The sequence below is a fragment of the Morganella sp. HMSC11D09 genome (genome assembly GCF_001807955.1).
Lineage (GTDB): Bacteria > Pseudomonadota > Gammaproteobacteria > Enterobacterales > Enterobacteriaceae > Morganella > Morganella morganii.
In genome coordinates this window covers 13,697-69,391 of the sequence record NZ_KV791644.1, presented here as the reverse complement: position 1 = coordinate 69,391, position 55,695 = coordinate 13,697, and the positions used below count along the sequence as shown (strand labels likewise).

At 50.0% G+C, this 55,695-nt stretch carries 60 protein-coding genes and 10 tRNA genes (1 of these 70 running past the window's edge); 20 read left to right on the top strand and 50 right to left on the bottom strand.

Annotation, left to right across the window (positions count from 1 at the left end; all coding sequences use genetic code 11):
- The 6 genes in view from HMPREF3119_RS00810 to HMPREF3119_RS00785 are tightly spaced (each overlapping or abutting the next) and all read right to left on the bottom strand, a layout consistent with a single transcriptional unit that may run on beyond the window.
- On the bottom strand, positions 1-668 hold the 5' portion of the coding sequence (locus HMPREF3119_RS00810; RefSeq protein ID WP_070578021.1) for a B12-binding domain-containing radical SAM protein. It extends 643 nt beyond the left edge of the window; 668 of the gene's 1,311 nt are visible here — the first part of the coding sequence; its start codon is at positions 666-668; the stop codon falls past the left edge of the window.
- A complete protein-coding gene (locus HMPREF3119_RS00805; RefSeq protein ID WP_070578018.1) occupies positions 665-1,693 on the bottom strand; it encodes a GNAT family protein in 1,029 nt (342 codons plus the stop codon). Before HMPREF3119_RS00805 ends, HMPREF3119_RS00810 begins: the two co-directional genes overlap by 4 nt.
- Positions 1,690-3,036: a B12-binding domain-containing radical SAM protein gene (locus tag HMPREF3119_RS00800; protein WP_036418592.1), complete on the bottom strand. Its 1,347-nt coding sequence runs from the start codon at positions 3,034-3,036 to the stop codon at positions 1,690-1,692. Before HMPREF3119_RS00800 ends, HMPREF3119_RS00805 begins: the two co-directional genes overlap by 4 nt.
- Complete coding sequence (locus HMPREF3119_RS00795; RefSeq protein WP_070578014.1) at positions 3,036-4,430, bottom strand: B12-binding domain-containing radical SAM protein; 1,395 nt, start codon at positions 4,428-4,430, stop codon at positions 3,036-3,038. Before HMPREF3119_RS00795 ends, HMPREF3119_RS00800 begins: the two co-directional genes overlap by 1 nt.
- Positions 4,430-5,983, bottom strand: a complete 1,554-nt coding sequence (locus tag HMPREF3119_RS00790; protein WP_246829223.1) for a GH3 family acyl-acid amido synthetase — start codon at positions 5,981-5,983, stop codon at positions 4,430-4,432. The genes HMPREF3119_RS00795 and HMPREF3119_RS00790 overlap by 1 nt, the downstream gene beginning before the upstream one ends.
- Positions 5,961-6,680, bottom strand: coding sequence for a hypothetical protein (locus tag HMPREF3119_RS00785; protein ID WP_004240699.1), 720 nt, complete (start codon positions 6,678-6,680; stop codon positions 5,961-5,963). Before HMPREF3119_RS00785 ends, HMPREF3119_RS00790 begins: the two co-directional genes overlap by 23 nt.
- Before the next feature lie 226 nt (positions 6,681-6,906).
- On the opposite strand from HMPREF3119_RS00785, the gene HMPREF3119_RS19030 reads away from it, so the two are divergent.
- Positions 6,907-7,239 (top strand): hypothetical protein, encoded by a 333-nt coding sequence (locus HMPREF3119_RS19030; protein ID WP_225310057.1) that lies wholly within the window; start codon positions 6,907-6,909, stop codon positions 7,237-7,239.
- A 102-nt stretch (positions 7,240-7,341) separates the two neighbouring features.
- On the opposite strand, the gene cas6f is transcribed toward HMPREF3119_RS19030, so the two are convergent.
- The 18 genes from cas6f to tdcB all read right to left on the bottom strand — a co-directional run bounded on the left by cas6f (position 7,342) and on the right by tdcB (position 20,946).
- Positions 7,342-7,899 carry a type I-F CRISPR-associated endoribonuclease Cas6/Csy4 gene (cas6f, locus tag HMPREF3119_RS00775; protein WP_032099201.1) on the bottom strand — a complete coding sequence of 186 codons (558 nt, stop codon included), beginning with the start codon at positions 7,897-7,899 and terminating at the stop codon, positions 7,342-7,344.
- Between the two features lie 4 nt (positions 7,900-7,903).
- Positions 7,904-8,920 carry a type I-F CRISPR-associated protein Csy3 gene (gene csy3 / locus HMPREF3119_RS00770; RefSeq protein WP_062772961.1) on the bottom strand — a complete coding sequence of 339 codons (1,017 nt, stop codon included), beginning with the start codon at positions 8,918-8,920 and terminating at the stop codon, positions 7,904-7,906.
- A gap of 13 nt (positions 8,921-8,933) precedes the next feature.
- Positions 8,934-9,755, bottom strand: coding sequence for a type I-F CRISPR-associated protein Csy2 (locus HMPREF3119_RS00765; RefSeq protein WP_036415226.1), 822 nt, complete (start codon positions 9,753-9,755; stop codon positions 8,934-8,936).
- Positions 9,745-10,470, bottom strand: a complete 726-nt coding sequence (locus tag HMPREF3119_RS00760) for a type I-F CRISPR-associated protein Csy1 (RefSeq protein WP_004240705.1) — start codon at positions 10,468-10,470, stop codon at positions 9,745-9,747. Before HMPREF3119_RS00760 ends, HMPREF3119_RS00765 begins: the two co-directional genes overlap by 11 nt.
- A gap of 246 nt (positions 10,471-10,716) precedes the next feature.
- The gene (locus tag HMPREF3119_RS00755) at positions 10,717-11,085 is read right to left on the bottom strand and encodes a CopM family metallochaperone (protein ID WP_036415232.1); all 369 of its coding nucleotides are present in this window, start codon (positions 11,083-11,085) and stop codon (positions 10,717-10,719) included.
- 147 nt (positions 11,086-11,232) lie between these two features.
- Complete coding sequence (locus HMPREF3119_RS19270; protein ID WP_004240708.1) at positions 11,233-11,400, bottom strand: hypothetical protein; 168 nt, start codon at positions 11,398-11,400, stop codon at positions 11,233-11,235.
- A gap of 189 nt (positions 11,401-11,589) precedes the next feature.
- Complete coding sequence (locus HMPREF3119_RS00750) at positions 11,590-11,973, bottom strand: hypothetical protein (protein WP_225903252.1); 384 nt, start codon at positions 11,971-11,973, stop codon at positions 11,590-11,592.
- Between the two features lie 852 nt (positions 11,974-12,825).
- Positions 12,826-13,164, bottom strand: coding sequence for a hypothetical protein (locus HMPREF3119_RS00740; RefSeq protein WP_223302406.1), 339 nt, complete (start codon positions 13,162-13,164; stop codon positions 12,826-12,828).
- A gap of 169 nt (positions 13,165-13,333) precedes the next feature.
- Complete coding sequence (locus tag HMPREF3119_RS19575) at positions 13,334-13,663, bottom strand: hypothetical protein (RefSeq protein ID WP_015422846.1); 330 nt, start codon at positions 13,661-13,663, stop codon at positions 13,334-13,336.
- A 267-nt stretch (positions 13,664-13,930) separates the two neighbouring features.
- Positions 13,931-14,017, bottom strand: a tRNA-Leu gene (locus HMPREF3119_RS00730).
- 6 nt (positions 14,018-14,023) lie between these two features.
- Positions 14,024-14,097, bottom strand: a tRNA-Cys gene (locus HMPREF3119_RS00725).
- 1 nt (position 14,098) lies between these two features.
- Positions 14,099-14,174 (bottom strand) — tRNA-Gly (locus HMPREF3119_RS00720).
- Positions 14,175-14,316: 142 nt separating this feature from the next.
- A complete protein-coding gene (gene pgsA, locus HMPREF3119_RS00715; RefSeq protein WP_004240294.1) occupies positions 14,317-14,865 on the bottom strand; it encodes a CDP-diacylglycerol--glycerol-3-phosphate 3-phosphatidyltransferase in 549 nt (182 codons plus the stop codon).
- 208 nt (positions 14,866-15,073) lie between these two features.
- Entirely contained in the window at positions 15,074-16,921 is a 1,848-nt protein-coding gene (uvrC, locus tag HMPREF3119_RS00710; protein WP_004240292.1) for an excinuclease ABC subunit UvrC, read from the bottom strand.
- Positions 16,922-16,954: 33 nt separating this feature from the next.
- The gene (locus HMPREF3119_RS00705; RefSeq protein WP_004240290.1) at positions 16,955-17,614 is read right to left on the bottom strand and encodes a response regulator; all 660 of its coding nucleotides are present in this window, start codon (positions 17,612-17,614) and stop codon (positions 16,955-16,957) included.
- A gap of 217 nt (positions 17,615-17,831) precedes the next feature.
- Positions 17,832-18,452 (bottom strand): nitroreductase family protein, encoded by a 621-nt coding sequence (locus HMPREF3119_RS00700; RefSeq protein WP_004240289.1) that lies wholly within the window; start codon positions 18,450-18,452, stop codon positions 17,832-17,834.
- Between the two features lie 146 nt (positions 18,453-18,598).
- Positions 18,599-19,927, bottom strand: a complete 1,329-nt coding sequence (gene tdcC / locus HMPREF3119_RS00695; protein ID WP_004904012.1) for a threonine/serine transporter TdcC — start codon at positions 19,925-19,927, stop codon at positions 18,599-18,601.
- A 32-nt stretch (positions 19,928-19,959) separates the two neighbouring features.
- Positions 19,960-20,946, bottom strand: a complete 987-nt coding sequence (gene tdcB, locus HMPREF3119_RS00690; protein WP_004240287.1) for a bifunctional threonine ammonia-lyase/L-serine ammonia-lyase TdcB — start codon at positions 20,944-20,946, stop codon at positions 19,960-19,962.
- Between the two features lie 1,330 nt (positions 20,947-22,276).
- On the opposite strand from tdcB, the gene fabG reads away from it, so the two are divergent.
- A complete protein-coding gene (gene fabG / locus HMPREF3119_RS00685; protein WP_004240285.1) occupies positions 22,277-23,032 on the top strand; it encodes a 3-oxoacyl-ACP reductase FabG in 756 nt (251 codons plus the stop codon).
- 37 nt (positions 23,033-23,069) lie between these two features.
- Here the strand turns inward: fabG and efeB are convergent, their stop codons facing one another.
- The 5 genes from efeB to HMPREF3119_RS00660 all read right to left on the bottom strand — a co-directional run bounded on the left by efeB (position 23,070) and on the right by HMPREF3119_RS00660 (position 27,082).
- Positions 23,070-24,359 (bottom strand): iron uptake transporter deferrochelatase/peroxidase subunit, encoded by a 1,290-nt coding sequence (gene efeB, locus HMPREF3119_RS00680; RefSeq protein WP_004904008.1) that lies wholly within the window; start codon positions 24,357-24,359, stop codon positions 23,070-23,072.
- Complete coding sequence (locus tag HMPREF3119_RS00675) at positions 24,356-25,255, bottom strand: EfeM/EfeO family lipoprotein (RefSeq protein ID WP_070578008.1); 900 nt, start codon at positions 25,253-25,255, stop codon at positions 24,356-24,358. The genes efeB and HMPREF3119_RS00675 overlap by 4 nt, the downstream gene beginning before the upstream one ends.
- Positions 25,245-26,084 carry an FTR1 family iron permease gene (locus HMPREF3119_RS00670; protein WP_004240281.1) on the bottom strand — a complete coding sequence of 280 codons (840 nt, stop codon included), beginning with the start codon at positions 26,082-26,084 and terminating at the stop codon, positions 25,245-25,247. The genes HMPREF3119_RS00675 and HMPREF3119_RS00670 overlap by 11 nt, the downstream gene beginning before the upstream one ends.
- A gap of 23 nt (positions 26,085-26,107) precedes the next feature.
- Entirely contained in the window at positions 26,108-26,428 is a 321-nt protein-coding gene (locus HMPREF3119_RS00665; RefSeq protein WP_083297234.1) for a cupredoxin domain-containing protein, read from the bottom strand.
- Between the two features lie 99 nt (positions 26,429-26,527).
- Positions 26,528-27,082 (bottom strand): iron transporter, encoded by a 555-nt coding sequence (locus tag HMPREF3119_RS00660; RefSeq protein ID WP_004240274.1) that lies wholly within the window; start codon positions 27,080-27,082, stop codon positions 26,528-26,530.
- 240 nt (positions 27,083-27,322) lie between these two features.
- On the opposite strand from HMPREF3119_RS00660, the gene HMPREF3119_RS00655 reads away from it, so the two are divergent.
- Positions 27,323-27,904, top strand: a complete 582-nt coding sequence (locus tag HMPREF3119_RS00655; RefSeq protein ID WP_049241549.1) for a DJ-1/PfpI family protein — start codon at positions 27,323-27,325, stop codon at positions 27,902-27,904.
- Positions 27,905-27,969: 65 nt separating this feature from the next.
- Positions 27,970-28,221 (top strand): hypothetical protein, encoded by a 252-nt coding sequence (locus tag HMPREF3119_RS00650; RefSeq protein WP_246829222.1) that lies wholly within the window; start codon positions 27,970-27,972, stop codon positions 28,219-28,221.
- Positions 28,222-28,225: 4 nt separating this feature from the next.
- On the opposite strand, the gene HMPREF3119_RS00645 is transcribed toward HMPREF3119_RS00650, so the two are convergent.
- Both HMPREF3119_RS00645 and sra read right to left on the bottom strand, forming a co-directional pair.
- Complete coding sequence (locus HMPREF3119_RS00645) at positions 28,226-28,744, bottom strand: YgjV family protein (RefSeq protein WP_070577999.1); 519 nt, start codon at positions 28,742-28,744, stop codon at positions 28,226-28,228.
- A 161-nt stretch (positions 28,745-28,905) separates the two neighbouring features.
- Positions 28,906-29,133: a stationary-phase-induced ribosome-associated protein gene (gene sra, locus HMPREF3119_RS00640; RefSeq protein ID WP_015422863.1), complete on the bottom strand. Its 228-nt coding sequence runs from the start codon at positions 29,131-29,133 to the stop codon at positions 28,906-28,908.
- Positions 29,134-29,294: 161 nt separating this feature from the next.
- Between sra and HMPREF3119_RS00635 the strand changes: the two genes are divergently transcribed.
- Positions 29,295-29,759, top strand: a complete 465-nt coding sequence (locus tag HMPREF3119_RS00635; RefSeq protein ID WP_004240268.1) for an HIT family protein — start codon at positions 29,295-29,297, stop codon at positions 29,757-29,759.
- Between the two features lie 37 nt (positions 29,760-29,796).
- On the opposite strand, the gene HMPREF3119_RS00630 is transcribed toward HMPREF3119_RS00635, so the two are convergent.
- From HMPREF3119_RS00630 to HMPREF3119_RS19265, 7 genes are all read right to left on the bottom strand, one after another.
- Positions 29,797-30,903: a hypothetical protein gene (locus tag HMPREF3119_RS00630; RefSeq protein WP_004240267.1), complete on the bottom strand. Its 1,107-nt coding sequence runs from the start codon at positions 30,901-30,903 to the stop codon at positions 29,797-29,799.
- Between the two features lie 252 nt (positions 30,904-31,155).
- A tRNA-Lys gene (locus tag HMPREF3119_RS00625) sits at positions 31,156-31,231 on the bottom strand.
- A gap of 24 nt (positions 31,232-31,255) precedes the next feature.
- Positions 31,256-31,331: transfer RNA gene (locus HMPREF3119_RS00620), tRNA-Lys, on the bottom strand.
- 32 nt (positions 31,332-31,363) lie between these two features.
- A tRNA-Val gene (locus HMPREF3119_RS00615) sits at positions 31,364-31,439 on the bottom strand.
- Between the two features lie 55 nt (positions 31,440-31,494).
- A tRNA-Val gene (locus HMPREF3119_RS00610) sits at positions 31,495-31,570 on the bottom strand.
- A 37-nt stretch (positions 31,571-31,607) separates the two neighbouring features.
- Positions 31,608-31,683 (bottom strand) — tRNA-Val (locus tag HMPREF3119_RS00605).
- A gap of 40 nt (positions 31,684-31,723) precedes the next feature.
- Complete coding sequence (locus HMPREF3119_RS19265; RefSeq protein ID WP_158001755.1) at positions 31,724-31,873, bottom strand: hypothetical protein; 150 nt, start codon at positions 31,871-31,873, stop codon at positions 31,724-31,726.
- Between the two features lie 146 nt (positions 31,874-32,019).
- On the opposite strand from HMPREF3119_RS19265, the gene gltX reads away from it, so the two are divergent.
- The 3 genes from gltX to HMPREF3119_RS00590 all read left to right on the top strand — a co-directional run bounded on the left by gltX (position 32,020) and on the right by HMPREF3119_RS00590 (position 33,786).
- On the top strand, positions 32,020-33,435 hold the full coding sequence (gene gltX / locus HMPREF3119_RS00600; RefSeq protein ID WP_024473501.1) for a glutamate--tRNA ligase: 1,416 nt from the start codon (positions 32,020-32,022) through the stop codon (positions 33,433-33,435).
- 158 nt (positions 33,436-33,593) lie between these two features.
- Positions 33,594-33,669 (top strand) — tRNA-Ala (locus HMPREF3119_RS00595).
- A 41-nt stretch (positions 33,670-33,710) separates the two neighbouring features.
- Positions 33,711-33,786, top strand: a tRNA-Ala gene (locus HMPREF3119_RS00590).
- A 48-nt stretch (positions 33,787-33,834) separates the two neighbouring features.
- Here the strand turns inward: HMPREF3119_RS00590 and HMPREF3119_RS00585 are convergent.
- The gene (locus HMPREF3119_RS00585; RefSeq protein ID WP_070577995.1) at positions 33,835-34,587 is read right to left on the bottom strand and encodes an SDR family NAD(P)-dependent oxidoreductase; all 753 of its coding nucleotides are present in this window, start codon (positions 34,585-34,587) and stop codon (positions 33,835-33,837) included.
- A gap of 123 nt (positions 34,588-34,710) precedes the next feature.
- On the opposite strand from HMPREF3119_RS00585, the gene HMPREF3119_RS00580 reads away from it, so the two are divergent.
- Positions 34,711-35,133 carry a MarR family winged helix-turn-helix transcriptional regulator gene (locus HMPREF3119_RS00580; protein WP_015422864.1) on the top strand — a complete coding sequence of 141 codons (423 nt, stop codon included), beginning with the start codon at positions 34,711-34,713 and terminating at the stop codon, positions 35,131-35,133.
- On the opposite strand, the gene HMPREF3119_RS00575 is transcribed toward HMPREF3119_RS00580, so the two are convergent.
- The 3 genes from HMPREF3119_RS00575 to zipA all read right to left on the bottom strand — a co-directional run bounded on the left by HMPREF3119_RS00575 (position 35,127) and on the right by zipA (position 38,476).
- Positions 35,127-35,348: a DUF3820 family protein gene (locus tag HMPREF3119_RS00575; protein WP_004240260.1), complete on the bottom strand. Its 222-nt coding sequence runs from the start codon at positions 35,346-35,348 to the stop codon at positions 35,127-35,129. The genes HMPREF3119_RS00580 and HMPREF3119_RS00575 overlap by 7 nt on opposite strands.
- A 59-nt stretch (positions 35,349-35,407) precedes the next feature.
- Positions 35,408-37,429, bottom strand: coding sequence for an NAD-dependent DNA ligase LigA (ligA, locus tag HMPREF3119_RS00570; protein WP_079549351.1), 2,022 nt, complete (start codon positions 37,427-37,429; stop codon positions 35,408-35,410).
- A 72-nt stretch (positions 37,430-37,501) separates the two neighbouring features.
- On the bottom strand, positions 37,502-38,476 hold the full coding sequence (zipA, locus tag HMPREF3119_RS00565) for a cell division protein ZipA (protein ID WP_036415376.1): 975 nt from the start codon (positions 38,474-38,476) through the stop codon (positions 37,502-37,504).
- A 234-nt stretch (positions 38,477-38,710) separates the two neighbouring features.
- Here zipA and cysZ point away from each other — a divergent pair, with 234 nt between their 5' ends.
- From cysZ to uspF, 7 genes are all read left to right on the top strand, one after another.
- Entirely contained in the window at positions 38,711-39,463 is a 753-nt protein-coding gene (gene cysZ, locus HMPREF3119_RS00560) for a sulfate transporter CysZ (RefSeq protein WP_004240257.1), read from the top strand.
- Positions 39,464-39,652: 189 nt separating this feature from the next.
- Positions 39,653-40,609 (top strand): cysteine synthase A, encoded by a 957-nt coding sequence (gene cysK, locus HMPREF3119_RS00555; protein ID WP_004240255.1) that lies wholly within the window; start codon positions 39,653-39,655, stop codon positions 40,607-40,609.
- A 276-nt stretch (positions 40,610-40,885) separates the two neighbouring features.
- Positions 40,886-41,143: a phosphocarrier protein Hpr gene (gene ptsH, locus HMPREF3119_RS00550; RefSeq protein ID WP_004240254.1), complete on the top strand. Its 258-nt coding sequence runs from the start codon at positions 40,886-40,888 to the stop codon at positions 41,141-41,143.
- A gap of 122 nt (positions 41,144-41,265) precedes the next feature.
- Positions 41,266-42,990 (top strand): phosphoenolpyruvate-protein phosphotransferase PtsI, encoded by a 1,725-nt coding sequence (ptsI, locus tag HMPREF3119_RS00545; RefSeq protein ID WP_004240253.1) that lies wholly within the window; start codon positions 41,266-41,268, stop codon positions 42,988-42,990.
- Positions 42,991-43,039: 49 nt separating this feature from the next.
- Complete coding sequence (gene crr, locus HMPREF3119_RS00540; protein WP_004240252.1) at positions 43,040-43,549, top strand: PTS glucose transporter subunit IIA; 510 nt, start codon at positions 43,040-43,042, stop codon at positions 43,547-43,549.
- 286 nt (positions 43,550-43,835) lie between these two features.
- Complete coding sequence (locus HMPREF3119_RS00535) at positions 43,836-44,183, top strand: DUF3024 domain-containing protein (RefSeq protein ID WP_004240248.1); 348 nt, start codon at positions 43,836-43,838, stop codon at positions 44,181-44,183.
- A gap of 132 nt (positions 44,184-44,315) precedes the next feature.
- Positions 44,316-44,750 carry a universal stress protein UspF gene (uspF, locus tag HMPREF3119_RS00530; protein ID WP_004240247.1) on the top strand — a complete coding sequence of 145 codons (435 nt, stop codon included), beginning with the start codon at positions 44,316-44,318 and terminating at the stop codon, positions 44,748-44,750.
- Between the two features lie 74 nt (positions 44,751-44,824).
- Here uspF and HMPREF3119_RS00525 read toward each other — a convergent pair whose 3' ends face one another.
- The 3 genes from HMPREF3119_RS00525 to HMPREF3119_RS00515 form a co-directional block, all read right to left on the bottom strand.
- Entirely contained in the window at positions 44,825-45,760 is a 936-nt protein-coding gene (locus tag HMPREF3119_RS00525; protein ID WP_070577992.1) for an alpha/beta fold hydrolase, read from the bottom strand.
- A 3-nt stretch (positions 45,761-45,763) separates the two neighbouring features.
- The gene (locus HMPREF3119_RS00520; RefSeq protein ID WP_046024865.1) at positions 45,764-46,537 is read right to left on the bottom strand and encodes a GNAT family N-acetyltransferase; all 774 of its coding nucleotides are present in this window, start codon (positions 46,535-46,537) and stop codon (positions 45,764-45,766) included.
- 107 nt (positions 46,538-46,644) lie between these two features.
- Positions 46,645-47,820: a benzoate/H(+) symporter BenE family transporter gene (locus tag HMPREF3119_RS00515; protein WP_206426455.1), complete on the bottom strand. Its 1,176-nt coding sequence runs from the start codon at positions 47,818-47,820 to the stop codon at positions 46,645-46,647.
- A 93-nt stretch (positions 47,821-47,913) separates the two neighbouring features.
- Between HMPREF3119_RS00515 and HMPREF3119_RS00510 the strand changes: the two genes are divergently transcribed.
- Complete coding sequence (locus HMPREF3119_RS00510; RefSeq protein WP_004903993.1) at positions 47,914-48,486, top strand: helix-turn-helix domain-containing protein; 573 nt, start codon at positions 47,914-47,916, stop codon at positions 48,484-48,486.
- 560 nt (positions 48,487-49,046) lie between these two features.
- On the opposite strand, the gene catA is transcribed toward HMPREF3119_RS00510, so the two are convergent.
- The 4 genes from catA to HMPREF3119_RS00490 form a co-directional block, all read right to left on the bottom strand.
- The gene (catA, locus tag HMPREF3119_RS00505) at positions 49,047-49,688 is read right to left on the bottom strand and encodes a type A chloramphenicol O-acetyltransferase (RefSeq protein WP_070577988.1); all 642 of its coding nucleotides are present in this window, start codon (positions 49,686-49,688) and stop codon (positions 49,047-49,049) included.
- A 149-nt stretch (positions 49,689-49,837) separates the two neighbouring features.
- Entirely contained in the window at positions 49,838-50,644 is an 807-nt protein-coding gene (locus HMPREF3119_RS19570) for a hypothetical protein (protein WP_004903991.1), read from the bottom strand.
- Positions 50,645-50,927: 283 nt separating this feature from the next.
- The gene (locus tag HMPREF3119_RS00495) at positions 50,928-51,536 is read right to left on the bottom strand and encodes a hypothetical protein (RefSeq protein WP_070577985.1); all 609 of its coding nucleotides are present in this window, start codon (positions 51,534-51,536) and stop codon (positions 50,928-50,930) included.
- A gap of 162 nt (positions 51,537-51,698) precedes the next feature.
- Positions 51,699-52,655: an alpha/beta fold hydrolase gene (locus HMPREF3119_RS00490; protein ID WP_070577981.1), complete on the bottom strand. Its 957-nt coding sequence runs from the start codon at positions 52,653-52,655 to the stop codon at positions 51,699-51,701.
- Positions 52,656-52,865: 210 nt separating this feature from the next.
- Here HMPREF3119_RS00490 and HMPREF3119_RS00485 point away from each other — a divergent pair, with 210 nt between their 5' ends.
- From HMPREF3119_RS00485 to HMPREF3119_RS00475, 3 genes are all read left to right on the top strand, one after another.
- Positions 52,866-53,474 carry a TetR/AcrR family transcriptional regulator gene (locus HMPREF3119_RS00485; protein ID WP_036415943.1) on the top strand — a complete coding sequence of 203 codons (609 nt, stop codon included), beginning with the start codon at positions 52,866-52,868 and terminating at the stop codon, positions 53,472-53,474.
- A gap of 29 nt (positions 53,475-53,503) precedes the next feature.
- Entirely contained in the window at positions 53,504-54,658 is a 1,155-nt protein-coding gene (locus tag HMPREF3119_RS00480) for an SGNH/GDSL hydrolase family protein (protein WP_070577978.1), read from the top strand.
- Positions 54,659-54,943: 285 nt separating this feature from the next.
- A complete protein-coding gene (locus tag HMPREF3119_RS00475) occupies positions 54,944-55,168 on the top strand; it encodes a DNA polymerase III subunit theta (RefSeq protein WP_070577974.1) in 225 nt (74 codons plus the stop codon).
- Positions 55,169-55,194: 26 nt separating this feature from the next.
- Here the strand turns inward: HMPREF3119_RS00475 and HMPREF3119_RS19260 are convergent.
- The coding region (locus tag HMPREF3119_RS19260) for a hypothetical protein (RefSeq protein WP_168162270.1) at positions 55,195-55,695 on the bottom strand (501 nt) is incomplete at its 5' end.

Below are 55,695 nucleotides of genomic sequence, written 5' to 3'. Positions count from 1 at the left end.
GTGAGCATCGCCAGCAACTCATTCAGCGCCCGCTTACCGGCAAAAAGATTGTCATCCACAAAAATCAGAAAGCGCTTTGCAGGCAGAGATAAAATTTCATCCCGCATCTCATCAACCGGCCGGGTGCGCACACCTTCCGGATAAAATGCATGGATAGAGCAAAAATCACAGGCAAACCGGCAGCCGCGCGAGAACTGCACCAGCGACACCGGCGCGTAGCGTTTACCCTCAAAAATGGTCCGGTCAAGACGGTAACCGGCAAGCGGGCGGTCATGCGCGCCCCGGTAACGGGGTTTCAGTGCATTCTGTTCACAATCCGCCAGCATCTGTTCCCACGCCCCTTCCGCATCACCGAGCAGCACGCTGTCCGCATGCTGCAGTGCTTCATCCGGCATAAAAGTGACGTGGCAGCCGCCCATCACCACGGTTTTTCCCTGACGGCGGAACCGGTCAGCCAGCTGATAACTGCGCTGTGCCGTGAAGGTTTCCACCGAAATGGCGATCAGATCCGCATCAGGCAGTGATTCCGGGATGTTATCCAGCCGGTCGTCATAAAATGTGACCCGGTGCCCCGGCGACAGGGCAGCCAGGATACCGATCGCCAATGGCGTCATAGCATCTTTCGTGCGGTAATCCCCCATGTTCGGGTAGATCAGCACGATATTCACAGCAGCGCTATCTCCGGCCAGACAATGCGGCCGTCCCACTGTGGTGCGGCAGTCAGATCAACGCCGTAAATCCGGGTGCGGTAAACGGATGCCCCGGTACGTTTAATCACATCATTAGTGCAGATATGCCCCGACGGCAGCCCGACGGTCATAACAGGGGTGGTGCAGTGCAACAGCGCTTCCTCAATCAGATCCGGCAGTTTGGTATCATCGGTACAGGCCAGGAATGACAGAAAACTCTGAGGAATAACTTCCCCCGCCGCCGGCATCTGCGGCCGCCGGGTCATTCCGGCAAAGGCGTTGTAAAGCGGGCGCAGCATTTTCATTCTGCCGGAGTAACCGGCCACAATAACCTGTTTGAAAGCACGCTGATCCCAGAGCATACCGCAGGCAACCAGTTGCCCGTTCTGATAACTGCCGAGCACCGTAATACCGGTTTGCTGCATCGCTTTCAGGTTCAGCGCCGGTGCCAGCTGACGGGAAGCGGATTCCTGTGCAAAGAAACGGATGACATCGGTGTAATCCTCCGGCGGCACCACTTTCCACAGTCCTCTGTCTTTGCCTCTGCTTTTGCTGATCGCCAGCGTGCTCATGCTGCTCAGAAAACGGTAGAACGGCAATCCTTCCACACCGCGCTCCAGCAGGCGCCGGGCCAGTAAATTATTCTCCGCAATACTGGTATAACAGTGATCCGGTGTCGGCAGCTGGCGCAGATAAGAAAATCCGGCCTGTAACACTTTCAGGTGATTACGGTATTTCGGCACAATACGCAGACTGCCGAGATAACCCATCCGCGCTTCTTCGCCGTTAACCCAGCCGCTCTGTATGCTCAGCTGGCACATGCCGACCAGGGTATCTCCGTCTCTTGCCAGTGCCGGATAGACTTCACCGAAATCATCCCTCGGAGAAAAATAACCGGGCCGCCGGGTCATCACCAGCTCCCAGTCCCCCTGCATGGCATTATCTTCAAGGAGCCTGAGTAAATCTGCGATATGCTCCGTTGTCGCGTCAATAACCTCTATCATTTAACCTCTGCTAATTTACCCTGCCAATTCTCATCACCGAGCGGATAGCCGTTGCGGCAGCTGATTTCACGGTGATGCAGCCAGTTAATCGGGAAATAGTTGCGAAACATAAAGAAATCGCCCCGGTTACGCCAGCTGCGCTGAAGAATCGAACGTGAACTGTAAAATGCCTTCCTTGCTGAGAGGCACCCCTGCGTTACTGCCTCCGGAGACAGCTGTGCCGGACTGAACGGCAGTTCGTTGTAACGGTAGTGATCATCGAGCCACCAGTGCTCAAAGCGCAGGCGGTTTTCCTGCGCCAGCCGCGCATAAAGCGGCGTTCCCGGAAACGGCGTCATATGGTTGAATGCCGCGATATACATACTCTGTTCGCGGGCGTAGGCCACCGCCTCGCCGAAGGAGTCCGGGGTATCATGGTCATAGCCGAACACAAATGTGCCGTAAACGGCGATATGATGGCGACGCAGGTTAGCCAGCGCCTGACTGTATCCGCCTTTCATGGTGTTAAAGCCTTTTTTCATCTGCCGCAGATTGGCTTCATTCAGGGATTCGAAGCCAATCAGCACGCCCCGGCAACCAGCCTGTGACAATGCGCGGACAAATTCCTCATCATGCGCGGCATCAATACTCATCTGGGTCACCCAGCGGATCCCGGCTTTCGCCAGTGCCGGCAGAAACTCGCGGCTTTCCCGCAGGCTGCCCGCGAAATTATCATCCACAAAGAAAAACAGATTTTTTGTGCCTTTGAGACCCGCCAGTTCCCTCAGCACATGATCCGGATCGCGCCGCCGGTAACGCTGCTGATAGAACGACTGCACCGCACAGAATTCACAGTGGAAACGGCAGCCGCGCCCGGTTTCCACCAGCCCTATCGGCAGATAACGTTTTCCCGCGAACAGGCTGCGATCAACACGGATACTGCGCAGATCAGTCTGTGTTCCGTGATATTCCCGCTGCAGTGTGCCGTGGCGTAAATCATCAATCATGGTTTCCCAGACTGATTCCGCCTCTCCGGTGATAATGACATCCGCAAAGCGTTTCACTTCCTCCGGCATCAGCGTGGCGTGAAACCCGCCCATCAGCACCGGCACACCGCGCTTTCTGTACTCACTGGCTATCTGATAGGCCCGCTTCGCGGTATAGGTTTCAACTGAAATTGAGATCAGATCTGCCGGTTCATCAAACGGGATCAGCTCCAGACGATCGTCGTAAAACCGTGTTTCAATATCCACCGGTGTCAGCCCTTTCAGTGCCGCGACCGGCAGAGGCTCCATCTGCCAGGATCGCAGATAGGTTTCGCCGCGCCGGTGGCCGATCGCCGGATGAATAAATGTCAGCCGCATCAGTGGCTGCCCGACTTCGCCGGACGGTGTTCAACCGGCCAGTCACAGGTGTAATACTGATGCAGGTGATTCGCATAGAAGCGGTAACCCAGATTTGCCGTCAGCGCCAGCGGTTTAAAGTTACGCGCCTGCCACAGCCGCTTCGCGATGCTGCGGTAACGGTACACTTTTTTCCAGGCGCGTTCGTGACCCAGTTCCAGCTCATGCGCACTCATCAGCGCCGGGCGGAATACCACATGTTGCGCGTCATACAGCGACCAGTCCGTGGTTAAAATCCGCTGTTCTTCCTCAAGGCGCTTAAACAGCGGCGTGCCCGGGAACGGTGTCAGCACTGAGAAACGTGGTAAATCAATCCCGGCATCGATAGCCAGATCCACCGTACGGTCAAACACATCGGTGGTGTCGTGATCCAGACCGAATACAAAACAGCCCTGAATCGCAATTCCCAGCCGGTGCAGGTCGCCTATCAGTTCTTTATAATCCACCGAGCCGTTAAATTTCTTCCCGGCATCTTTCAGGCTGCCATCACTGACCGTTTCCAGCCCCAGCAGCAGCCCTTTGCAGCCGCTGCGGGCCATCAGTTCCATCAGTTCGTGGTTATGAGCTATCAGCACGGTGGATAAACCAAACCAGCGGATATTCAGCGGGATCAGTGCGGTAAACAGCCGTTTGGCATAACCGATATCCGACACCAGGTTCAGGTCGACAAAAATTACTTTCCGTTTGCCGGTGCGCTCCACATAACGGCGGATATCCTCAACCACCCACTCCACCGGATGCTGAAACTGCTTACGCCCCCAGGCACTCGGTGCAACACAGAACTCACAGTTGTGAGCACAGGAGCGTGTCGCTTCAAAAACCCCCTGGGTGAGAAAATGCTTTGTATCAAACCGTTCGCGTTCCGGAAACGGCAAGTCCGGGATATCAAGCGTGAAATCCGCGCCCTGACGGTATTCACGCTGCATATTACCCGCCATAAAATCACGGATAAGCTGCGGCCAGCTCTGCTCGGAATAGCCGGTGCAGATCGTATCGGCGTGCTGCAGCGCCTCCTGCGGCAGCAGTGTGACATGCGGCCCGCCGAGCACGACGGGGATATTTTTCGCCCGCATCTGTGCCGCCAGTTCATAGGCGCGCGGCGCATTCCCCGTGATCACCGTCATCGCCACCAGATCTGCCGTGAAATCCTCCGGCAGTTCCTCAATACTTTCATCAATCAGGCGGATATTAACCGGCAGGGATTTCGGCACCAGTGCGGAAAGGGTGGTCAGCGTCAGCGGCTGATAACGCAGCGAGCGTTTGAAAATCCCGCCCCGCTTGCGGTACAGCGGCCCTTTCGGCGAAAGCAGCACCAGATCCAGCGGCCGCTGCGGCGTATAAACAGTCTGTGTCATCACGGAAACTCCCTGATCTCAAACATGGCACGCCAGTCAGGCGAGGTCAGCAATGCCGGGATTTTAATCTCCCCCAGCCGCTTTCCCCGTTGAAGCTGCCGGTGAAAATAGTGCTCCGCCGGCTGATGCAGGCGGAGGAATGTCAGCGGTTTAAGCTGTCCGATACGGCGGGCGTAGTGATACTGCGGATTGGTGCACAGATACTGCTCAGTTTCCTCACAATATGCCTGTGCCCGTGATTCAGTGCAGGTATCGCTGAGCAGCAGCACATAGCCCTGCTCATCCGCTGCCAGTACAGCAAAATTCTGCGATGGCGGTAAACCGGCACAAACGAACGGCTCGGTCAGTTTTTCCCCGACCAAATCACTGCATATACCCTCTCGCCCGCAAAAACGCAGCTGCGGCAGCCCTTCCGGCGTGTGGCCGGTACACAGAACCAGATCATCGGTCTGATAGCGGTACAGCCCGCTATTCGTGGTGACAATCACACTGTATGTTTCACCGGACAGCAATTCATCCGCCAAATATATCTGCCCGTTATCCCGGCGGAATTCATAGAAATTACTGTCTGCACTCAATTGCGGGTCACCGCAGTCAGACGGAACGGTGATCACCGCCTCGGTGGAGAGCAGCCCTTTGCCCTGAAGTGTCACGCCGGGAAAGCGCGTCATCAGCGCCTGTGCCGGTGAGGCGGACGCAGCCTGATCCCAGCAGCTGATCAGCGCCAGCTGCGGCCATAACAGCGCGGTATTCTGTTCCCGCAGATAACGCCGGTAACGCACCAGCGCCGCCGGGTCAGCACTCAGCGAATGTCCGGCAATTTCCCCGCCGTCGCGCAGCAGTGCAGAAATCTCAGCCTGCCGGGTATCAAGAGCCGTGAGCAGCGGAAATAAAAACACCGGGCTCCAGACGGAGATCAGACGTAAATCCGGGCATTGCAGCAGATAAATCAGGGTCAGTAACTGCCAGTCTGGCGCATCCTCAACCTGCGCCAGTGTCAGCGGCACAGCCGATAATTCACTGAATGCCGCCAGATTATCCGCCCCCAGATAGAGCGCATCACCACCGCCGACCGGAATACCACAGGGCGTTTTTGTCATCCGCGTCACTGCCGGGCTGAGTGCCCAGTAAACATGGCCGGAGGTCAGATCAAAACGGCGGGTCACATCCCGCAGCCAGCCGGTGACAGCAAGACGGAAATCGGTTAACCCGGCAGAAGTATAAGGCAGCAGTTTGCCGCCGCTGTGACTGCCGCCGGTCAGCTCAAATGCCGTGACCGGTGCACTGCACAGCAGATTTTCTTCCCCGTCCGTCATGCGGGTGATAAAGGAGCTGAGGTCAGAATAGGTTGTCAGAGGGACGTTCTGCTGATAGTCCGCCACTGATTTTACAGCGGAAAAATGATACCGCTGCCCGTATTCACACGCCGCATTTGCGGCCAGACAGGCGGATAACCAGCGGAACTGTCTTTCGCGCAGAGAGCCCTGCGGCGCAACAGATGGCATCCCGGCACGGAAATGCTGCCAGGCATTATCCATAGCAGAACTCAACATCGGGTTCTTCAAACAGTGACTGATAACGTTTAGCCACATTATCAGGGGAGACTTCACACAGGCAGACCAGTTCATGGCCGCAGACATAGTGCGGGTTTTTGTGCAGGAAAAATGCAACATCCGGTTTGCTGCGCTGCGCGTCAGTGACCGTTGCCATTGTGCGGTTCAGATAGCCAAACGCCGACGGGCATTCCACCACGCCGCGGGCCGGGTTATAGAGTGAGCCGAATTTATCTTTCGCCAGTTCCGCCGCCAGCCGTGCCAGTTCCGGTTCTTTGACATTACCGTTCCAGTGCGGATAAAAGGTCTGCGCCAGCGTGCTCATATACCGGTAAGTGCGCACGCCCTTCACCAGCAGGAACCAGAACACCCGTTCGCCGGGATATTCACTGCGCAAAAGCGCAATACGCCGCAGCCAGGCACCGTGCAGCGTCTGCTGCTTCCAGTGGGCGGGATGCACAATTGTGTCGCCGGAATAGACAATCCGGTGTCCGCGGAACGGATAAAACTGCAGGGTACTGAACCCGGCCATTTCATCCCCTGACATCAGAAACAGAACTTCCTGTTTATGATCGAGATCTGATAAAAACTGCGTACCGTCGCTGCCGGTATAATACATAAAATAGAGTGAGGCCATTTCCTGACGCTGCGCCTGTGTCAGGGTTTTTACAGGCTGAAAAAATGCGCGATACGACATTCCGCCGTCTCCTCCGGTAGATTTACCCGCACTGCCGCTTTTCCTTAAGTGGAATGCCTATCTTAGCGACCTTCATTTCAGAAACAATCAGCGATGCCTGAATCTTTGTTTAATATCATGAAAAAACATTGCATAAGCCGTTTCAGCGCCGGTGAAGAGCCCGGAGTCCGTCGGAAAAACAGCGGTTACACCAGATACCTCACCTGACAGTAAGGCTCCGGCAACAATGACTCAGCCTTCCGGACAACCGGCAATCCGTGTCAAAATCTGCCGCGCCAGGTTATCCGAATCGTTCAGTTCACCGGTAACCGCAACGCTGGACGATGGCCGGGCAGTAACCATTCCCGGTATTTATTTCCAGCGCAATATCGGCCTGAGTTTTAACGACAGAACCGGTATTCTGCACGGTACACCAACAGAATACGGTGAGTTTCCGGTGCGGGTGGTATGGGAGCTGGCACCGAAAAAACGGTTTTCCTCCGACATACACTTTGCTGTTGATCCCGGTTCACACAGCACCAGCACTACTCCCGCCCCAGCCGGTTTTCCTCCGCAATAGTCAGCTGCCGCCCCTGCCAGCATATGTGCGGGGGCATTTCCGGCAGTGCATTATTTTTTTATCATAATTATTTCTGAGCTGCCGTTATGGCAGTAAATCACCTCAAAAGTGAGGCACTGTCGCCACCCTCCCGCTTTCAGTCCTCTTATGACTCAGTCCGTAACAGGTAAACCGCCCTTCTGCGGCAGATTTTGCATCCAGTTTCCGGATAAAAAAAGGAAATAGCCGGTGATGTCTGCCTCCTGACAACGATTTCGTCCAGATAAACGGCAGCGTTTCCGGGATAAATAACCGCCCGGCACCCGCAGTCTGAGAACGGCGTAACCCTTTTACATGTTCACGGATGTAACTGACCGGTAACGTTTTTTCCGGCACAGGTAAGATCCCGCTTAACCGGATATACGGGTAAAAAGCAGCTAACCGTACAGAGAGCCCCAATTCCGCCAGAGAAGGGTAATCCCCGGCCAGCAACCGCAGACGGTTCCCCGGTGTCTGCGGCTTGCGGCAGTAATCCGGAAATGCGACAGCAACAGCACTGCTGTTTTCACCGGTTTTATTCTCTGCCAGTATCAGGTGAAGCTGCCGCCAGATTTGCTGGCGGAGAAATACTGCCGATATCAGTGCATCCGGCAAAATCGTGATTGTCTGATAAAATCGCATCCGCTTACCCTCCACCACCGAAAACACCGCCGCGAATTAACACTGCCACGACATAATTTTCTTCATGTTCAGCGAGTTTTTTTCCGCTGACCCATTTTTCAAAGAGTGTATAAAAATCCTGCCCTGACCCCGGCGGACGAAATACTGCCCCCAGATGTGTGACCGCGCCATAGGGATCGGCCGCGATAACGCCCGCCCCTGCGGTTAAATCAGAAAAGGCCGGATACCAGGTATCCACTGAGCGCAAAGCATTGCCGATTTTTTGTGAATGCATTCCCGCAGTGCCGTCAATATGGCAGAGTATCCGGCTGCTCCCCCCTTTTCTTTTATTCATCACAAATTCACAACTGGGATAAATTTCCTGCCCTTTTCCGGTTATCACTCTGGCTGAAACAGCCAGTAATAATGCACCATCATCGCAACTCAGTGCTGCGGCAATATGTCTCCCCAGGTCGCCGGCTATATTATCCGTCTGCTCAAAATGACGAAGGCTGTACTTTCGTGCATCAAATATCCACTGCTGTTTTTTTTCCGCGCTGAGATTATCCACAACCACCTCAATATGCTCTGCGCCAACCAGGTTCCGCCACAAAAAACGTCCGCAGGCAATATTATGTGCATATCGCCGCGCAGGCTCACGGCAATGCTCTCTTTCCAGATAATCCGTTATTACCGCCTGATAGCGCTGACGGAATATTTCATTATTACAGGCAGCAGGATATTTCAGCCCACCGGTAATTTTCAGTGAGAAGCTAAATATGATTACATTTTGTTCAGCTTCCAGCATGCAGTAATCCATAGACTGAATATTGGGATCATTAATGTTCTGTCCGGATATTTTTTCATTTCCCCTCCCGTTTTTCCGGCGGAAAGCAAATGTTCCCCGGACAGTTCTCGTCTGTATTGTCAGCGGAGTAACCCGTGAATCCGGATGCTGTGATGTTCCGGAAAAAATACCGTCAGAGGGGATCAGTTTTTTTGAAAATGATAAAACAGACGGTATATTCCTGAATCCGGTCATTTTCTCTTTTCCGTTAATCGTGTTTTCCCTGCTGACACAGATAAAGGTTCTCGTCAGGTAAATAGTGATAACGCCACAACATATCCGAAGGATCCCGCAATTTATCCACCGGCCGGAATTCCCCTAAGGTAATAACACTTTCCGCAAAACGGTGGGGTATACCTTCTGCCCTGGCATTTTTCGCTATTCCCGGCGGGGAAAGTCCCTGATATCCGGTGACGACCGGGATCAGCACCGAACCGGGAGCAGTGGTATATTTCAGTAATGCCTCCATTGCATCCATTCCGCTGTTCATTGCATTGACCATGACATCCCGCCGCTCCAGTAATGCATATCCCGAAGCAATACATTGCCGCAATTCACACCATAGCGGTTTACTGTCAGGAAAAGAGCCGGTCTCTTGTTTACCGGAATCTGTAATATCCCCGCCGGCAATTTTCAGCATTTTTATTGTTTCAGATACCACAGTGAGGAATTCCTTATTTTTATCTTGTATATTCCCGCCGCAAATAAGCAGTGAAACATTGAGATGACAATACACTTCCTCAACCAGTGATGGGTTTTTGCCTTTTTTATCCGGTGGTTTCCGCCTGTTTAATGCGGAATACATTACCCCTCCGGGTTCCGCATACAGTTGTAAATGACAGTAGTGACAGATAATACCAGCGTGATTAAACCTGACGGACGGAAAACCTTGTTTCCTCACTTTTCGTTCAAGAGCATGAATAAATCCCAGCCAGGCAGTAACTGCCGGGAAACCTGCTATCAGTGCACCGGATAACGCATTGGCATTCCGGATAAGAATATTTTTCAGCAGCAGATAATTAATGGACACAGTAATGATCTCCGGCAGTGACGGCTCCCGGCGGGACAGATAATAATAAACAGGCTTTCCCTTTATTCTGCATATTAAGTGCAGAAATATTTTGTGGTTTAGACCCGCCAATATGAATCACAACAAGATGACCCGGGAATATACCGGATTTACCAAGCCGGCGGTATAACTCAAATAATAACCCCGATGGTGTCAGAACTGACAGTAAATGATAACCCGCATTACATTCTTTACCCGGCACGGGGAAAAAAACCTGTTTTATCTTTGAATTTGTTGACGGTACGCCCTCTCCGGAGAATATCCGTAAAAAACCGGCCCGCAACTTTCGGTAATTTTCACTGCCCAGAATTTTCTTTGCCGTTTCACTTTCCTCACACAAATGTGTCAGTAATGTTTTTCCATCCTGCATTTTCAGCATCAGAAACGTATATATTTCCAGTGCAGCAGCATTACCCTCAGCATCCTGCGGAACAACCACATTACCGGATCGCAGAAAGCCATCATTTTTCTTTTTAACCTCCGCCAGTATCGCTCCCGCTTTGCCATAGCGATTCCTGCGGGCACAGGGATGTGTAAAAGCAAACGGATGTGTCGTCAATGACAGTTGTTCCGCGCGTCCGGCGGCATCGGACAGCCATTGCAGACGCGAAAACTCAGGAATTTTTTTTGACTCCTGATATTTTGTAAAAAATGCAGTAATTTCCGGGTCCGGCATAGAATATCCTTTTCTTAAAATAATTTAATTTGACAATAATATTGAAAATTCAATCCGGCATTGAATGAATCTTCATCAACTGACGGGATATTTAATATGTCTTTGAAAGGGGATTGTCTACCAGCATTGTGATTTTTACGTACCGGTGTGTTTTTTTTGCGATCTGAATGGAATTTAATAAATAAAATTAACAGCAATAATACAAAAACGGCATATCCGAAAAGATATGCCGTAATTATTAAATATTTATTTCTTTGCTGGCTTATTGTTTTTAAGCCAATCCTGCATCTGCTTTATTTCCGGTCCCTGTGCATCAATAATGTCCTGAGCTAACTTACGCATTTCCGGATCTGAACCATACTTCAGTTCAATTTGAGCCATTTCAACAGCTCCTTTATGATGTGCAATCATACCTTCAGCAAATGCAATATCCGCATTTTGCTCAGATAATGTTTTTGCCATATCATCATGCATACGCATCATAGAATCACCCAGCTCTTTCTGCACCGGAGTGGTAACAGAATGCATATCACCACTTAATAATACCGGATTTGCCACGGCACCGAATGTCATAACGCCGGATAACAGAGCAGTGAGAATAAGTGTTTTTTTCATGATTAATTCCTTTTTCGTATTTGGTTGATGGAATTAATCATAAAGGTTGCCCTAAGGGAAAGGTCAATGTAATAAGAAATAACTTTACCATATTTACATTTAATAAAGCTCTCTCCACAATGTCTGAACAATTCAGATATTATTCTGTCAGTCCGGCATCAGTATTAATGCAGGTACTAAAAAAATAATGAAAATAATAAGATAACCCAATACCGCGCCAACACGGCTCTTCATCCCCACAAGAGAAGGCTTTACCAGACCTGCAGCTGCGGCAACAAGCGCCAGTCCCGCAATAACCATTAAACCATCTTCCATATATCCTCCGTTCACCTTTTCCTGCAGGTAATTCTGCGTATGACATTGAACCTTGCCGCTAAGGCAAAGTAAAGTTCTTAAAAATCACAATATTTTGATGGCAAAGCAAGAAGATGGTGATTAAAAACGCAGTCAAAGGAATACAGAAAAGAAAAAACCGGGCGTTATCCCCCGGTATTATATGTGCAGTTATTCTTCGTCCGGTTCTGCAGTAGCCGGTTCCGGCATATTTACCCATTCAGCATCCGACAGATGCTGTTCCCGGAGTGCTTCTTCATCCAGCCAGTTTATGACATATCTGGCGCTGTGCTGAGTAACAAAACCACAGTTATCACAGATAAGACGATAATAATAATGGTTTATACTGTCTGCCGGAATCCCCGGAGTGTGGTAATAAAATGTGACGAACGTACGCGGAGGTTTGTTATCCAGCCGGTCCTGCGCTGTCGTATAGTTTGTTTCATCTATAACCTGCCTGCCATTATGCCCGCACATCAGACACGTGGTTTTAACTTGCTTATCATTCAGATAATGAAAAAAACGCGACCCTGTCACCGTTTTTAAGCGTTCCACAAACTCCCGGATCTGAACATTATCCGGTGATGAATTATCCATCATACACCTCTGGCTTTGTATTGTTATTCCGTTTTTCAATATAAACACCATCAAATATTATATATTATTTATGCACTCATAACTGACTAAAGTCAGACACATGATATTTTCATTTTCACTTGTTTACTTTGCCATTTCTCCTTTTCCGGTATATCCCGCATAAAAATAATAAAACCACTTCACTTTAGGACCAGATATTTACATAAGATCACTAATTGATTAATCTTAAGAAGAGGCAATCAATAAAAGGCTATTTTTGCATAATGAAACAGTTATTTTCGGTGTTATTTCTGTGGAGCATCTCCCTTTCTGCTTCAGCTGATACCGGTCCGGCTGTACTGCGCTCTCCACCGGATGCAGCAAATGCAAAATTGGTAATTTCCAGCCTCAGACAGGCAAAGATCACGCCGGATAACCCGTTGTTTTCAGAGTTTAACGATCTGGCATTTGATGCCATGCATAATAAAAATTACACATCCGCTATCAAATTCTTTTCTGAGAATATGCTTCGTTATCCGTCACCTCAGATGATTATAAATTATACCGATGCAAATCTTATGATGCTGACGGATAATAAGAATACCCCGGGCAGCTGCGCCCCTTCCGGTGAGGATTTACAAACAGCATTGCGTTATTACCATTCCGCTCTGCTCACTGATAATACTGTTAATTTATTATCCTGTGATGAAAGAAAAAATCTGACTGAGAAAATCACCTGCCTTGAGGCATTTCAGAAAACACCGGCACCTGCAGAATTCAGGTGCCGGATATTACATCCGGGGTCATAACAGCACAGTAATTTTTGTGCTGTTATAATTTTCTGACTTCATCGATAGCATTATAGAGCTCAGGAACAATCTCTTGTCTGTACCCTTCTTCTATCATCTCAAACGCCTTTTTTCTGGCGGCTGCTTTAGTTGCGCTATCCGCTGAGATATCCTCAACCAGCATATCCACCGCTTCATTCATTTCTTTCTTACAATTCTTATACGCGTTATCGGTAATTGTTTTTTTGCTGTCAGTGGTTGTCAGTGCCTGCCCGGCAGAATAACGGATAAGGCAGTTTCCCCATTTTTCAGACATCCCGTCTGTTGCACTGTTATTTGCCGGTGCCTGACAGCCGCCAATCAGCATAATTCCCAAAATCAAAAATAAACTTTTTTCATGTTCATCCCTTAACGGTGCTTTCCGTGTCTGTCCCCGGTCATCAGTGGTTTTAGTATTATAGTGATATTAGCAAAGAGAATTGGCGATATGGAATAGGATTTGACCTGATGAGAGAACTGATACCTCTGTATTTTCTGTGCTTCATTCCGGTTCAATTCTGCAGTGACTTATGCCCTTTGAGCACACCGTTATCATCAAAGATAAATAACATTCCCTTTCCTGATGCATCCTGACAAACCATGCCGTCTGCGTTCGTGCTATCCGTAATGCCCTGACAGGCCATATTACTGACATAAGGGCGCAACTGACATTTCAGTGTCCTGCCATCCATGATTTTAAGATGCCCTGACGCTGCAATCTCATCAGTGGATGGCTCCGGGCAAGTACCACTTCCCCAATTAGTCCCGTGATTATTATCAAACGCAGAGCAGCCTGACAGTAAGGTACTAATCAAAATGGTCATAATGTATTTATTTTGCATGATTTATCTCTTGATTACTGGTCTGAAAATTCCGGGTTATCATTTAATCATCAAACTATCGCCGTGGGTAGGGGGTTGTGTTTAAGCGAAATGCCGATGATCAGAATGGGTTATAAAACTGTGAGATATGGATGCTGCCGGTACTTAAGAGAGATTTCGGTGAGTATGAGCGGGGAAAAGTGAAGTGTTATTTTAAGCACAAAAAAGCGACCGTAAAGGTCGCTCTCTTTTAACTCTGACTCACTGATAAATCAATGAATTTCTGTATGGTGCCCAGAGCGGGACTTGAACCCGCACAGCGTTGCCGCCGAGGGATTTTAAATCCCTTGTGTCTACCGATTTCACCATCTGGGCTGAATATGGAGGCGCGTCCCGGAGTCGAACCGAGGTACACGGATTTGCAATCCGCTGCATGGCCACTCTGCCAACGCGCCTTGGAGCGGGAAACGAGACTCGAACTCGCGACCCCGACCTTGGCAAGGTCGTGCTCTACCAACTGAGCTATTCCCGCATCTCTGAACTTACTGATTTACTTATTTGTTTTCGTAAACCGCTGTGTCGTTCGGATGCGTTGCATTCTACTGATTTCACGCTGTGAGTCAACCGCTTAATTCATGAAAAATGATCGTTCGCTGTTTTTTACAGCATATCGATCAGGCTTCGCTCAAATCCGCCCATGCAGCGCGTAAATATTGGAACATAGACCAGAAAGTCAGGATCATTGCAATGTAGAAAAGGATGAAAGCAGCAATTTCCGTCAGGTCATTCGGCCGCCAGATAAGCCCCACCAGTGCCACCATTTGTGCCGTGGTTTTGACTTTACCCATCCAGGAAACCGCAACGCTGTTGCGCTTGCCCAGCTCAGCCATCCATTCACGCAGTGATGAAATAATAATTTCACGGGCAATCATTGTGATAGCAGGCAGCGTTATCCACCAGACCGCATAGTATTCTGTTACCAGCACCAGAGCGGTCGCCACCATCACTTTATCAGCGACAGGATCCAGAAAGGCCCCGAAACGGGTGGTTTGTTTTAAACGACGGGCAAGAAAACCATCAAACCAGTCTGTCATCGCAGCAATGACAAAAATAGCGGCGCTGACAACAGGTGCCCAGCTGAACGGCAAATAGAAGGCGAGGACAAAGAACGGTATCAGGATAACGCGAAACAGAGTCAGCCATGTAGGGATATTTAATCGCATAACGGAGCCATTATTTTATAAGTCAGATGAAAAAGCCGCTTGCGCATCTGCCGGCACATATTACCGCCCCGCTGATTCCGGGGCCTGTTGCGTGATTTTCAGGTTCTGCGCAATCGTACCGGATAGCATCATACTACCACAGTTACAGATAACTCACCGCTGTTATTGAAAAAATTCTCTTATCTGCCGCACAGATAAGCCCTGTTTATTAATGCTTAAGTGCATGGAAAATTTTTTCCGCCAGTGCATACGAGATAGTCGGGACTTTGGCGATTTCATCGATGCTGGCGTTACGCAGCGGCTGTAATCCGCCCATGTATTTGAGCAGCATCTGCCGCCGTTTCGGCCCGATACCTTCTATCGATTCCAGCGCACTGGTATTTTTAACTTTTGCCCTGCGTTGCCGGTGACCGGTGATCGCATGGTTGTGGGATTCGTCACGGATATGCTGGATCACATGCAGTGCCGGTGAGTCCGGCGGCAGCGCCATCCCTTCCCCGGAGGCGGCAAAAAAGAGGGTTTCCAGACCCGCTTTGCGGTCACTGCCCTTTGCCACGCCGATCAGTTTCGGTCTGTTTTTATCCCAGTCCACGTCCAGGCCGTCAAAGGCTTCAATCGCTTTACCGAGCTGGCCTTTACCGCCGTCGATAAAAATAATATCGGGGATTTTTTCATTGCCGATATGTTTGCCGTAGCGGCGGTGCAGCACCTGATCCATCGCCGCATAGTCATCCCCGGGCGTGATACCGGTGATATTGTAACGGCGGTATTCCGATTTCACCGGCCCGTTGCTGTCAAAAACCACACAGGAAGCTACCGTCTGATCTCCCATGGTATGGCTGATATCAAAACATTCCATACGATTGATGGTTTCAATGCCGGTCAGTTCTGACAGGGCTTTCATACGTGTCGCGATAGTGGATTGCTGCGCCCGTTTTGTCATCAGCGCGGTCACGGCATTGGTGTGTGCCAGCTTCAGATAACGGGCACGGTCGCCGCGCGGTTTCGGCTGGATAAGGATCCGCCGGCCGGCAAACTGAGACAGGGTTTCTTCCATAATCTCTTTTTCCGGTAACGGGAAATCCAGCAGAATATCATCCGGTAATGAGCGGTTCTCACTGCCCTGGAGATAAAACTGGCCGATAAAAGTTTGTACGATTTCGTCCGGTTCAGTACCTGCCGGGACTTTCGGGAAGTAACTGCGGCTCCCCTGCACGCGGCCGTTGCGGATAAACAGGACATGAATACAGGCCAGACCGGCATCAAAATAAACACCCACGACATCCAGGTCATCTCCGGAACCGGTAACAAACTGTTTTTCAGTGACAGCCCGGACAGCCTGAATCTGATCCCGCAGCCGGGCAGCCTCTTCAAAACGCAGTGCCTGACTGGCCTGCTCCATTTTTTCCACCAGTTCTGTCAGCACCTGCTGATCTTTACCTTCCAGGAACAGGCGGACCAGGTTCACTTCTCTGTCATAATCCTCATCACTTACCAGTCCTTTGACACACGGCCCCAGACAGCGGCCAATCTGGTATTGCAGACACGGGCGGGAGCGGTTGCGGTAGACGCTGTCCTCACACTGACGGACGGGGAACAGTTTCTGCATCAGCGCCAGCGTTTCACGCACGGCATAGGCGTTCGGGAACGGCCCGAAGTATTCCCCTTTGGCGTGTTTGGCCCCGCGGTGAACAGCCAGCCGCGGGTGTTTGTCATTGCTGCTCAGATAGATATACGGATAGGATTTATCATCGCGCAACAACACGTTGTAACGCGGCTGATATTTTTTGATATAGGTGTGTTCCAGCAGCAACGCTTCTGTTTCCGTGTGCGTCACTGTGACATCTATCTGAGCAATATTCTTAACCAGCTGCTCGGTTTTTTTTCCCGAAACCTGCGTACGGAAGTAGCTGGAAAGCCGTTTTTTCAAATCTTTGGCTTTCCCGACATAAATCACTGTGCCTTCAGCATCATACATCCGGTATACACCGGGCTGGCTGGTCACAGTTTTTAAAAATGCTTTCGCATCGAATTCAGTTACAACCGCTTTTTCCATACAGGGTACAAACTCTCTGCTTTCAGTGTTTATTCATTCATCCGGCACCACGCTGTCAATATGGATCAGTCCGTAGCGCAGTGCCAGATGGGTGAGTTTAATATCACCATTAATATTCAGCTTATTAAATATTCTATATCTATAACTGTTCACCGTCTTGCTGCTGAGACACATTTTGTCGGCAATTTGTGTGACTTTGATGCCCTGCGCTATCATAACCATCACCTGGCGCTCCTGGTGACTCAGTTTATCCAGCGGATTGCTGTCATGTGCATGCAGGCGGGTGTCAAGAATGGTCTGCTGGGCGATATCCGGTGCCACATAGCGCTGGCCCCGGCTGATAATCCGGATGGCGTGCAGTAAATCCTCACGGTCACTGCTCTGATACAAATACCCCGCCGCACCGCTGTTCATCACTTTATACGGTGAGATCAGGCTGTGTTCATCTGTCAGGATAATCACTTTGGTTTCTGAGGTATAGCGGGTGATTTTTTTTGCAGCTTCCAGGCCGCTCATCACCGGAAAACCGATATCAAGCAATGCCACATCCGCATGATTATCACGGCACCAGCGCACTGCACCGGTGCTGTCCCTGACCTCCCCCGCCATTTTCATACCCGGTGTTGCCGTGATAATGGCACCAATCCCTGCACGGTAAAATTCATTCGAATTTGCCACCAATACTGAAATCACACAGAACTCCTTTCTGAATTTTCAATAAATTTACCGTAAATTATACAAGGCCTGGTTAAACCGTTATTTAATAAAGATGACATTCTTCCGGTAACAGGCTGAATATTATAAATATATCTCACGACTAAAAATTGATTGCAGTGATGATTCAACAGAAACAGAGGACATGAAAGGAGACGGCTGCCGGGAGACAGCAGCCGGAGACAGGCAGATAATGTTACGGCATATCAGGATGAAAACGGTCAATGCTGACCAGTTGATCAAAAGGCAGTTTACCGATACGCGGATAAGGCTCACCGGCGGATTTACCAATCGCCACCATCAGGCAGATTTCATAGTTTTCCGGCAGATCAATGACTTCAGCCACCGCATTAAAATCAAATCCGTCCATCGGACAACTGTCATAGCCCTGCGCTTTTGCCAGCAGCATCAGCGTCTGGGCAAAAATACCGGCACTGCGCATAATTTCATCACGCTGGGTTTCCGGTTTACCGCGATAGTAGTTATCAACCGCATTGACCATAAAATCCCGCACCAGCGGGTCGGCATCACGCCAGATTTCACGGGGACGGGAACTCCAGGCTGCCACATCACCGCATAAAATCACCAGCATGGAGGCGTCCGTCATCTGCGGCTGATCCCAGCCCACTTTGCGGATATTGCGGCGTTGTGCCGGATCCTCCACCAGCAGCGGCCGCCAGTGCTGAAGGTTAAAGGCACTCGGGGCATTTTCCATCGCCAGTGACAGTAGTGCTTTCTTCTCGTTAAGCGGGATCACAAAATCAGGATCAAACTTCTTGGTTGCTCTGCGCTGACGCACGGCATCAATAACATTCATACAGACTCCTGTTTATTCCATTTATTATCCGGATGATTTATTTACCATAACATGAATTTGATTCCGGATGCGGGGTCACGATTACAACGCAAAAAAAAACCGCACTCCGGTGAGTGCGGGTTTTCAGTCATTAACTGTCAGCAGAATTATACGAACAGTTTGAACACGATGTTACCGATGGTCAGCAGACCGATGATGGTAACAAAGTAGTTAGATGCCTGACCTTTGTATTTGCTCAGAGCCGGTACGCGGTTAACAGCATACATTGGCAGTAAGCACAGCAGTGATGCGATGATTGGTGCACCCATTGCTTCAATCAGGTCCAGGATGTTCGGGTTGATGTAAGCGATGAACCAGGTAGAACCCATGATGAACACCATAGAGATCAGGTTCAGTTTACCAACGCTGACTTTGTTTTTGTCGCCACCGAACGCAAATTTCAGTAACAGACCGTTCATACCTTCCAGAGTACCCAGGTAGTGACCGAAGAAGGATTTGAAGATTGCAACCAGTGCAATGATTGGTGCAGCCCAGACCAGGATAGTCGCCAGAGTACCGTTAGCGCCGCCCACGTTGTTGAAGTGGTAAGCCAGGTAAGTCAGAACAGGAACGTTCATCTCTTTCGCTTCAGCCATGTTAGCCGGAGACAGCGCGAACAGGCAGCTGAATGCGAAGAACATAACCACACCCACCATCAGTAAACCTGCGCGGGAGATGATTTTGTTAACTTTCTGCTCGGTGAAATCTTTACCGCACGCCGCTTCGTATTCTTCACGTTTTGATACCACGAAAGAAGATACGATTGGTGAGAAGTTGAAAGAGAACACCATGATGGAAATACCCAGCCATACTGTTACCAGGATACCGCTGTGACCGAACAGCTGGAAGCTGTCTGCGTTCACGCTTTCAAATACGGCTGTGTTCCAGTAAGGGATCAGAGCCAGAGATAACAGCACCAGGCTGGCAATGAACGGGAATACCAGGTAGCTCATGACGCGGACCATCAGATCTTTACCGAAGTAAATAATGACAGCCATTGCTAACAGCAGAATCAGTGCAACCACACCCCGGTTCAGCGGCATCATGCCCAGCTGCTGTTCCCAGAATGCCATAAAGGTATTGGTGATGGTTACGCCGTAGATCCACAGGAGCGGACAGATTGCGAAGAAGTACAGGAAAGTGATAACAACACCACCGCCTTTACCAAAGTGCTCTTCAACAGTTTCTGTGATATCGCCTGACGGATTTTTGCCTGACAGACATAAACGTGCTAATGCACGGTGACATAAGAACGCAATCGGATATGCCAGAACCAGCATGATCAGAATCGGGATCAGGCCACCGTAACCGGCACGGATCGGGAAGAATAGTACCCCTGCACCTATAGCAGTACCGAACAGACCGAGTGTCCAGGTCGTGTCCGATTTACGCCAGCTTTTATACTCAGCCGGAATCTGGGTTTTGTCAGTACTCATGTTGCTTTTCCTTTTAAAAGACTATGCAAATATTATTTTTCGTGGGTACCAATAATTTCAGAGATACGAGTCAGGTCAATGTTCCCGCCGGAAATGATGCTGACTGTCTTCTTGTGTTCGATATATTTTTTCAGTTTCCCGCTCAGAATCGCAGCAGACGCCAGTGCACCGGCACCTTCGGTCACTACTTTGTTGCGCTGGATTAACGCAATCATGCTTTCGCGGATTTCTTCTTCTGTTACCAGAATGATGTCTGTCACCAGCTCTTTCACGATGTCATACGTGATACTGCCCGGAGTCGAAACATCACAACCATCTGCCACAGTACCGGCATCACGATGGGTCGTGATTTTACCAGCACGATATGATGCTTCCATACCATGAACGTTTTCAGATTGGACACCGATCACATTAATAGTCGGGTTGATGGATTTCAGAGCAACTGCAACACCGGCAATCAGACCGCCGCCGCCGATTGGAACGATAACGTTATCGACGTCATACAGATCTTCAAGGATTTCCAGACCGATAGTCCCCTGGCCTGCGATCACTTTTTCGTCATCGTATGGCGGGATAAAGATACGGCCTTCCTGCTCAATGATCTCTCTTGCTTTAGCAATCGTGTCATTGAAGTTATTACCGTGCAGAACAACTTCCGCAGAGTAATCTGAGGTTGCTGCAATTTTGGATTTTGGTGCACCGGTAGGCATAACAACTTTGCCGTTGATACCTAACATAGCGCAGGATAAAGAAACGCCCTGAGCATGGTTACCAGCTGAGCAGGCAACGATGCCCTGTGCTCTTTCTTCTGGTGTCAGCGAACTTAACTTGTTAAATGCACCACGGAGTTTAAATGAACCTGTGCGCTGCATGTTCTCAAATTTTAAGTGGATTGTGCCGTTGCACTTTTCACTTAAATAATTGGACTTCGGCATACCCGTTTTATAGACATGTCCTCTGATGGTTTTTTGTGCATCAATGATATCTTTAATGGTTACCGGCAGATCGTATGTAATCATGACAAACCTCGTCCTATCTTTTTATATATATTAAAATTGAGTTTAACTATACCGACAAATTTAAAAACAACTGTATTTCAAATCATATTTTTAAAATATTCCCGAAAAACTTTCTCAACGTGTGATCCAATCCAAACTTCTTTCGGTTTTCTGTCTTTTTTAATGTTTTATATTTCATTTCAAGTTAAATGAAAATGACTTAATGTTGATTATTTGTTAAATAACGGCAATCGGATTAACATTTGGTTGCGCAACGCAATCTTTTTCCCATCTTTTGTTATCAATGCTGCATTATTGTTAAAGAATCACTGCGTAAAAAGACGTATAAATGATCCCGCCACGTAAAAAAGGGCATGTATTTTGACAAAAATTAATCTTACCAAGGCCCCATCTTACAGCAAAATATCCTGATTTTTTTAACAATCCTAAAAATGCAATGTGATTCAAATCACTATAAATATTATATCTATTTGTTTATTAACGATTTGAATATTTTTTACTCATTACAATCCTGATTTGCGGCAGATCGTAACATGTTCATTTGTTCTGTACGCATTATCACCGGGTGCTTACCCAAGCCAAATTCGGATAAAAAATCATCAAATTATTTATTTATATGTTAATGATTCCCATTTATAGCCGGAGTGTTACATTTCCATGACATAAATCGTAACGTTTTTTTGCCTGACAGCCCAAAAAAGTGTTCACTTTAGGAAACAGCTAAATGGCTGTTTTTTTGGCCTGAATCTGTGTTTTTTTTAACCTTGCAATTAATTAAATATATATTTAATTTGTGACAATTTTATTTATCAGACATCTTTAAACCAAAATTAAACAATGAAAAATATTAATTTACTGAATACTATTTTTAATAATCAAAAATGATATCTGGCTATTTTTTTATAACCCGATTTTTTCCTTTTTATTTCCTCCCGGACGGAAATAGCCGGTTTTTGCCTGTGGGTATAGTCGCTAATGTCAACATAAGCCAACTACGACAGACGGATAAGCATTTAAGACTTCAATATTGCGATTTTTCAGATTTAATATTTACTGTGAAAATAATCAGCCCATGTGATAAATCCATTGCCGCACAGCATTAAAACGGCAGAAAATGTTATTTTGCTAAAATCGATTCAGTCATAAGAATGGTTTTATGCGCCGCTGACACAATTATCTGTTACAACATCCTGCTCACCCTGCAGATACTTACCGGTGTGACAATCCTCATACTTCCTCAATCATGGCGGCTTTGCCATTGCATTCCGGGACAGCCATGCTGTAATGATTTACGACTTAAGTGTTAACCCCGGTAAACAGGAGAATGTATATGTTCGACTTGACAGGTAAAATCGCAGTGGTTTCCGGCGGCGCCAAAGGGATCGGGCGCGGCATCGTCACCGCGCTGAAAAAGGGCGGTGCCACCATTGTTATCGCCGATATTGATGAAAAAACCGGCAGCGCAACCGCTGCAGAGCTGGGAACAGACTTTATGGCACTGGATGTAACCTCTCAGTCTCAGTGCCGCGCTGTTATCAGTAAGGTCAGAGAAAAGTACGGTCGTCTGGATATCCTCTGCTCAAATACCGGTATTTTCCCGCAATGCACCATCAAATCCATGACGGAGCAGGACTGGGATACCATGCAGAAGGTGAACGTGAAGGGGATGTTTTTCCTGGTTCAGGCCGCGCTGGGTGTGATGGAAGAACAAAAATATGGCCGGATCGTGATTACCTCTTCCATTACCGGTCCGGTCACCGGCTTTCCGGGCTGGAGCCATTACGGTGCAAGCAAAGCCGCACAGCTTGGTTTTATGCGCAGTGCCGCGCTGGAATATGCCCGTCTCGGGATCACCATTAACGCAGTCCAGCCGGGTAATATCCTGACTGAAGGACTGAAAGCACAGGGTGAAACCTATCTGGACCAGATGCGTGCCACTATTCCGACGCACACGCTCGGTGAGCCGGAAGATATCGGTTATGCTGCGGCGTTCCTTGCCTCTGATGAAGCTAAATACATCACCGGACAGACCATCATTATTGACGGCGGCCAGATTTTACCGGAATCCCCGGAAGCACTGCTCTGATAAAACAGCACAGGTGAGGATACCGCCCGGTATCCTCTTATCTGCCCTGATCCCTCGCGGCAGCAATCAGTGCCTCGCCCAGATAGCTTTTTTCTGAGGTAATCCCCGGCAATACCAGATAGTATCCGCCGCCGAACGGTTTGATGTAACGCTCAAGCGGTTCACCGTTCAGCCGTTTCTGTGTATCGATAAAGCCTTTTTTCAAATCCTTCTGGAAGGAGATAAATACCAGCCCCATATCCAGCTGCCCGGACGGGGTCAGCCCCAGCGAGTAGCTGTAGCTGCGGCGGCGCAGTTTGGCCACGTGTCGCTCTGTGGAACGCGGTTCAGCGCGGCGCATGTGAGAGTCAAATAAGACCCGGTCACCGTGCGGATCCTGCTTAAAGTCCGGGTCGTCGTGCTCATGCTCTTTGCCCATCGGCGCACCGCTGGCTTTGTGACGGCCAAAATCATTTTCCTGATCTTCCAGCGGTGTCCGGTCCCAGAACTCCAGCTCAAAACGGATAAGGCGTACCGCCTGATAACTGCCGTTCTCCGCCCAGGCGGGTTCCCGGCCGGTGATCCAGACCAGGTCGTTCATCAGAGCATCATCACCGGCATCGGCATTGCCGGTACCGTCTTTAAAGCCAAACAGGTTAACCGGTGTTGTGCGGCATTCAATATCCCGGGCCGGCAGAAAACCGTCAATTTTCCACAACGGAGCTACCCGGCCGGAGAGGCGGCGCAACACTTCACGCAGTGCATAAATCACCGTTTCACGGCTGTTGGCACAAAACTGCAGCAGGATATCCCCGCCGCACCAGGCCGGATCAAGCCGGTCGTTCGGGAATGCCGTCATGGCGGTAAATTTTTGCGGTTTCAGTGGCGATAAGCCGAAGCGCTCATCAAACAGAGAGTGGCCGAGAGAGACAGTCACTGTCAGTGCATCCGCAGTCAGTGCCGTACCGAGAATCCCGGATTCCGCCGGCGGCATTCTGTCATCGCCCGGTGCCGCCGCCTGACGGTTGCGGGTCAGTTCCGCAATACAGCCGGTCAGCCGCCGGAAAACATCCTCAACCTCATCCAGCGTTTTAACGGTCAGATTCAGTGACAGAAAAATGGCCTCTTTCTGCTCCGGTGTGATAACCCCGGCCTGATGTTTACCAAGGTACGGAATTTCCCGCAGCCGCGCGCTGTTATCACACGCCGCCGGTGCTGCGGCGGCAGAAAAAGCCGGTAACCCGCCGGACAGCAGGACACTCCCTGCCCCCAGCCATTTCAGGGTATTTCGTTTGCTGAGACTGACAGACTCTTCTGTCTCAGTCAGATTCACTTTGCCGTGTTTCATGGTTCATTCCGGTATTTGTAATACACGTCTATTTTCAGTTCAGCGCGCAGTTGTGCCAGAGATTCTGCCAGCAGCGTCAGGTCTGCATAGAGTTGCTGTTTATCTTCCGGTGTCAGTTTCTCATATTCCGCATACTGCCCCCGGGTATCCCGATAACGGGCCATGACCGCATCCGGTCCCGCAAACTGCTTTCTGAGTGCCTCATTGGTTTTTGCGGATAATAACGGCGCCAGCCCGCTGACAATGCGCCGGGCCCCTTCAATATTGGCGGCGATATCTGACAGATCTGAACGGCTGTAGCGGTTTTCATCACCACTCAGTTTAGTGCTGAGAATCAGCTCAATACTGTCATCCGCAGACTGGACCAGCTTTGCCGCAGGGAGGGTTTCCACATCGATCCGCTGTTTCAGGTCATTAATATTGCGCAGCAGATCGGCGGTAGCGGCCTGAGCGGCTGCGGGATCATTTTGAGCAAACAGCGCATATTCGATGCGGTGAAACCCGGTGAATTTCGGATCCTGCTCGCGGCTGAGAAAATAGCCGGCATGAGGGTTAATAACCCGGTCAGCGTGACCGAAAACCACCACTGCCGCACGGATAACCTCATAATCATAATGTGCCTGAATATAAGCCTGCCGTGCAGCTGCCATATCCCCCACGGCCAGCGCTTTTTGCAGCAATTGCAGCTGATGTTCAGCCGCAGCTGTCTGTTTCCCCATCATCGTCATGTAATCCGCCACAACCGGACGGAATTTTTCCGGTGACGGAATATCCCCTTTGGCGATCACCACATCACTGCCGGTATCCGGATTACCTGCACGGTATTTTTCCGCATAGCCGGGAGCGCTGAGCAACAGTAATGTCAGAATCAGTACGGCTGTCCGGTTAATCCGCATGTTTTTTTCCTCTGCGGCAGAACAGCGCAATAATCACCAGCCAGTACACCACAAAAGTAATAACACTCAGGCCGATAGGCTGTGCACGGTAACCGAACAGGCTGGCCAGGAAGCTGCCGGTGGTACCTGTGTCATCCAGCCAGTTGGTGGTATCCCACAGCGGATAGATGAGGAAATCATTCAGTTCGATATCATGTTCGGTCAACAGGTTGACGATTTCTTCCGTTCCCTTAAGCAGCAGCGAACAGGCAAGGAACAACAGCACAATACCGGTGATGCGGAAAAACCATTTCCAGGCAATTTTCCGGTAAGTGAACAGGAACAGCCACAACGTCAGTGCCGCTACCGCGATACCGGCCACGACTTCCCCGGTAAATGACCACATGGTGTCTGCATTCAGCCCCATCACAATACCGGAGAGGAACACCACGATTTCACTGCCTTCACGGGCTATCGCGATCGCCACAATAAACAACGCGCCCCACCAGGAGTGCTGCCGGGCGCTGTCATTCATCTCCTGCTCAATACCGGATTTGAGTGATGCGCTGTGCTGCTGCATCCAGTACACCATCTGCACGATCAATACCGCCGCGAACAGCGACATACCGATCATAAAGTACGTCTGGCCGCTGTCATCCAGCACATTAAACACACCATAGATAAGCAGTGCGAGAAACAGTGACAGCGCAACACCAAGTGCCACTCCGCCCCAGAGATAGCGGCGCCCTGCGGCAGCATCCGGATGCTGTTTAATCCACGCATAAATGATGCCGACCACCAGCAGAGCTTCAAAGCTTTCACGCCAGACGACAAAAAGAACCTGTCCCATAATTAATTCCTGTGAACTGACACTTATTCCGCGATGATCTCACCGGCCGGATGCGACAGATGAAAATCATCAAAAAAGGTATATTTTCCGGGTTTGAGCGGTGCAATCACCACCACGGAAGACGCCCCCGGAGCCAGCACTTTCTCTTTGCGCAGCTGGGTGCTTTCAAATTCGACCGGTTCGGTGCCGGTATTGGAGATTTTAATGCGGATCGGCGTTTTCGCGGGTACCTTCAGTACCGGCGGTGTCAGTTCGCCGTTATTCATTTCCAGTTCGACAGTGAATTTCTCTGCCGCTGCGGCGGGCAGTGATATCAGGAAAAGCACCGATAAACACAGTGCCATAACAACGAGTTTCATGAGTGACCTCAGCGGGATAGCGACATCCGGTGTCCGGACAGCAGACCGCGGTTACCGGCCTGCTGTTCTCCTTAAATAATAAACTCAGTAACTGCCTTTGCGGCCGGTGCCGGCATACTCGAAGTCCCAGGAGACATCAAACGGCTCAAACCACGGAGCAACACCGGTTTCTTTATCGATATGGCGACCGAAAGCCACGTTGTCGTTCATGCTTGGCGGAGAGATGCGGTATTCGACGCGGTATTTACCGTAACCATCCAGTTTCAGGTTTTCACCGTAGTGCGGGCCGTCGCTGGCAACCATCGCCATAAAGGTACCGGACTGGGCTTTTTTCGGATCATCCAGTTTGGTGACTTTGTAATCCACTTTCAGATACGGGATCCAGTCCCCTTCCGCGAAGCCGTTCGGGTTTTCCTCAACGGCGTGGATATCTGCTTCCAGGTGGATGTCTGACTTATCCGCCGCCAGATGGTGCATTTCATGTTTGCCTTCCACTGCCATGGTAATCGGCTGCAGATACACCCCCTGAATCTCCATACCGTTTTTGATAACAGGTTGTCCGAGCGGATATTCCAGTGCCAGGGCAGAGGTTGATACCACGCCCAGTAATGCTGCTGCCACACTCATCCCGATACGCATGCTGATTCCTCATTGTCATTATACAAATAGTGCTGACAATAATAATCATTACCATTTACACTGTTCAAGTAAAAGTTATCGCTTACCGCCACATTTTTCAATGAAACGGTTACATTTCCACCGGGATTCAGCCACGAAATACATCCGCAAAAGCAATGTCCGGCAGGAAATATCCGCTGTTGTATAATTTGCACGGATGCGTTACATCTTAAGCAGCCTTCCGCAAATGAGATCACACTGATGCAAGCCGATATTGTGTTGTTCGATGATTTTGAAACCCTGGATGTGTTCGGCCCTGCTGAGATTTTCGGCCGTTCCCCGCATTACACGCTGAATTACTGCTCTCTCAGCGGTGGTGTGATCACCAGTTCACAGGGGGCTCAGATAATAACAACGGTATTTGAGCCGGAGAAAACCGCGTTAATGCTGGTGCCGGGTGGTCAGGGCACACGGCGGCTGGTCAGTGATGAGGGTATGCTCGCCGCGTTGCGCACGGCGGCACAGCACGCACAATGGTGCCTTTCCGTCTGTACCGGTTCGGCTCTTCTGGCGGCGGCCGGTGTGCTTGACGGCCGACAGGCGACATCCAATAAACGTGCCTGGCAGTGGGTAACCTCTCTGTCCGCACAGGTAAACTGGGTGAAAAAAGCACGCTGGTGTGCGGACGGCCGTTTTTATACCTCTTCCGGTGTATCGGCGGGCACGGATATGGCGCTGGCATTTATTGCTGATCGCCACGGTGAGGCCACAGCGGAGGAGATCGCACAACACATTGAATACCGGTGGCATAATGATGCCGGTGATGACCCCTTTGCCGTATAAAAACTGGACGACAGGCAACCATTTACGACATAATAGCGCCTCTGAAATAAAACCGGCGGATGTTTATGTTAGAAACTATCGGATTTGTGCTACTGGTGAGTACCTGCGGCGACGATGCCTGCGAGGCACTGCCGGTCACGGAAGATATCTATACCAGACATGAGTGCGAACTCCGCCTGAAATATATCGCCAAACGCCGTCCCAACCTCTACTTCATGTGTAACGAGGTGATGCGGGAAAACGTCTCCGGTGATGACGACAGCCCCGGAATTCCGGATGATCCGGAAGACACACTCCCACCGGATGAGCAGCCGTAACCGCTTAACTGAACGGATTAATTCCCTGTTTTATCAGACGCCGGAAACGGAAAATCGCCCAGCCGTTGATCACCAGAAACGTCGATTCAATCAGTGTGCCACCGACCGTTCCCAGCCAGGCGTTATACACCCCCCAGCAGGCCGTTGAACACCAGATCACATACCGCATACGCAATCCCGTCAGCAGGAAAAACGCAAAGGTACTCATCAGAGTGCCCGTTACCGGCAGCACTTCCTGCCAGGTGCGGATATTCGGCACCGCCAGAACCAGTGTCAGCGAAACAAATAACCAGAGCACCCAACGCTGACGATGGCTGATAGACACATAAGTCCGGATGCTGTTGAGCGTGGCACTGATCCCAGCGGGATAGGCACCAAGCAGAAAAAAGTGGGATGCCATAATGGCGGTGTAAATTGATAACCGGATTTTGAGTTTCCGCTCATTGCGCTGGACAAAAACCGTCGTGCCGATAATAAACGCAACAATACCGAGCCCCTGCCCTGCGTAATACAGATAGTCCATCTTCCCCTGCCGTAATCACATGCTGAATGGTTTTAATTATTGTGCTGCCAGCATAAACATAATTTGTTCAGGTTGCGAGCTATTGCACGTTTCAGACATTAAAAAAGAGGCCTCAGCCCCTTTTCTTATTGCATCATGCCGTTATCACATGTGCAGTGGTATCAGCATGCCATATAGCCCGGATAATGTGTCTCGATTTTGTGATAAGTCCGGGTTTTCTTATTATCGTCCTGAATCACACAGATTCTGCTTTTTGACTTCAGCGCCTGCGGGATTTTTTCCGCATTTTCATCTGCGGCAGCTGCAATAAAGATGTTAATTTTTGATTTCCCTTTACTGTATGTATAGGGCATTCCTAACAAACGTCTCGCAGCTCTGTTAGTTCGCATAATAAACTCCTCATTGTTGTGAACGTTCACCTATTATAGCAACTTACTGAAAATAATAAAATTTTCCCTAAGTGGCTGATTTACCGCCTGCATAATGGTATTTCCGTGCCCTATCCTGTATGTTGGATACGACCTGTTCACTGACCGGGAGAGTCTGATAAATGGCGTGTATTTTTTGTGATATCGCGGCGGGGAAAGCCCCCTGTCATAAGATCTGGGAAGATGAGCATTATCTGGCATTTTTGTCGATATTTCCCAATACCGACGGTTTTACGGTGGTGATCCCGAAGGCGCATTACCCGAGCTATGCATTTGACCTGGAAGACGATGTTCTGACCGGCCTGGTGCTGGCAACTAAAAAAGTGGCAAAAGTTCTGGAAAAGGCATTTCCGGATGTCGCGCGCTGCGGCATGTTTTTCGAGGGCTACGGGGTGGATCATATCCACAGTAAACTCAGCCCGATGCACGGCACCGCAGATATGACAGAATGGCGGCCGATCGAGCATAAACAGCCCGCATTTTACACACAGTATCCGGGATTTTTGTCATCCCACGACTGTGAGCGGGCAGATGATAAGAAGCTGGCTGAACTGGCGGCGGCTATCCGCGCAGGTCAGGAAAAGTGAGTGATTCCGGTGGTGCCTTCACCACCGGAATGTTGTGTCAGCGGACTTCGCACCCGACCACCGTGGCATACCCGAGACCATCACTGTCCATCATCAGCAGACACTGCGGGCTGAGGGTTTCCATCGCTTTTATCAGCATCATTGCCATCACAAAAACCGCTTCCCTGTCGGCGCTGACCTGATTATCCGCAATATAAATATTATTTTTCAGGAAAGTACGGCGCTGTGCTTTATTGCAGTACTGATAAATCACATCCTGCGCCAGTTCATTTTCCCGCATCAGCCAGAATGATTTCTCTTCCTCTTTATCCAGCAGATTCATTTTTTCCATCATCGGCAGATCGGCGGTTAACTGCATTTCATTGATCGGCATAAAGCGGGACAAACTACCGTTAAACGGAAATGTATTGCGCTCAAAATAGTAGCAGGATGTCAGCAGAATAGCGCCTGCCATTTCGTGATAAGCCGGTATCTGACCCGCCTGCCAGATATTCAGTCCGACCAGCAGCCACATGGCGCTGTTATCTTCCTCATCAAACAGATGGCCGATATCATCCGGTGTCTGAATGAATTCAGTCGCACAACCCCAGATTTTCGTTACATTGCGCTCAATTTCTGTATTTTGCAGCTGATTCGGGGTGATCACATACACGGTTTTCAGTTTTGACTGATAACCTTCATGCTGCTGATTCAGATCTTTCGCCAGCGCGGTAAAAATAGCCTCAACCGAATGGTCATAACCGGCAAGCAGCTGTTTATCTTCTTCGTCTGTCCGTTGTTTCCGCTCTGAGGTATAAACCTGTTTAACACTTTTCGGCATCAGCAATGAAACCCCGGTCACCATCAGTCTGCGCTGGCACCAGTTGACCCACTCATTACGTTTGAAATTAATGGAAGCATTCCAGCTCTGACAGGCAATCCGCGCCTGCTCATGACGGTGCATGGCGTAAGTGAACAGACACATCCAGATCAGAATGTACGGCAGATAGATAAAAATCAGTACTTCCGTCAGCGGGAGTTTGAAAATATAAAAATCGAGAAAAAAGATAAGGGCCAGAACGACGAACAGCAACCCCAGCCACAGCGTAATTTTGGCGCCCGGTGCATCACGTTTAACCGGAAATTCAGGAACAGGCCACGACATCGGAATATAGCTCCATGCTGAAAGAAATACAGATATGCCGCTCCGGGTTGCCGGATCGACGTCAATATTTGTTATAAAAAGAGAGATCACAAAAAATCGTGACTGATACAGGAAAATAACGGCAGACCGGTTAAAAACTTTAATGGGACAACATGAGGCAGATCACAAAATCAGACTGAGAACAGAGAGAAATAAACAGAAATTAAGAAAGAGGATAACTGAGAGAAAAAAGAACTGCAGAGAGAAGAAAGATGGTGGGTCGTACAGGATTCGAACCTGTGACCAATTGATTAAAAGTCAACTGCTCTACCAACTGAGCTAACGACCCATCTTTGGGATTGATTTTCAGGAATGGTGGGTCGTACAGGATTCGAACCTGTGACCAATTGATTAAAAGTCAACTGCTCTACCAACTGAGCTAACGACCCATACCTGAGTGATGCGGGAGAATCATGTGAAGTGGTGGGCGATACCGGGCTCGAACCAGTGACCCCCTCCTTGTAAGGGAGATGCTCTACCAACTGAGCTAATCGCCCATTCATAACATTTACTGCTTTACTTCACTATCACAACGTTCATTCTTAATAAGAATGGTGGGCGATACCGGGCTCGAACCAGTGACCCCCTCCTTGTAAGGGAGATGCTCTACCAACTGAGCTAATCGCCCACTTCAGGATGACTGCAACTTACATCATTATTATGAATGGTGGGCGATACCGGGCTCGAACCAGTGACCCCCTCCTTGTAAGGGAGATGCTCTACCAACTGAGCTAATCGCCCGTCGTGATGGAGGTGCATTATAGGGATCTGCGCGTTTGAGTCAACGCTTTTTCGAAAGAAAATGATCGTTCGTTGTAATTTTAGTCACCCTGTTCTGATTATCACCACCCGAGCGCAGTATGTAAGCAGAAATCGGATAAATCGTGATCGCCGTCAGATTCAGTGCTGCAAAAACGTCCTGTTTTGTCATGTGTTTTTCCTTTTGACACGAGAAAAATGACTTTTTCGGCCTTCTTTCCCCCTTTTCATTGAGGAATTATGTCTCAGTGCTAAAATATCCCGCATCGTATTTCTTCATCCACTACGTCTGGCGCAGACGTTATGAAAGGCATTCCAATGAGTAAAGTAAAAACCCGTTTCGCACCCAGCCCTACCGGCTACCTGCATGTGGGCGGCGCACGTACCGCTCTGTACTCCTGGCTGTACAGCCGTCACAACCACGGTGAATTTGTCCTGCGTATAGAAGATACTGATCTTGAACGCTCAACTCAGGAAGCTATCGACGCCATTATGGACGGGATGAACTGGCTGAATCTCGGCTGGGATGAAGGTCCGTATTACCAGACCAAACGCTTTGACCGCTACAATCAGGTGATCGACACCATGATTGAAAACGGTACGGCTTACCGCTGCTACTGTTCCAAAGAGCGCCTGGAAGCCCTGCGTGAAAAACAGATGGCAAATAATGAGAAGCCGCGTTACGACGGTTGCTGCCGTGATCACGCTCATAACCATACCGCGGATGAGCCGCATGTGGTGCGTTTCCGTAACCCGCAGGAAGGATCTGTTATTTTTGATGACAAAATCCGCGGGCCGATCGAATTCAGCAACCAGGAACTGGATGACTTAATCATCCGCCGTACTGATGGTTCCCCGACCTATAACTTCTGTGTGGTTGTCGATGACTGGGATATGGAAATCACCCATGTTATCCGTGGTGAAGACCATATCAACAACACACCGCGCCAGATCAACATCCTGAAAGCCCTCGGTGCGCCGGTACCGGAATATGCCCACGTATCCATGATCAACGGCGACGACGGCAAGAAATTATCCAAACGCCATGGTGCAGTGGGTGTGATGCAGTACCGCGATGACGGCTATCTGCCGCAGGCACTGCTGAACTACCTGGTGCGTCTGGGCTGGTCTCACGGCGATCAGGAAATCTTCAGCATTGAGGAAATGACGGAGCTGTTCACCCTGGAAGCCGTCAGCAAATCCGCCAGTGCATTCAATACTGAGAAATTACAGTGGCTCAACCACCACTACATTAACAGCATGCCTGCGGAAGAAGTGGCTGTTTACCTGCAATGGCATATTGAGAACGCCGGGATTGATACCCGCAACGGCCCTGAACTGGCAGACCTGGTCCGCCTGCTGGGCGAACGCTGCAAGACACTGAAAGAAATGGCGGAAACCTGCCGTTACTTCTATGAAGACTTTGACAGCTTCGATGCCGATGCCGCGAAAAAACACCTGCGCCCTGTTGCCCGTCAGCCGCTGGAAGTGGTTAAAGCCAAACTGGCTGCACTGACCACCTGGACACCGGAAGCTGTACACGAAGCCATTCAGACAACCGCTGATGAACTGGAAATCGGGATGGGTAAAGTCGGTATGCCGTTACGTGTTGCCGTGACCGGTGCCGGCCAGTCTCCGGGCCTGGATGTGACCGTACATGCGATTGGTCAGTCCCGCTCTCTGGCGCGTATCGATATGGCGCTGGCCTTTATTGCTGAGCGCGAAGCACAGTAATCATTGTCAACAGCCTGATACCCGGCCCTGTGCCGGGTATTTTTTTGTCATTTTACTGAATTGACGGCTTTTTCATCGGTCGCACACGAATTTCATATTAAGCCGTTGACAGCTCAGGGAACCTTGCCTATTATGCTGCGCGTCCGGTCGATTTTATCGGGGCTATAGCTCAGCTGGGAGAGCGCTTGCATGGCATGCAAGAGGTCAGGGGTTCGATCCCCCTTAGCTCCACCAAATCTTTGGTGACTGATAAATACCGTGACATCCGGTTTTCCGGGGCTATAGCTCAGCTGGGAGAGCGCTTGCATGGCATGCAAGAGGTCAGGGGTTCGATCCCCCTTAGCTCCACCAAATTCAAACCCCGGTCTCTGACCGGGGTTTTTCGTTTCTGCTTTCCTGTCATTGCGCGGTATACCCGCCATCCACCGGATAAAAACCGCCGGTACAAAAACGACTGTCATCTGATAACAGAAACACTACCATTTTTGCCACCTCTTCCCGTGTTGCCATCCGTTTCATCGGGTGACTCTCCGCCATCATTGCCTGTACATCCTGCGGTAACGCCAGAATATTTGGTGTCGCCACATAGCCGGGGCCGACCGCATTAATCCGCACGCCCTGTTCTGCATATTCCAGTGCCGCCGCGCGGGTCAGCCCGAGTACTGCGTGCTTGGCAGCGGTATAAGGTGCAATCCCCGCAATACCGGTGACTCCGTTACAGGCTGATAAATTCACCACCGCCCCGCCGCCGCTTTTGATAATGGCAGGAATAGCGAATTTCATCCCGAGAAATGTGCCGGTCACATCCGTAGCCATCACATCCTGCCAGGCCTCAAAATCGTAATCCTCAATCTTCACACCATGCGGCCCGGTGATCCCTGCATTGTTTACCAATCCGTGTAAAGCACCGAATTTATCTGACACTGTGCTCACCATCCGCTTACAGTCGCTCAGTTTACGTACATCTGCTTCTATTGCCAGCACGCTATCTCCCGTAGGATCCCACTCATTTATTGCCTTTTGCAGATGTTCCGGATTTCGCCCGGTAATCGCAATTTTAGCCCCTCTTTTAAGTAATTCACGGGCAATTCCTTCACCTACCCCGGTTGATGCACCGGTAACCAGGATAATCTTCTGTTGAAAGTCTGTCATAGCATCACCTTTTAATTAACTTTGGTTAACTAAAAGCTTAATTGATTAACTTTTGTTAATCAACTTTCTTTTCCTGATTTTGCCTTTCGGCTAAACTAAGGGTGAGGATAAAAGGGAGGTGATATGTCATTCAAGGAACTGGAAAATACACTGTCATTGTTACAGTGCACATTGGTAGCGCAACGGACCATCTGCTCACCTGAAAAGGTGACGTGGGCACAGTATGACGTAATGGAAATGTTGCGCCTTCAGGGGGATTTAACCCCGTCGGATTTAAGCCAGAAACTCGGGATTTCGCGCCAGAATGTCTCGAAATCATTACGGGCGCTGAAAAAACACCAGTTTGTTTCCCAGTATCAGTCGGAGACCGATAAACGGGAACTGGTGACCCAGCTGACACCGGAAGGTGAAGAGTTTCTGTCCCGCGCGGCAACAGGACGCACCCGCAATGCAGAAAAAGTATTTGCAAGTCTGGATGACGATGAACAGCGCCAGTTTCGTATACTGAGCCGGAAAGTCATCGATGCACTGACCCGGGATCAGTGAGCGGGACGTTTAAGCGGTTTTATCAGGCCACTTAAACCTTCGGTTTTAATCGCAAGGGTGAGTTGCATCAGCTGCCCCAGGCGCCCTTCCGGGAAACTGTCTTTACGGGCAAACCAGAGCAGGTATTCCTCGGGAAGGTCAATTAAACGGCAACCTTTGTATTTACCAAATGGCATAGCAGTGTTAGCGACTGCCACTAAATCTTCTTTCTCCATCATCTCTCCTGATGTGACTGAAACGGTCTTCTGCGGAAGACCGTTTTTCAGCCTGTCTGTCAGTTCAGCAGTGCAATAAACTCATCTTCATTGATCACTTTAATACCCAGCTCTTCCGCTTTGGCCAGCTTGGAGCCTGCAGCTTCCCCGGCAACCACCAGATCGGTTTTCTTCGAGACACTGCCGGTGACTTTCGCCCCCAGAGCCGTCAGACGATCTTTCGCCTCATCACGGGTCAGGATCTGCAGTGAGCCGGTCAGCACAACCACTTTACCGGCAAACGGGTTATCCAGTGCCGATGCATCTACCGCCACCACATCCGGCCAGCTGATACCGACATCTCCGGTCAGATCAGTGATAACCTCGCGGTTGTGCTGCTCGCGGAAGAAATTGACCACATGCTTCGCGACAACCTCCCCGACATCAGGAACGGCTTTCAGTGCTTCTGTATCCGCCTGCTGTAAGGCATCCAGGGTTCCGAAATGCTCTGCCAGATTGGCCGCCGTGGCTTCGCCGACTTCGCGGATCCCCAGCGCGTAAAGGAAACGGGCAAATGTAGTCTGTTTTGATGCCGCCAGCGCGTCAGTCAGTTTCTGTGCGGATTTCGGTCCCATGCGATCCAGCCCGGTCAGTTTGCCGGGGGTCAGACGCCACAGATCCGCCGGAGTCTTCACATACTCCGCATCCACCAGCTGGTCGATAATTTTATCCCCCAGCCCGTCCACATCCATGGCACGGCGGGACACAAAATGTTTGAGTGCTTCTTTGCGCTGTGCCCCGCAAATCAGACCGCCGGTACAGCGGGCAACCGCCTCGCCTTCCACCCGCTCAATATCTGACCCGCACACCGGGCAACTGAGCGGAAATTCAATATCCCGCGCATCCGCCGGACGCTCTGATTCCACCACACCCACCACCTGCGGGATCACATCCCCGGCACGGCGGATAACCACGGTATCGCCGATTTTCAGACCGAGACGGCTGATTTCATCCGCATTATGCAGTGTGGCATTACTGACCGTCACACCGGCCACCAGCACCGGCTCCAGACGGGCAACCGGGGTAATCGCACCGGTACGGCCGACCTGGAATTCCACATCACGGACAACGGTCATCTGTTCCTGGGCCGGGAATTTAAAGGCAGTCGCCCAGCGCGGGGCGCGGGACACAAAGCCCAGCGCCTCCTGGAGTGCAATGGAATCCACTTTAATCACCACGCCGTCAATATCAAAACCCAGCACCGGACGGCTCTCTTCCACCTTGTGATAGAAATCCAGCACCGCCTGACTGCCGGTGCAGCGCATCACACGATCACTGACCGGTAAGCCCCAGGCTTTAAATTGCTGCAGGCGATCATAGTGACTGCCCGGCAGTGTGCCGCCTTCCAGCACGCCCACGCCGTAACAGAAGAAAGTCAGCGGGCGTTTGGCTGTCACCGCCGGATCCAGCTGGCGCAATGAACCGGCTGCGGCGTTGCGCGGGTTAGCAAACACTTTGCCTCCGGTGCGGCGCGCTTCCTCATTCATCGCCTCAAAGCCTTTCTGCGGCATAAAGACTTCGCCGCGGATCTCAATACGCTGCGGGATATTTTCCCCGCGCAGTTTCAGCGGAATAGCGCGGATGGTCCGCACATTGGCGGTAATGTTTTCCCCGGTGGTACCGTCACCCCGGGTGGCTGCCTGCACCAGACTGCCGTTTTCATACAGCAGACTGACCGCCAGGCCGTCGAGTTTTAACTCACAGCAGAATGTCAGATCCTGCGTGTCTTTCAGACGGTCACGTACACGTTTGTCAAAGGCAAGATAACTCTCCTCATCAAACACGTTATCGAGTGACAGCATCGGAATCTCATGGCGCACCTGTTCAAATGCACTCAGCGGTGATGCCCCGACCCGCTGTGTCGGGGAGTCCGGTGTGATAAGTTCCGGATGCTCCGCTTCCAGCGCTTTCAGACGCTGCATCAGGCGATCATATTCCGCATCCGGCACTTCCGGGTTATCCAGCACGTGATAACAGTATTCATGATGGCGCAGTGTGGCGCGCAGCTGTTCAATGTCGTTTTCGTTATTTTTTGGCATCATAGTGATCTGCAATCTGTTTATACCTGAAAAAAACCCCCGTCATTGCGGGGGTTTTTGTGCGATTTGTGTGTCTCAGTTCTGTTTGGCGACGAGAACTTTGCGGATGCGCGCCTTGTACACCTCGATTTTCTGCGGTGTCAGCATTTTGCGCTCCTCATCCAGAACCACGCCGCCGACATCAGAGGCGATACGCTGAGCAGCCTGTAACATCAGCTTGAAGTTCTGGTTTGCGTCACCGTAAGACGGCACCATCATAAACATGGCCACGCCCGGGGTTTCGATCTCTTCCATCTGCTCCGGTACAAACGTGCCCGGATTCACCATATTGGCCAGACTGAATAACACCGGACCACTGCCTGCCGGATCGACATGGCGGTGATAGATGTTCATCGCCCCGAAACGGAACCCGGCCTGCTCGATAGCGGTGCGCAGAATATCACCTGCGACCATCTGTCCCGGATGGGCGGACACAAACAGTGCCAGCACAATCTCATTGTTCTCTGCACTGCTGCGCGGCGCTTCCTGAACCGGTTCCGGTTCAGTTACCGGCTCTTCTGTGTGAGGCATGTCAGTTTCAGCGGCAGTGATCACCGCGGCTGTTGTCATGACCTCGGGAGCCGGAGCTGCCGGTGCCTGTGCTTCCTGCTCAAGGGCATCAAATAATCCGATTTGCGGCTCTGTTTCCGGTGCTTTTACCGGCTGACGGCGCGGGCTCTGGGCTTTCGGCATCACAGGCGGTTCTTCCGGCTCTGATGACGGATACATTCTGCCGGCAGATAATAACGGATCCTGCTCATTCTGCGCTTCTGAATACGGAGAGACCTGCGGAGCCGGATCCTCCGGTAATACAGCAGAGTGACGGGAGCCGTGTGCCTCTGACATATCATCAGCGGCTTCATCCTGCGACTCGTATTTACGACGCTTCATGGGGCGCGCGCGAAACAGGGAAGAACGCTCTTTACGGCTCGTCCACAGTCCGTGAAGTAACAATGCGATGATTGCTACCGCACCCACAACGATTAATATCAGACGCAAATCTTGCATCAGTGCTATCTCTGTTGTTTAAATTAAAGGCCACCATGGCAAAATACTATCGTTTGATTACAAGAGTATTTGTCAATGATGTTAAGTTCAAGTCCCTGCACGAATTTCTTGCAATAAAGATCATTTAATTGCTCTTTTTGACTGATTTTTCATCCTGACATTTCATTTGTGGCCGGACAAATCAATAGTTCAGTCTGATAGTATAACGTTTTCCAATCATAGGAGTGAATAGGAAGTATGACAAATCCTGTCAGGCCGCTCAGCGGCTTTGCATATGTTGCACAGGGATGGCGGCTGATGATGCGTCCGGGTCTCCGGGCCTTCGTGATTCTGCCGTTGCTGGCCAATATCGTGGTTATGGGCGGTGCACTCTGGTGGTTGTTCAGTCAGTTCGGCGGGTGGATAGCCTGGCTGATGGATAAAGTACCGGGCTGGCTGCAGTGGCTGGATTATCTTATCTGGCCGGTGGCGGTGATTTCTGTGCTGCTGATTTTCAGCTATTTTTTCAGCACGATCGCCAATATCATCGCCTCGCCGTTTAACGGCTGGCTGTCGGAGAAACTGGAAGCGGAGCTCACCGGGCGTCCCGCACCGGATCAGGGCTGGGCAGATCTGATAAATGATATCCCGCGTATTCTGAAACGTGAGATGGTCAAACTGCTTTATTACATCCCGCGTGCCGTTATTCTGCTGATCCTGTTTTTCATTCCGGGGATCGGGCAGACACTCGCGCCGGTACTCTGGTTTATTTTCGGTGCCTGGATGATGTCCGTGCAGTACGGGGATTTCCCGTTTGATAACCACAAGGTCAGTTTTCCGGAAATGAAAAGCACACTGCGCCGCGATAATATGACCAATCTCCAGTTCGGTTCGCTGGTCAGTGTGCTGACCATGATCCCGTTTGTGAACCTGTTTATTATGCCTGCGGCGGTCTGCGGTGCCACCGCGCTGTGGGTGGATCGCTACCGCGCACAGTTTGTCCGCGACTGATCCGCAACCCCCTTCCGTGCAGGGCGGTTATCACACTGCCCTGCCGTTTTCCTGCTCCTTATACTTTTTCGCTATTGATCGTCTGTCCGGTTATAAGGATATGCCGATTATGTATTTCCTTTCCGCCGGTCAGCGGGTAATGTGGTTTTATATTTAGTCTGATTATGAATAACCCTATAAGGAAAACCGATGAGTAAGATATATGAAGATAATTCGCTAACCATTGGTCACACACCGCTGGTGCGCCTCAAACATTTCGGTCACGGCAATATCCTGGCGAAAGTCGAATCCCGTAACCCGAGTTTCAGCGTCAAGTGCCGTATCGGCGCCAATATGATCTGGGACGCGGAAAAGCGCGGTATCCTGAAACCGGGTGTGGAACTGGTCGAGCCGACCAGCGGTAACACCGGGATTGCACTGGCGTATGTTGCTGCCGCCCGTGGTTACAAACTCACCCTGACCATGCCGGATACCATGAGTATCGAACGCCGCAAACTGCTGAAAGCCCTGGGTGCCAACCTGGTACTGACCGAAGGCGCGAAAGGCATGAAAGGCGCGATTGAAAAAGCCGATGAAATCAGCGCGTCTGATCCGTCCCGCTATATTGTGTTACAGCAGTTCAGCAACCCGGCCAACCCGGCGATCCATGAAAAAACCACCGGTCCGGAAATCTGGGAAGACACTGACGGCAATGTGGATGTTGTGGTTGCCGGTGTCGGTACCGGCGGCACCATCACCGGTATCGCCCGTTACCTGAAAAACATCAAAGGGAAAAAAGACGTCACTATCGTGGCCGTCGAGCCGGAAGGCTCCCCTGTCATCACCCAGGCACTGGCCGGGGAAGAGATCAAACCGGGCCCGCACAAAATTCAGGGTATCGGTGCCGGTTTTATCCCGGGTAACCTGGATCTGAGCCTGATTGACCGCGTCGAGCTGGTCAGCAACGAAGATGCTTTCGCCACCGCCCGTAAACTGATGGAGCGCGAAGGTATTCTCGCCGGTATTTCATCCGGTGCGGCGGTAATTGCTGCGGAACGTCTCGCGAAAGAAGATAAATTCAAGGGCAAAAATATCGTGGTGATCCTGCCGTCTTCCGGTGAACGTTATCTGAGTACTGCGCTGTTCGCCGATATCAGTGAAAACTGATCAACTGAACGGATTCAGTCCCCGCCCTGCCTGACCTCGAAAGCACCCGCAAAGGGTGCTTTTTTTGTGCAACGGATCAAAGTTTGACACTCTGCGGGATGATTTTTGTGCGGTTGTTTAGTATTAAAAAAGTAATTATTTCACAGCTCAAAATAATGACACCAAATACGTATGTCGAATCTTCGGGTTGTGCTATTTTACTTGCTCCGGCTATGATTACTGTTATATGTCTTAATATTAACCGCCGATAAAAAATTCCAAACATGAGGTAACGCTATGTATCAGCAAGAAGTCACCATTACTGCACCTAACGGTCTGCACACCCGTCCTGCGGCTCAGTTTGTCAAAGAAGCCAAAACTTTCGCTTCTGACATCACCCTGACTTCCGGCGGCAAAAGCGCCAGCGCCAAAAGTCTGTTCAAGTTACAGACTCTGGGTCTGACACAGGGCACCGTGGTGACTATCGCCGCAGAAGGTGAAGATGAGCAGAAAGCAGTAGAGCACCTCGTCAAACTGATGGGTGAACTGGAGTAATCTCCTTCCGCCCTCACCTGTCAGGATCCCCGGCCACCGTCTCATGCCGGGGATAGTCCGTTTCCGGGTACGCTCACGCAGCCCGCTGCTGTACGTCCCCCAGTAAACTCAAAGGTATTATTATGGTTTCAGGAATCTCTGTTTCACCGGGTATCGCTTTTGGTAAAGCGTTGTTACTCAAAGAAGAACCTATCATTATCAGCCAGAAGTCGATTTCTGCTGAGCAGATTGATGCTGAAATCCGGCGTTTCACTGAAGGCCGCGCCAAAGCGTCCGCACAGCTGAATGCCATCAAAGAAACCGCTGAAAAAAATCTCGGTGCGGAAAAAGCCGAAATTTTTGAAGGTCATATCATGCTGCTCGAAGACGAGGAGCTTGAAAATGAAATCACCGACATCATCAAAAGCAAAAAAACCGCTGATTACGCGGTACACCAGGTGATTGAAGAACAGGCCACCGCCCTGGAAGGTCTGGATGATGAGTATCTGAAAGAACGCGCGGCCGATGTCCGCGACATCGGTAACCGTCTGCTGAAAAATATTCTCGGCATGCCGATTATCGACCTCAGCGCCATCGCTGAGGAAGTGATTCTGGTTTCCAAAGACCTGACACCGTCCGAAACCGCACAGCTGAACCTGAAAAAAGTGCTGGGTTTTATCACCGATATCGGCGGCCGGACCTCCCACACTTCCATCATGGCCCGCTCTCTGGAAATCCCTGCCGTGGTCGGTACCGGGAATGCCACTGAAAATATCAAAAGTGATGATTACCTGATCCTGGATGCGGTCAACAACACCATTTATCTCAATCCGTCAGAAGAAGACATTGAGCGCATGAAAGAAGTGCGCGATGACTATCTGGCGGAAAAAGCCGAACTGGCAAAACTCAAAGATCTTCCTGCTGTCACCCTCGATGGTCACCAGGTGGAAGTCTGTGCCAACATCGGTACCGTGCGCGATATGCCGGGTGCGGAGCGTAACGGCGCGGAAGGTGTCGGTTTATACCGCACCGAATTCCTGTTTATGGATCGCGACTCACTGCCGACGGAAGAAGAACAATTCCGCGCTTACAAAGAAGTCGCTCAGGCGATGCCGGATGAAGCCATTATTGTCCGCACCATGGACATCGGCGGTGACAAAGACCTGCCTTATATGAATCTGCCGAAAGAGGAAAACCCGTTCCTCGGCTGGCGTGCCATCCGTATCTGTCTGGATCGCCGTGAAATTCTCGACACCCAGCTGCGCGCGATTTTACGTGCCTCGGTTTTCGGAAAGCTGCGCATCATGTTCCCGATGGTGATTTCCGTCGAAGAAGTCCGCGAACTCAATAAGATAGTGGACGAAATGAAACAGCAGTTGCGGGATGAACAGAAACCTTTTGATGAAACTATTGAAGTTGGTATCATGGTGGAAACCCCGGCGGCAGCAGTTAATGCACGTCACATTGCAAAAGAAGTCGATTTTTTCAGTATTGGAACCAACGACCTGACGCAGTATACTCTGGCTGTGGATCGCGGAAATGAGCTGATTTCCCATCTCTACAACCCGATGTCTCCTGCGGTGCTGAACCTTATCAAACAAGTCATTGACGCTTCCCACGCGGAAGGGAAATGGACCGGAATGTGTGGTGAGCTGGCGGGTGATGAACGTGCAACTTTATTGTTGCTGGGCATGGGTTTAGATGAATTTAGTATGAGTTCTATTGCTATCCCGCGTATCAAGAAACTGATCCGCAATACGCATTATGAAGATGCGAAAGCACTGGCTGAACAGGCACTCGCTCAGCCGACGGCAACAGAACTGATGGCACTGGTGGAAACCTTCACCAAAGAAAAAACCCTGTGCTGAGAAAGCCAAATTCACGCCCGGTCCCGTATCAACATTTAGGAGAGTATTCATGGGTCTGTTTGACAAACTGAAGTCGCTGGTTTCGGATGATAAGAAAGACAGCGGCACGATTGACATCGTGGCGCCGCTGTCCGGTGAGATTGTGAATATCGAAGACGTGCCTGACGTTGTTTTCGCTGAAAAAATTGTCGGCGATGGTATTGCCATCAAACCGGCAGGGAATAAAATCGTTGCCCCTGTTGACGGTACAATCGGTAAAATTTTTGAAACTAATCACGCGTTCTCCATTGAATCGGACAGCGGAATTGAACTGTTTGTTCACTTCGGGATCGACACTGTCGAACTGAAAGGTGAAGGCTTCAAACGTATTGCGGAAGAAGGCCAGCGCGTACAAAAAGGCGACCTGGTACTTGAATTCGATCTGGCGCTTCTCGAAGAGAAAGCCAAATCCACCCTGACCCCGGTGGTTATCTCCAATATGGATGAAATCAAAGAGATGACCAAAATGACCGGCCCTGTCACTGTCGGCGAAACCGTTGTCATCAAAATCAAAAAATAACGGCTTCTGCATCACAGTCTGTACACTGAAAAACGGTTTCTGCGGAAGCCGTTTTTTTTCGTCCGTTTTCCTTTGATTGATTAATTCTGTTGTATTATCCCCTGCCTGTTGTCCGGAAATTACCGGAAAAGTATTTCTCACCTCAGTGAAATGCGCTAACATGATCTCCCGTGACGGTCCGCAATTTACGCAGATTACGCACTGCCTGATACGGCCGGATCCGCCGGAACCACGGGCGGGATAAACGGGAAGTTTTCATTTTCGTTCGTCACAAAATGGTAATGCTATGGAATTTAATTCAGTTCAGACACAGCAAATAAAGCAGAACATGCGCCTGTTCACTGAGCGCCTGTATCCGAATGGTCATATCCCCGATGAGTTCGATGTTCAGTACCGTACTGACAATAACAACATACTGATTTATCAGAAACAACTCGTCTGCCCGTGCGGCACCCCGCAAACCATTGAAAAACAAATTGCCAGACTGACCTGGTCAGAAGCTGATGATAACTGGCAGCTTTTTTATGTGGATAACAACAAATGGCAGCCTTATCCGGACTGCCCTGCCGGTACACTGAGTGCACTGCTGAAACAGGTTCTGGATGATAAATCCGACCGTTTTATTTTCAGTTAGTCACCACATCACACAATTAAGCCCCGTTAAGGGGTTTATTTGTGAATTTTGATCGTTTTCACGTATAGTGCTCATTACGCAGGTTACTATTACTACTAACTTATTTGCCGGCTTTCAGATTGCGAGGTATGTATGTATAAAACGATTATAGTTCCAATCGATATTTCCGAAACCGGGCTGACCCGCGAGGTGATCCCGACGATTCAGACATTAGCCAAATTTGAAAATGCCAAAATTCACTTTATAGCGGTGATCCCGTCATTCTCTCACTTTGCCTCTTTCGGTATTGCCTATGCCGCAACTCTGCCGGAAAAAGATGAAATTCTGGACAGCGCCAAAGAACAACTGGCGAAGATGGTCAGTGATTTTAATCTGCCTGCAGAGCAGTTTGAACTGCATGTGGTTTCCGGCTCACCGAAAGATCAGATTCTGAAACTGGCGGATACTCTGGAAAGCGACCTGATTGTCATCAGCTCACGCCGCCCGGATATGTCCACCTATCTGCTCGGCTCCAACGCCGCAGCGGTTGTACGCTACGCCCATACCTCGGTTCTGGTTGTCCGCTGATACGCGGCAGCGCCTGACTGAACGCCCGTTTTAACGGGCGTTTGTTTCTTTATTTTCCTGCAATCAGCAAAGAATCACTGCCGGGTGTACCAGTCACGGATAACCGCGAGGATCTGCGCGGTATGCCGGTTTCCGTCTGTATCTTTAAAATAGTGATCCAGATTATCAAAGGTTCTGAATGTCACCACCGGATTCTCCACCGCTTTCTGCATCTGCTTAAACGATGTGACACTGACATTGGTATCATTCAGCGTCTGAATAACCAGCACCGGTTTTGTCTGCCCGTTCAGTACCTGCTGCGCATCTGCCGCCAGAAATTCGCGCCACCAGCGCATCCCGTGCTGGCTGACCAGCATATCGTTCTCCACCTCATTGCGTTTTACCGCATCAGTAAATGCCAGAAAACCGGCTAACTGAGACTCCTCAAGTGGCTGAGGACTATTGCGGAAGCTGTCCGTGACATCATCCAGGAAAAAGCGCCCGCCACCGTTAACAGCCACCACCGCGTCAACCGCCGGTGATGCCAGCGCAGTGTGTTCAGCAACAGTCGCCCCTTCACTGCCGCCCAGCAGCAGCACGGTGTCATACTCCCCTTTCAGACGGTCGAGCACCGCAGCATAGTCGCTGACCCGCACCGACAGAGAATCATTGAACATGGTTTCCGCCGGGCAGTCTGCCCGCTCACCATCGCGGTCATTAAAAGGCAGCGCATCGGTAATACCGTATTTCTCCACCAGCAGAATGTCATGGTCCGGGAACGCGCCGCCGAAAGTATCCACCATAAAACGGTTGTTTTTAGCACTGTTACAATCAGAGCCCTGAATCAGCACCAGCAATTTGCGGGTGGGTTCCGCCTGCCGGTGCAACAGGTAGTAATGAACAGCACTGCCATCCTGACGGGCAAGGTTTTCTATCCGGACAGTCTCTTCCCCGGTATTTTGTGTTTCTGATGCCATTGCCGGAGCCATCAGCAGACAACCCAGCAGTGCACAGACGGCAGCCTTACGCATTCTTCATCCCTTCACATAAAACAGATAATTAAACAATGTGCGGAAACCGAGCTTCTGATACAGACTCAACCCTTCGGACGACGCTTCCAGATAACAATCCCCGATACACCGCTTCCGGCACAGTGTCAGTGCATAATCCAGCAACAGTGTGGCATAGCCGTTGCCCTGATATGCAGGAACAGTTCCGAGATCATCAATCCGCGCGCCGTATTCTGACAACGACAGCGTGATGCAGCTGACCGGTTTCCCCTGACACAACAGAACAGCATGGTACAGCTCAGCACCGTTTGCCATTGCCCGCTGATGATAGCTGATATAGTCACTGACGATACTAAAATCCGGAGCATCTTCCCCGTCATTCTCTCCCGCCGGAAAAGCGGCTTCCAGCGGCTCCGCCCACAACGAAAGCTGCTCATTTACCTCACGGATCTCACATCCGGCCGGAAGAACAGAGGACGGCAGCCACTCATCAACAGACAGATGCATAGCACTGGTTTCACCGTCCGCCTCATAACCCGCCGCCATAATCTGCGGGTGCAGTGTTTCTGCCGCGGATTTCTCTGCCACCAGGCAATGAGGTTTGTGATGTGGCATGAAAGGCTGCTGTGCCAGTGAGAACTCATTACTATCCGCACCGGCCTGCAGATAGATATAGTTAAAGACAGGCACCGGCAGCGGTGTCAGATAGCATTCTGCACGATCACTTACGGTGATGACATCCTGCGCGATACTGCGCCAGAAATGGCGCTCTGTCGCGCGGTAATTCTGTAAACTCATGGTGTCTCCGGAATGGTATAAGCATCGGCGGGATTTATTATCCCCACTCTATAATATAAGCCGTTATATACCTTATCGGAATGTTAAGACATTCCGGAGCCTGACACTCAGCCCCTGCGTATTGCCATAATCTGATGCACCACAATGCCCGCCAGCAATCCCCAGAAAGCTGAGCTGATACCCAGCAGCGTAATACCCGATGCCGTCAGCAGAAAACAGATAATCGCCGCATCCCGCCCTTTTTCATCTGCCAGCGACTGATGCAGGCTGTTCATCAGCGTGGTCAGCAGAGCAAGCCCGGCCAGGATCTGTATCAGAACCGCCGGAAAGGCATTGAACAGCATAAAAACCGCGCCGCCGAAAATCCCCGCCAGCAGATAAAATATCCCCGCCCAGACAGCTGCGGTATAACGCCGCGCCGGATCCGGGTGCACATCCGGTGCCATGCAAATCGCGGCGGTGATCGCCGCAATGCAGATACTGAACCCGCCCCACGGTGCCAGCAGGATAGCCGCCAGCGACGAGCAGCTCAGCAGCACAGAGGTGTGCGGCGGATAACCGTTAGCCTGTAAAATCGCAATCCCCGGCGCATTCTGCGAGGCCAGCGACACAATAAAAAACGGAATGCCGACACTGATCAGGGACGTCAGGGTAAATGACGGCATCACAAATTCCGGCAGCGCAAACACATTGCCGGCCCGGACAAAATGCAGATCGCCGCTCAGTCCGGTCACGGTGATACCGGTGATCAGGGCAGCAATAATAGCGTACAGCGGGAAAATCCGCCGCATCACCACATACGCGGCTATCATCGCGGCACACAGCACAAAGCTGGTATTCAGCGCACCGAACGCCGTCAGCCCGAAACGCAGCAGAATACCGGCCAGCATCGCCGAGGCCAGTGCGCGCGGGATATAATTCATCAGCCGGGCAAAAATACCGGTCACGCCACACAGAAACATCAGTCCGGAGGCAAAAATAAACACGCCGACGGCTTCATTGATGGTCACGCCGGACAAACTGGTTACCAGCAGCGCGATCCCCGGCGTAGACCAGGCGGTCAGCACCGGCATTTTATACCAGAGCGACAACCCGATCGTTGTCACCCCCATCCCGATCCCCAGCATCATCAGCCAGCCGCCGGTTTGTGCGGTATCAAGCCCCGCCACATCCAGCGCCTGCAGAATAATCGCCACTGAACTGGCATAGCCGACCAGCACCGCAACCAGGCCTGTCATCATCATTGCTGGAGAAAAGGCACGAAAAAATGTTAACTTACTCATAGGAACACACCATCGGATGTTATAGCAGACGATCGGACTCTATCACCGGATGCTATAACGGACAATGACATTTACCCGGAATAATGACAATTTATGCACGATATCACACCCGCTGTTGCAGAGACCTTTAAACAACTGCGTGCCGAACGCGGGCTGAGCCTCAGCCAGGCAGCACAACTGACCGGCGTCAGCAAAGCCATGCTCGGCCAGATTGAACGCGGGCAGTCCAGCCCGACAGTGTCCACACTGTGGAAAATCGCCACCGGCTTCAATGTCGCTTTCTCTGTTTTTCTGGAAGGCGCACAGCCGCAGGTGCAGGCGGGGCTTCATTCGTTTGCAACACTGCCGGTCTTTGAACAGACCCGCTCCGGGATGCGTGTCACACCGCTGATCCCGTTTGATGATGAACTGAAAACGGATTTACTGAAGATTGACCTGCTGCCGGGGGCGCTCAGTGAATCCGGCCCTCATGAACCCGGGGTTATCGAACATGTCATTATGCTGGAAGGTGCATTACAACTGCGGCTGGGGGATGAGTGGCATACCGTTTCTGCCGGGGAATCCCTGCGCTTTTATGCGGATATCCCGCACGCTTACGCCAATCCCGGTAAGACCATTGTGACACTGCATAATCTGATCCATTACCCGCGTCCGGCGGACAAATAAAAAAGCGGGGTATAATAAATATACCCCGCTTTGACTTAACGGATCGTCTTACTTTATTTGTAAAATAAAACCAAAATAAATACGTGTTCAGCTTAACTTATTATATATCATCCTTATACCAACCGGGATGATATGTTTATACTGAACAGAAAAGCATGCCATTCAGAATACTATCTTCTGTTATATATGGCGGTTTATTTATTGTTTAATTAAACACACTCAGGCATATCGCTATGCTGTCGTGATGTTTTCACTGGTGTTGTTACTACTACCTTTACGGCATTTTGGTGTTGTTCCAAATGACTGTCGCAGCAGTCTTTCTTGTGTCTTAAATACTATTATTATATCTGGTGTTATTAATATTATTGTTACTGCTTATTTTATTATTATTGCTGTTAGTCTTTGCTGTTTCTTTTTTATTAAGGGTATTACCAAACTGCGGGGGCATTATCGTACAGTGATCCTGAACCATTCTGAAATGAAATTACAGATTACGGTTAAAATATAAAAAAACCACCATTCCTGCCGGATACGGTGGCTTAAATACAGAATTAATTAACTTATTTCAGTATGTTGTCACACATCATCTGAAGTGTATTAATAAACCTTGCTGCATGAAAACCATCACAGACTGCATGATGAACCTGTACAGAAACAGGTAATAGTACGCGGTCACCTTCCTGCTGAAACTTTGCCATCGTAAAAACCGGGGCAAAGTAATCATCATTTCCGGTGATATTCAGATTAAATCCGTCAAAACTTACCCAGGGTAATGATGATATATTCAGGTGATTCTCCGGTAAATTTCCCTGCGGAAACAATCCGGTATCATGCTGATGTTCTGCTGTTACCGCATTATAACCTGCCATAAACTCGCTGAGATCCGGAAAATAACGGCAGGACAGTACGGAGAATGTTTCGGTTTCTTTATGAAAGACAGTAAAAACCGAGTCTGACTGATCCCAGTAAATCAGTTCATTGTCTTTCATTGCCATCCGGAACTCCGGAAACTGATTAACAGCCCGGGAGATCAGGTAAATCATCAGCGGATAAAACTTATAACCGGTTTCCGTCAGTGCGGTACGCGAAGCGGTAATATCGAGTTTGGTGGTCAGGCTGAATCCGCATTTAATCTGCTGACGATAAAGGGCAAAATGTTCCCTGCGATTCCAGGTATTCAGGTCAATCCGGGTAAAATTCATGGTTATTCCTTCTGATTAATAGTGAAAAATATTAATAATCAGAAGGCAGTCTGGTTGTCTCAATGGGTAACATTCCGTCCTCCGTAAGCTGTCTGGTATTCAGTAATAATACCCGATACGGGCTTAATCTGTATTAAGCCCGGCTTTATTTATTCCGGCCAGTCATCCGCAAACACATAGCGGATCAATTCTGCGGATTCACGGGGCGGTGCTCTCAGCACATCCGCCATTAAATCAATTTCCATCTGACAGGTTTGCAGCTTGTCTTCCGCCAGTACATACGGATCATCCGTCAGGAAACTATCGCCGTATTTATCCACCGACCCCTGTATTTGTGCCGAAAATAATGACTGAATTTCATCCGCAGAATAATGTGCAACCGGAGCCCCTTCACCGGCTGAATTCACCAGATCCAGCAACGCTCTGTTACCGATAATAAAGTCACGGTACCCGGCGGAAGCCTTTTTCATATCCGGCGGGCCTGATACTTCCGGATGCAGTACACGAAAGCAGAAGTCACCGGAGGTATCCTGCGCCAGTGCTTTCTGCAAAAATTCCAGCCGCATTTTCCCGTAATTAATCACCGCGTCATCCCCCGCGAGATAAAGCAGTTTTTTAATATTTTCGGTGGCCCACTGCTGCAGGCGCATATAATACTCTTCCCGTTTTTTCGAACCCTTACCCGCATTTCTGAAATCGGCAAAAAAGGCCCCGGACATAACGGGATCAACCTGATTGATGGCTTTTAGTGTCGGTACCATCTCAAGAACCTGAGTTTTTATCTGTTCATTTTTTTCCACCACCGCACTTTTAATAAAAAATGCAAAAAACAGCGCAATCAGTGACAGATAAACTATTTTCTTCCGGCTGATCACAATTTTGTTGGTAATCATTAATATAATCAGCAGGATAATCAGAAAAATAATCAGTACAGAAATCACAAAATAAACGGACATTCATCTCTCCGGTACAGGGGGACCATTCAGGCAGACAATTCTTTTTTAGTCAGATATTGGCAATAAAATAGGATCAGCCCGTGAGAACAGAAGATCTGTCCGGTTGAAACAATTCTCTGAAAATTCGTTTATTCATCCGGCATTCCATCCCGGTAACTATTTTCCCTGATGACCAGTATATGCCACCGGAACACGCTATTCTGAGAAAACTGTCACTAATCTGTTTTATTCCGCAAACAGAAAACCACCGGATGAGCGGTGGTTTTCTGTACTTATTGATATCTTACTCCCCCCGCTGCTTAATGCAGGTCTCTTTTATTTTTTGTATATTATTTTTCAGGGAGACCTGATGTTCTTTGGGAAAATAACTGTAATCCAGTGAAATATAAAAACGGGCGTTACGCATCATGACAAATAAACTGATTTCGTTTTCTTCAGATTTATAAATGAAATGTTCTTCGTCTGCTTTTTTGCTTTCCAGTATTGAAGGTTTCCCATATTCCGCTTCAAGATTGTGCTGCAATGTTTTCAGCAGTGTCTGATATGCCGCTTCATCATCTGTGGAATAAAAATAACCAATACCGACCAGCCCGCTGAAATCCGGCTGTCCGTACTGTGGTAAGAAGCGGAATTCGTACTCCCCCGCTTCATTTAATCCGCCGGAAAATGTTTTAGACGTCACTTTAGTCAGCGGGCAGACATATTCACTGTTATCCGTTTCAGACTGACTACCGAGCCGTGGTACCAACGCCTCTTCCGTCATTCCCCAGGTCAGACCGAAAGGAGCTGCATAACGCTCACCTTGTCCGTTATCCGCTGCTTTTGTTTTATCACAGGCACCCAGTAATAGTGACGCTGCAACCAATGCAGAAATTATCGTTATTTTTTTCATTGTTCAGTATATCCGCTGATTTAATGATGACGTTATCCCGCCATATTTGACTTATCATTTAATCCGGCTGTTTTCCGGCAACAAACAATATCAATCCTGAATAAAAGTACCAGCAAAAAATAAAGCCTCCGTAAAGGAGGCCCGTATCAGATCCCGGTGTTTTTATTGGCGTAAAAACGGCAGTACTACATCCATCAGTTGTTCAGGACACTCTTCCGTCACAAAATGACCGCATTCACTGAGTATCGCGCCCTGCAAATTCACCGCTCTTCCCTGCATTGTCAGCTGCGGGGCATCACGGGTCGCGTGATCAGCACCGATGGCCAGAACCGGCATAGTCAGTTTTTTCTCTGCCCGCCGCTTATTCTGCGCGATGGTCTGCGGAATAGCCCGGTAATAGGCAAACCCGGCACGCAGTCCGCCCGGAGAAGAATAGGCATCGATATACGTCTGTGCGGCAACGCGGTCACGGCGGTACGCCCAGTGGTCAAAAATAAAATTCAGATACTCCCGCTCTTTACCGGCGGTCAGCGTTTCCGGTAAATCCTGAACCTGATTAAACATAAAGTGCCAGAGGAAAATATTCTCCTCCGGATCAACAAAAATACCCGGAGCCGGTGCCAGACCCGGAATAACAGCCTCGGTCAGGACGATTTTTTTAATATCTGCCGGATAGTCACCGGCCAGCGCATAACCGACCCACATCCCGATATCATGACCAACTACCGAATAGGTTTTATAACCCAGCTGATTCATCATGGTATGTAACGTTGTGGCCACCGCACCGGTATCATAGCCACTGTCCGGCCGGGCAGAAAAACCGGTTCCCGGCGGATCCACCGCTATCGCCATATATCCCTGTGCTGCCAGCCCTGTTATCACATAACGCCATGTGTACCAGGTCTGCGGCCAGCCGGGGATCAGCAACACCGGTTCGCCTTTTCCCGCCGTCACATAATGTATCCGCTGCCCCGCCACATCCGTATAGTGATGCTGAAAATCCGCCTCATTCACCTGTGCTGTTACCGGCGGTTTCGGTGTATTCTCCGCAAGCACATTATTGTGGATTGCGAAAGTCATTACCGCTGCCAGTAATACCTTACCGAATAATGTATTCATACCTGTTCCGTATAAGTCATAAGTTAAAAAGTCTCCGCAGCAGCCCGTCAAAACGGATGTTGCCTGCAACGAAATTCAATTATTTGTCGATCGACAATTAATAGGTTAACGAGATATCCAAATCTTTGTCAATCACTAAAAAATAATTCTTTGTTAAACGATAAAGAACTGGTAGCATTTGCCTCAGATAAACTATACGGAGAAAATATGATGGCCGGCAGACCACGGGAATTTGATCGCGAAGTTGCATTACGCAAGGCTGAACAGGTGTTCTGGCAGCGCGGTTATGAAGGAACATCCATGTCTGATCTGGTTGCGGCGCTGGGTATTGCATCCGCCCGGATCTATGCGGCCTTCGGGTCGAAAGAAAATCTGTTCCGGGAGGCGATAGCCCTTTATCTGGCGGAAGAAGGTGCATTTGCGGATGCGGCGCTGAAAGAGCCGGATACCCGCAGTGCTATCAAAAAGCTGCTTACCGGTGCCGTTGATACCTACACCCGGGATGACCGGCCGCACGGCTGTATGGTGGTGCTGTCACTGACCAATTATTCTGCTGATAATGAAGCCATTATGCACTGGCTGGCAGACCACCGCCGGGAACGGACAAGCGGGATCATACAGCGTCTGCGCCGGGGGGCTGAGTCCGGTGATTTACCGGAACATACGGATACACAGGCACTCGGGGACTATGTGGCAACACTGCTGCACGGAATTTCTGTCCAGGCTCGGGATGGTGTCAGCCGTGACCGCCTGCTGGCCATGACAGAGATTGCCATGCACATGTTTGATCTCATGACCGCCTCACCGGCCACACACTGAATCTGTTTCTGTCTGCAGGAGAATCTCTGATGTCCTCTTCCGTCCGCCCGATCTGCACATGGCTTTCCGCCTCCCAGCCCGCATCCGGTGAAGCATTGCCGTTTCCGCCGGATATGCCGGCCATCACCGGCAATCAGACACTCCGGCAGTCATTGCGTATCAGCACAGGCGGGCAGAAACTGCAGCTGGTGTTTTCCAACCGCTACGGCACACAGCCACTGGTGACAGGTGAAAGTTATCTCTCCGTTCCCGGCCAGTACCGTGCAATACCGGTCACCTTTGGCGGACAGCAGGGTGCGGTGATCCCTGCCGGTGATATCCTGTGCAGTGATGAAATTGCACTGCATGTTCCGTCATTATCGGAGCTCACGCTGAGAACCTTTCTGCCGGAGCCGGTACCGCTTAATACCTTCCACTGGGATGCCCGTCATTTCTCTTTACTGGAACCGGGTAACCGGACGCGACAGGAAGAGGCCGGAAACGGTGAGGCTGTCAGTTCCCGCCTTTTACTCGAAAGTGTGCTGATTCAGCCGGAATCAGAAGCCCGCACACTCGTGGTGATCGGCGATTCAATGGTTGACGGCAACGGCGTGGACATGGACACATACAGCCGCTGGACTGATTATCTGGCAGAGCGTTTTATTGACGAAAACATTGCCGTGGTGAATGCCGGACAATCGGGTTCGCGCCTGCTGAAAGACGGCATCGGCATCAGTACATTATCGCGGTTTGAGCGTGATGTGCTGATGCAACCCGGTGTTACCGCCTGTATCGTGCAGGTCGGATTAAATGATATCGGCCTGGCGGGAACCGATTTGGACCCGGCGGGTTCTGTGCCTTCGGCAGCGGATGTGATTACGGGATTCCGGCAATTGCTGACCATGGCGCGGGGAAAAAATATCCGTATGACCGTCGTCACCCTGGTACCACTACGCGGAACCGGTGAGTATGGTATGACCGGTTTTTATTCACCGGAAAAAGAGGCTGTACGGCAGGATATAAACCACTGGATGCGCACAAGCGGCGAGTTTGATGCTGTTATTGACAGCGACCGGCTGGTACGCGACCCGGTCAGTCCTCAGCAGCTCAGTACGGACTATGATTCAGGGGATCACCTTCATCTTAATAATAAAGGACACCGGCTGGTTGCACAGTCTGTCCCGCTGACGGTTATCCGGCCCTGATATCAGAAAGCCCCGCTGTTTCAGCGGGGCTTCGGGTATAATCGCTAACTCTTTGATAAGTAATGGTGCCGGATACCGGATTCGAACTGGTGACCTTTTCATTACGAAACCGAAGATTTATTAAAATACAACACGTTACACCGCATCTTTTCTCGCTCTCACGTACCAAGATGCATAAAGTTACCTGCTGATACGCAAGCATGCAAAATGTTCCGCGTCCCAAACTCGTCCCAATATCCCTTCTCCTGCTATACTCCCATCATCACCCATCACTCCGAAACCAACATGCACAACATAGCCAACCTGCCACAAGACGAAAAAGACAAAATTAATGCCGATTTAGCCGCATCCGGTATCGCGTACAAAGAAAGACTCGGACTGCCGTATGATCTGTACGAAACAGAAAACCAGCAGCCCGAGCATTTACGCCAGTACTTCAGAGAGAGACTGGAGCACTACAGGGAGATTGGGAAAAGGCTTCCGCGTGGGTTCGAGTATGAGAGGGAGTGATCATGTCACGTTCATGCTGACCTATCTTAATAAGACCCGAAAGATGATTCTGAGTTTCCAAACCAGTCCCCGCCTTCAAGTTCGACATTCCAATAACCACTTGGTGATTGACCGGGCCATGTAATATCGAATATCAGGTATATTCCTCCAGCATATGCAATGTCACCGGATGTAAAGTTCTGCTTGTGAATACGTGCGTTATAGTCATAGATATTTTCGATTGGCTGGTTATTTCCATATGCACCAGCTGCAACGATAGTATTCCTTTCCGCTGTAGCTATACTGCATGAAATCGACGGGGTTTTATCCTGATCTATCGTTGATTTTAAGATTGATACTTTAAATGACCCATCTGTTCCTGAAGTTTTGCTTACAAGGCATTCTATATACCACCCCTTCTCGTTTGTAATAATTAATTTCGCCGGCACTGTATTGTAGAAAAATGGCGATGATGCCGCTGCTACCCCAGGACCCGTACCCAACACACACTGTGGCGCTCTCATGTGGAATTGTGTCAGAGTAACCGG

Excerpts from the sequence above, each read along its gene's own strand:
- HMPREF3119_RS00580 (WP_015422864.1), top strand. The coding sequence starts at position 34,711 with ATGTCATTCAAGGAACTGGAAAATACACTGTCATTGTTACAGTGCACA.
- HMPREF3119_RS00665 (WP_083297234.1), bottom strand. The coding sequence starts at position 26,428 with ATGGCACTGTGTTTATCGGTGCTTTTCCTGATATCACTGCCCGCCGCA.
- HMPREF3119_RS00785 (WP_004240699.1), bottom strand. The coding sequence starts at position 6,680 with ATGTCGTATCGCGCATTTTTTCAGCCTGTAAAAACCCTGACACAGGCG.
- HMPREF3119_RS00515 (WP_206426455.1), bottom strand. The coding sequence starts at position 47,820 with ATGAGTAAGTTAACATTTTTTCGTGCCTTTTCTCCAGCAATGATGATG.
- crr (WP_004240252.1), top strand. The coding sequence starts at position 43,040 with ATGGGTCTGTTTGACAAACTGAAGTCGCTGGTTTCGGATGATAAGAAA.
- HMPREF3119_RS00495 (WP_070577985.1), bottom strand. The coding sequence starts at position 51,536 with ATGAAAAAAATAACGATAATTTCTGCATTGGTTGCAGCGTCACTATTA.
- HMPREF3119_RS19270 (WP_004240708.1), bottom strand. The coding sequence starts at position 11,400 with ATGGAAGATGGTTTAATGGTTATTGCGGGACTGGCGCTTGTTGCCGCA.
- pgsA (WP_004240294.1), bottom strand. The coding sequence starts at position 14,865 with ATGCGATTAAATATCCCTACATGGCTGACTCTGTTTCGCGTTATCCTG.
- HMPREF3119_RS00480 (WP_070577978.1), top strand. The coding sequence starts at position 53,504 with ATGTCCTCTTCCGTCCGCCCGATCTGCACATGGCTTTCCGCCTCCCAG.
- HMPREF3119_RS00635 (WP_004240268.1), top strand. The coding sequence starts at position 29,295 with ATGGCGTGTATTTTTTGTGATATCGCGGCGGGGAAAGCCCCCTGTCAT.
- HMPREF3119_RS00650 (WP_246829222.1), top strand. The coding sequence starts at position 27,970 with ATGTTAGAAACTATCGGATTTGTGCTACTGGTGAGTACCTGCGGCGAC.
- HMPREF3119_RS00585 (WP_070577995.1), bottom strand. The coding sequence starts at position 34,587 with ATGACAGACTTTCAACAGAAGATTATCCTGGTTACCGGTGCATCAACC.
- cysZ (WP_004240257.1), top strand. The coding sequence starts at position 38,711 with ATGACAAATCCTGTCAGGCCGCTCAGCGGCTTTGCATATGTTGCACAG.
- HMPREF3119_RS00675 (WP_070578008.1), bottom strand. The coding sequence starts at position 25,255 with ATGCGGATTAACCGGACAGCCGTACTGATTCTGACATTACTGTTGCTC.
- HMPREF3119_RS00655 (WP_049241549.1), top strand. The coding sequence starts at position 27,323 with ATGCAAGCCGATATTGTGTTGTTCGATGATTTTGAAACCCTGGATGTG.
- ligA (WP_079549351.1), bottom strand. The coding sequence starts at position 37,429 with ATGATGCCAAAAAATAACGAAAACGACATTGAACAGCTGCGCGCCACA.
- HMPREF3119_RS19030 (WP_225310057.1), top strand. The coding sequence starts at position 6,907 with ATGACTCAGCCTTCCGGACAACCGGCAATCCGTGTCAAAATCTGCCGC.
- tdcC (WP_004904012.1), bottom strand. The coding sequence starts at position 19,927 with ATGAGTACTGACAAAACCCAGATTCCGGCTGAGTATAAAAGCTGGCGT.
- HMPREF3119_RS00800 (WP_036418592.1), bottom strand. The coding sequence starts at position 3,036 with ATGCGGCTGACATTTATTCATCCGGCGATCGGCCACCGGCGCGGCGAA.
- catA (WP_070577988.1), bottom strand. The coding sequence starts at position 49,688 with ATGAATTTTACCCGGATTGACCTGAATACCTGGAATCGCAGGGAACAT.
- HMPREF3119_RS00755 (WP_036415232.1), bottom strand. The coding sequence starts at position 11,085 with ATGAAAAAAACACTTATTCTCACTGCTCTGTTATCCGGCGTTATGACA.
- HMPREF3119_RS00485 (WP_036415943.1), top strand. The coding sequence starts at position 52,866 with ATGGCCGGCAGACCACGGGAATTTGATCGCGAAGTTGCATTACGCAAG.
- HMPREF3119_RS00520 (WP_046024865.1), bottom strand. The coding sequence starts at position 46,537 with ATGAGTTTACAGAATTACCGCGCGACAGAGCGCCATTTCTGGCGCAGT.
- HMPREF3119_RS00490 (WP_070577981.1), bottom strand. The coding sequence starts at position 52,655 with ATGAATACATTATTCGGTAAGGTATTACTGGCAGCGGTAATGACTTTC.
- ptsH (WP_004240254.1), top strand. The coding sequence starts at position 40,886 with ATGTATCAGCAAGAAGTCACCATTACTGCACCTAACGGTCTGCACACC.
- HMPREF3119_RS19265 (WP_158001755.1), bottom strand. The coding sequence starts at position 31,873 with ATGACAAAACAGGACGTTTTTGCAGCACTGAATCTGACGGCGATCACG.
- cas6f (WP_032099201.1), bottom strand. The coding sequence starts at position 7,899 with ATGCGATTTTATCAGACAATCACGATTTTGCCGGATGCACTGATATCG.
- HMPREF3119_RS19575 (WP_015422846.1), bottom strand. The coding sequence starts at position 13,663 with ATGCAAAATAAATACATTATGACCATTTTGATTAGTACCTTACTGTCA.
- HMPREF3119_RS00670 (WP_004240281.1), bottom strand. The coding sequence starts at position 26,084 with ATGGGACAGGTTCTTTTTGTCGTCTGGCGTGAAAGCTTTGAAGCTCTG.
- HMPREF3119_RS00660 (WP_004240274.1), bottom strand. The coding sequence starts at position 27,082 with ATGCGTATCGGGATGAGTGTGGCAGCAGCATTACTGGGCGTGGTATCA.
- HMPREF3119_RS00795 (WP_070578014.1), bottom strand. The coding sequence starts at position 4,430 with ATGACACAGACTGTTTATACGCCGCAGCGGCCGCTGGATCTGGTGCTG.
- HMPREF3119_RS19570 (WP_004903991.1), bottom strand. The coding sequence starts at position 50,644 with ATGTCCGTTTATTTTGTGATTTCTGTACTGATTATTTTTCTGATTATC.
- uvrC (WP_004240292.1), bottom strand. The coding sequence starts at position 16,921 with ATGGAAAAAGCGGTTGTAACTGAATTCGATGCGAAAGCATTTTTAAAA.
- HMPREF3119_RS00790 (WP_246829223.1), bottom strand. The coding sequence starts at position 5,983 with ATGTTGAGTTCTGCTATGGATAATGCCTGGCAGCATTTCCGTGCCGGG.
- ptsI (WP_004240253.1), top strand. The coding sequence starts at position 41,266 with ATGGTTTCAGGAATCTCTGTTTCACCGGGTATCGCTTTTGGTAAAGCG.
- HMPREF3119_RS00575 (WP_004240260.1), bottom strand. The coding sequence starts at position 35,348 with ATGGAGAAAGAAGATTTAGTGGCAGTCGCTAACACTGCTATGCCATTT.
- HMPREF3119_RS00760 (WP_004240705.1), bottom strand. The coding sequence starts at position 10,470 with ATGCCGGACCCGGAAATTACTGCATTTTTTACAAAATATCAGGAGTCA.
- HMPREF3119_RS00645 (WP_070577999.1), bottom strand. The coding sequence starts at position 28,744 with ATGGACTATCTGTATTACGCAGGGCAGGGGCTCGGTATTGTTGCGTTT.
- HMPREF3119_RS00535 (WP_004240248.1), top strand. The coding sequence starts at position 43,836 with ATGGAATTTAATTCAGTTCAGACACAGCAAATAAAGCAGAACATGCGC.
- uspF (WP_004240247.1), top strand. The coding sequence starts at position 44,316 with ATGTATAAAACGATTATAGTTCCAATCGATATTTCCGAAACCGGGCTG.
- tdcB (WP_004240287.1), bottom strand. The coding sequence starts at position 20,946 with ATGATTACATACGATCTGCCGGTAACCATTAAAGATATCATTGATGCA.
- HMPREF3119_RS00525 (WP_070577992.1), bottom strand. The coding sequence starts at position 45,760 with ATGCGTAAGGCTGCCGTCTGTGCACTGCTGGGTTGTCTGCTGATGGCT.
- efeB (WP_004904008.1), bottom strand. The coding sequence starts at position 24,359 with ATGAAACACGGCAAAGTGAATCTGACTGAGACAGAAGAGTCTGTCAGT.
- gltX (WP_024473501.1), top strand. The coding sequence starts at position 32,020 with ATGAGTAAAGTAAAAACCCGTTTCGCACCCAGCCCTACCGGCTACCTG.
- HMPREF3119_RS00700 (WP_004240289.1), bottom strand. The coding sequence starts at position 18,452 with ATGAATGTTATTGATGCCGTGCGTCAGCGCAGAGCAACCAAGAAGTTT.
- HMPREF3119_RS00805 (WP_070578018.1), bottom strand. The coding sequence starts at position 1,693 with ATGATAGAGGTTATTGACGCGACAACGGAGCATATCGCAGATTTACTC.
- HMPREF3119_RS00630 (WP_004240267.1), bottom strand. The coding sequence starts at position 30,903 with ATGTCGTGGCCTGTTCCTGAATTTCCGGTTAAACGTGATGCACCGGGC.
- cysK (WP_004240255.1), top strand. The coding sequence starts at position 39,653 with ATGAGTAAGATATATGAAGATAATTCGCTAACCATTGGTCACACACCG.
- fabG (WP_004240285.1), top strand. The coding sequence starts at position 22,277 with ATGTTCGACTTGACAGGTAAAATCGCAGTGGTTTCCGGCGGCGCCAAA.
- HMPREF3119_RS00475 (WP_070577974.1), top strand. The coding sequence starts at position 54,944 with ATGCACAACATAGCCAACCTGCCACAAGACGAAAAAGACAAAATTAAT.
- HMPREF3119_RS00510 (WP_004903993.1), top strand. The coding sequence starts at position 47,914 with ATGCACGATATCACACCCGCTGTTGCAGAGACCTTTAAACAACTGCGT.
- csy3 (WP_062772961.1), bottom strand. The coding sequence starts at position 8,920 with ATGACCGGATTCAGGAATATACCGTCTGTTTTATCATTTTCAAAAAAA.
- sra (WP_015422863.1), bottom strand. The coding sequence starts at position 29,133 with ATGCGAACTAACAGAGCTGCGAGACGTTTGTTAGGAATGCCCTATACA.